The sequence below is a fragment of the Micrococcus sp. KRD077 genome, assembly GCF_017168505.1.
In the GTDB taxonomy this organism is placed as follows: domain Bacteria; phylum Actinomycetota; class Actinomycetes; order Actinomycetales; family Micrococcaceae; genus Micrococcus; species Micrococcus luteus.
Genome location: NZ_JABFAZ010000021.1, coordinates 1 through 55588 on the forward strand (window position 1 = coordinate 1; position 55588 = coordinate 55588).

General features: G+C 67.0%; 58 protein-coding genes, 1 tRNA gene and 5 pseudogenes (1 of these 64 cut by a window edge). 42 read left to right on the plus strand and 22 right to left on the minus strand.

Going from position 1 to position 55588, the window contains the following annotated elements; genetic code table 11:
• The coding region (locus J1M39_RS06015) for a DUF4188 domain-containing protein (RefSeq protein ID WP_241253891.1) at positions 1–423 on the minus strand (423 nt) is incomplete at its 3' end.
• 187 nt (positions 424–610) lie between these two features.
• The gene (locus J1M39_RS06020; protein ID WP_101966207.1) at positions 611–805 is read right to left on the minus strand and encodes an integrase core domain-containing protein; all 195 of its coding nucleotides are present in this window, start codon (positions 803–805) and stop codon (positions 611–613) included.
• A gap of 127 nt (positions 806–932) precedes the next feature.
• Here J1M39_RS06020 and J1M39_RS06025 point away from each other — a divergent pair, with 127 nt between their 5' ends.
• On the plus strand, positions 933–1661 hold the full coding sequence (locus J1M39_RS06025) for a formylglycine-generating enzyme family protein (protein ID WP_223246359.1): 729 nt from the start codon (positions 933–935) through the stop codon (positions 1659–1661).
• An 18-nt stretch (positions 1662–1679) separates the two neighbouring features.
• Here the strand turns inward: J1M39_RS06025 and J1M39_RS06030 are convergent, their stop codons facing one another.
• The gene (locus J1M39_RS06030) at positions 1680–2036 is read right to left on the minus strand and encodes a hypothetical protein (RefSeq protein WP_061873204.1); all 357 of its coding nucleotides are present in this window, start codon (positions 2034–2036) and stop codon (positions 1680–1682) included.
• A 625-nt stretch (positions 2037–2661) separates the two neighbouring features.
• On the opposite strand from J1M39_RS06030, the gene J1M39_RS06035 reads away from it, so the two are divergent.
• The 21 genes and pseudogenes from J1M39_RS06035 (at position 2662) to J1M39_RS06135 (ending at position 19346) form a co-directional block, all read left to right on the plus strand.
• Positions 2662–2871 (plus strand): heavy-metal-associated domain-containing protein, encoded by a 210-nt coding sequence (locus J1M39_RS06035; RefSeq protein ID WP_006213359.1) that lies wholly within the window; start codon positions 2662–2664, stop codon positions 2869–2871.
• Entirely contained in the window at positions 2871–3812 is a 942-nt protein-coding gene (locus J1M39_RS06040) for a hypothetical protein (RefSeq protein WP_180951262.1), read from the plus strand. Before J1M39_RS06035 ends, J1M39_RS06040 begins: the two co-directional genes overlap by 1 nt.
• Before the next feature lie 46 nt (positions 3813–3858).
• Positions 3859–6129, plus strand: coding sequence for a heavy metal translocating P-type ATPase (locus tag J1M39_RS06045; RefSeq protein ID WP_040560307.1), 2271 nt, complete (start codon positions 3859–3861; stop codon positions 6127–6129).
• Positions 6130–6182: 53 nt separating this feature from the next.
• Positions 6183–6434 carry a YHS domain-containing protein gene (locus J1M39_RS06050; RefSeq protein WP_006213356.1) on the plus strand — a complete coding sequence of 84 codons (252 nt, stop codon included), beginning with the start codon at positions 6183–6185 and terminating at the stop codon, positions 6432–6434.
• Between the two features lie 66 nt (positions 6435–6500).
• Positions 6501–6854: a metal-sensitive transcriptional regulator gene (locus tag J1M39_RS06055; protein WP_006214162.1), complete on the plus strand. Its 354-nt coding sequence runs from the start codon at positions 6501–6503 to the stop codon at positions 6852–6854.
• 46 nt (positions 6855–6900) lie between these two features.
• Positions 6901–8046, plus strand: coding sequence for an FAD-dependent oxidoreductase (locus J1M39_RS06060; protein ID WP_101966194.1), 1146 nt, complete (start codon positions 6901–6903; stop codon positions 8044–8046).
• Between the two features lie 45 nt (positions 8047–8091).
• Positions 8092–9327, plus strand: a complete 1236-nt coding sequence (locus J1M39_RS06065) for an MFS transporter (protein ID WP_101966206.1) — start codon at positions 8092–8094, stop codon at positions 9325–9327.
• A complete protein-coding gene (fdxA, locus tag J1M39_RS06070; protein ID WP_088477532.1) occupies positions 9324–9653 on the plus strand; it encodes a ferredoxin in 330 nt (109 codons plus the stop codon). Before J1M39_RS06065 ends, fdxA begins: the two co-directional genes overlap by 4 nt.
• A 97-nt stretch (positions 9654–9750) precedes the next feature.
• Positions 9751–10350 carry a YdhK family protein gene (locus tag J1M39_RS06075; RefSeq protein WP_101966193.1) on the plus strand — a complete coding sequence of 200 codons (600 nt, stop codon included), beginning with the start codon at positions 9751–9753 and terminating at the stop codon, positions 10348–10350.
• A gap of 406 nt (positions 10351–10756) precedes the next feature.
• Positions 10757–12658, plus strand: a complete 1902-nt coding sequence (locus tag J1M39_RS06080; RefSeq protein WP_241252635.1) for a heavy metal translocating P-type ATPase — start codon at positions 10757–10759, stop codon at positions 12656–12658.
• A 10-nt stretch (positions 12659–12668) separates the two neighbouring features.
• Positions 12669–12974: a metal-sensitive transcriptional regulator gene (locus J1M39_RS06085; protein WP_006214168.1), complete on the plus strand. Its 306-nt coding sequence runs from the start codon at positions 12669–12671 to the stop codon at positions 12972–12974.
• 64 nt (positions 12975–13038) lie between these two features.
• Positions 13039–13716 (plus strand): hypothetical protein, encoded by a 678-nt coding sequence (locus J1M39_RS06090; RefSeq protein WP_225984161.1) that lies wholly within the window; start codon positions 13039–13041, stop codon positions 13714–13716.
• Between the two features lie 41 nt (positions 13717–13757).
• Positions 13758–14123, plus strand: a complete 366-nt coding sequence (locus tag J1M39_RS06095) for an ArsR/SmtB family transcription factor (protein ID WP_061873197.1) — start codon at positions 13758–13760, stop codon at positions 14121–14123.
• Between the two features lie 13 nt (positions 14124–14136).
• The gene (locus J1M39_RS06100) at positions 14137–14655 is read left to right on the plus strand and encodes a carboxymuconolactone decarboxylase family protein (RefSeq protein ID WP_040560569.1); all 519 of its coding nucleotides are present in this window, start codon (positions 14137–14139) and stop codon (positions 14653–14655) included.
• A gap of 15 nt (positions 14656–14670) precedes the next feature.
• A tRNA-Cys gene (locus J1M39_RS06105) sits at positions 14671–14744 on the plus strand.
• A gap of 44 nt (positions 14745–14788) precedes the next feature.
• Positions 14789–14935, plus strand: coding sequence for a hypothetical protein (locus J1M39_RS06110; RefSeq protein WP_156491183.1), 147 nt, complete (start codon positions 14789–14791; stop codon positions 14933–14935).
• A gap of 322 nt (positions 14936–15257) precedes the next feature.
• Entirely contained in the window at positions 15258–15662 is a 405-nt protein-coding gene (locus tag J1M39_RS06115; protein WP_206496053.1) for a LysR substrate-binding domain-containing protein, read from the plus strand.
• A 48-nt stretch (positions 15663–15710) separates the two neighbouring features.
• Positions 15711–16970, plus strand: a pseudogene (gene istA / locus J1M39_RS06120) (IS21 family transposase).
• The gene (istB, locus tag J1M39_RS06125; RefSeq protein ID WP_146314595.1) at positions 16970–17749 is read left to right on the plus strand and encodes an IS21-like element helper ATPase IstB; all 780 of its coding nucleotides are present in this window, start codon (positions 16970–16972) and stop codon (positions 17747–17749) included. The pseudogene istA (J1M39_RS06120) and the gene istB (J1M39_RS06125) overlap by 1 nt, the downstream one beginning before the upstream one ends.
• A gap of 177 nt (positions 17750–17926) precedes the next feature.
• Positions 17927–18763 (plus strand): alpha/beta fold hydrolase, encoded by an 837-nt coding sequence (locus J1M39_RS06130; protein ID WP_095347764.1) that lies wholly within the window; start codon positions 17927–17929, stop codon positions 18761–18763.
• Positions 18764–18860: 97 nt separating this feature from the next.
• Entirely contained in the window at positions 18861–19346 is a 486-nt protein-coding gene (locus J1M39_RS06135; RefSeq protein WP_135040288.1) for a hypothetical protein, read from the plus strand.
• Positions 19347–19700: 354 nt separating this feature from the next.
• Here J1M39_RS06135 and J1M39_RS06140 read toward each other — a convergent pair whose 3' ends face one another.
• Together J1M39_RS06140 and J1M39_RS06145 are read right to left on the minus strand one after the other, a co-directional pair.
• A complete protein-coding gene (locus J1M39_RS06140) occupies positions 19701–19868 on the minus strand; it encodes a hypothetical protein (protein ID WP_158185006.1) in 168 nt (55 codons plus the stop codon).
• A gap of 113 nt (positions 19869–19981) precedes the next feature.
• Positions 19982–20719, minus strand: a complete 738-nt coding sequence (locus J1M39_RS06145; protein ID WP_095347762.1) for an aquaporin — start codon at positions 20717–20719, stop codon at positions 19982–19984.
• Positions 20720–20824: 105 nt separating this feature from the next.
• Between J1M39_RS06145 and istA (J1M39_RS06150) the strand changes: the two genes are divergently transcribed.
• The 7 genes and pseudogenes from istA (J1M39_RS06150) to J1M39_RS06180 all read left to right on the plus strand — a co-directional run bounded on the left by istA (J1M39_RS06150) (position 20825) and on the right by J1M39_RS06180 (position 27741).
• Positions 20825–22084, plus strand: coding sequence for an IS21 family transposase (gene istA, locus J1M39_RS06150; RefSeq protein WP_135040290.1), 1260 nt, complete (start codon positions 20825–20827; stop codon positions 22082–22084).
• Positions 22084–22863: pseudogene (istB, locus tag J1M39_RS06155) on the plus strand (IS21-like element helper ATPase IstB). Before istA (J1M39_RS06150) ends, istB (J1M39_RS06155) begins: the two are co-directional and overlap by 1 nt.
• Positions 22864–23281: 418 nt before the next feature.
• Positions 23282–23671 carry an ArsR/SmtB family transcription factor gene (locus tag J1M39_RS06160; RefSeq protein WP_040560570.1) on the plus strand — a complete coding sequence of 130 codons (390 nt, stop codon included), beginning with the start codon at positions 23282–23284 and terminating at the stop codon, positions 23669–23671.
• A gap of 2 nt (positions 23672–23673) precedes the next feature.
• A complete protein-coding gene (locus tag J1M39_RS06165; RefSeq protein ID WP_101966191.1) occupies positions 23674–24615 on the plus strand; it encodes a cation diffusion facilitator family transporter in 942 nt (313 codons plus the stop codon).
• Positions 24616–25848: 1233 nt separating this feature from the next.
• Complete coding sequence (locus J1M39_RS06170) at positions 25849–26382, plus strand: GNAT family N-acetyltransferase (RefSeq protein WP_101966197.1); 534 nt, start codon at positions 25849–25851, stop codon at positions 26380–26382.
• On the plus strand, positions 26379–26996 hold the full coding sequence (locus tag J1M39_RS06175; protein WP_257963042.1) for a class I SAM-dependent methyltransferase: 618 nt from the start codon (positions 26379–26381) through the stop codon (positions 26994–26996). The genes J1M39_RS06170 and J1M39_RS06175 overlap by 4 nt, the downstream gene beginning before the upstream one ends.
• Positions 26997–27531: 535 nt before the next feature.
• Entirely contained in the window at positions 27532–27741 is a 210-nt protein-coding gene (locus tag J1M39_RS06180; protein WP_206496578.1) for a type I restriction-modification system subunit M N-terminal domain-containing protein, read from the plus strand.
• 167 nt (positions 27742–27908) lie between these two features.
• On the opposite strand, the pseudogene J1M39_RS06185 reads toward J1M39_RS06180, so the two are convergent.
• The 4 genes and pseudogenes from J1M39_RS06185 to J1M39_RS06200 all read right to left on the minus strand — a co-directional run.
• Positions 27909–29783 (minus strand): annotated as a pseudogene (locus tag J1M39_RS06185) (restriction endonuclease); the annotation flags it as partial.
• 170 nt (positions 29784–29953) lie between these two features.
• Positions 29954–30637 (minus strand): type 1 glutamine amidotransferase domain-containing protein, encoded by a 684-nt coding sequence (locus tag J1M39_RS06190; protein ID WP_036316400.1) that lies wholly within the window; start codon positions 30635–30637, stop codon positions 29954–29956.
• An 85-nt stretch (positions 30638–30722) separates the two neighbouring features.
• On the minus strand, positions 30723–32375 hold the full coding sequence (abc-f, locus tag J1M39_RS06195) for a ribosomal protection-like ABC-F family protein (protein WP_036316399.1): 1653 nt from the start codon (positions 32373–32375) through the stop codon (positions 30723–30725).
• A gap of 28 nt (positions 32376–32403) precedes the next feature.
• A complete protein-coding gene (locus tag J1M39_RS06200) occupies positions 32404–33234 on the minus strand; it encodes a patatin-like phospholipase family protein (protein ID WP_010080497.1) in 831 nt (276 codons plus the stop codon).
• A gap of 7 nt (positions 33235–33241) precedes the next feature.
• On the opposite strand from J1M39_RS06200, the gene J1M39_RS06205 reads away from it, so the two are divergent.
• Complete coding sequence (locus J1M39_RS06205) at positions 33242–34042, plus strand: formate/nitrite transporter family protein (protein ID WP_073117467.1); 801 nt, start codon at positions 33242–33244, stop codon at positions 34040–34042.
• 23 nt (positions 34043–34065) lie between these two features.
• Here the strand turns inward: J1M39_RS06205 and J1M39_RS06210 are convergent, their stop codons facing one another.
• From J1M39_RS06210 to J1M39_RS12610, 4 genes and pseudogenes are all read right to left on the minus strand, one after another.
• Positions 34066–34668: an aquaporin gene (locus tag J1M39_RS06210; protein ID WP_342356373.1), complete on the minus strand. Its 603-nt coding sequence runs from the start codon at positions 34666–34668 to the stop codon at positions 34066–34068.
• A gap of 11 nt (positions 34669–34679) precedes the next feature.
• Positions 34680–34826, minus strand: a complete 147-nt coding sequence (locus J1M39_RS12525) for a hypothetical protein (protein ID WP_306274576.1) — start codon at positions 34824–34826, stop codon at positions 34680–34682.
• Between the two features lie 103 nt (positions 34827–34929).
• Positions 34930–35451, minus strand: a complete 522-nt coding sequence (locus J1M39_RS06215; protein WP_342356374.1) for a hypothetical protein — start codon at positions 35449–35451, stop codon at positions 34930–34932.
• Positions 35452–35484: 33 nt separating this feature from the next.
• Positions 35485–35586 (minus strand): annotated as a pseudogene (locus J1M39_RS12610) (ATP-binding cassette domain-containing protein); the annotation flags it as partial.
• 123 nt (positions 35587–35709) lie between these two features.
• On the opposite strand from J1M39_RS12610, the gene J1M39_RS06220 reads away from it, so the two are divergent.
• From J1M39_RS06220 to J1M39_RS06230, 3 genes are read left to right on the plus strand one after another with little or no spacing between them, the layout of a single operon-like run.
• A complete protein-coding gene (locus J1M39_RS06220; protein WP_152744175.1) occupies positions 35710–36435 on the plus strand; it encodes a histidine phosphatase family protein in 726 nt (241 codons plus the stop codon).
• Entirely contained in the window at positions 36432–36974 is a 543-nt protein-coding gene (locus J1M39_RS06225) for a DUF3090 domain-containing protein (protein WP_036340843.1), read from the plus strand. The genes J1M39_RS06220 and J1M39_RS06225 overlap by 4 nt, the downstream gene beginning before the upstream one ends.
• On the plus strand, positions 36974–37756 hold the full coding sequence (locus tag J1M39_RS06230) for an SCO1664 family protein (RefSeq protein WP_069941698.1): 783 nt from the start codon (positions 36974–36976) through the stop codon (positions 37754–37756). The genes J1M39_RS06225 and J1M39_RS06230 overlap by 1 nt, the downstream gene beginning before the upstream one ends.
• Before the next feature lie 43 nt (positions 37757–37799).
• Here the strand turns inward: J1M39_RS06230 and J1M39_RS06235 are convergent, their stop codons facing one another.
• From J1M39_RS06235 to J1M39_RS06245, 3 genes are read right to left on the minus strand one after another with little or no spacing between them, the layout of a single operon-like run.
• The gene (locus J1M39_RS06235; protein WP_041103934.1) at positions 37800–38366 is read right to left on the minus strand and encodes a mismatch-specific DNA-glycosylase; all 567 of its coding nucleotides are present in this window, start codon (positions 38364–38366) and stop codon (positions 37800–37802) included.
• Between the two features lies 1 nt (position 38367).
• Positions 38368–38622, minus strand: a complete 255-nt coding sequence (locus J1M39_RS06240) for a Txe/YoeB family addiction module toxin (RefSeq protein ID WP_041103932.1) — start codon at positions 38620–38622, stop codon at positions 38368–38370.
• Positions 38623–38883, minus strand: a complete 261-nt coding sequence (locus tag J1M39_RS06245; RefSeq protein WP_036340860.1) for a type II toxin-antitoxin system Phd/YefM family antitoxin — start codon at positions 38881–38883, stop codon at positions 38623–38625.
• A gap of 185 nt (positions 38884–39068) precedes the next feature.
• Between J1M39_RS06245 and J1M39_RS06250 the strand changes: the two genes are divergently transcribed.
• Positions 39069–40472: a GntP family permease gene (locus tag J1M39_RS06250; RefSeq protein ID WP_206496579.1), complete on the plus strand. Its 1404-nt coding sequence runs from the start codon at positions 39069–39071 to the stop codon at positions 40470–40472.
• A 29-nt stretch (positions 40473–40501) separates the two neighbouring features.
• Positions 40502–41656 carry a glycerate kinase family protein gene (locus J1M39_RS06255; RefSeq protein WP_052001283.1) on the plus strand — a complete coding sequence of 385 codons (1155 nt, stop codon included), beginning with the start codon at positions 40502–40504 and terminating at the stop codon, positions 41654–41656.
• A gap of 138 nt (positions 41657–41794) precedes the next feature.
• Here J1M39_RS06255 and J1M39_RS12615 read toward each other — a convergent pair whose 3' ends face one another.
• Positions 41795–42403 carry an antirestriction protein ArdA gene (locus tag J1M39_RS12615; RefSeq protein WP_446740322.1) on the minus strand — a complete coding sequence of 203 codons (609 nt, stop codon included), beginning with the start codon at positions 42401–42403 and terminating at the stop codon, positions 41795–41797.
• Positions 42388–42600 (minus strand): antirestriction protein ArdA, encoded by a 213-nt coding sequence (locus J1M39_RS12445; protein ID WP_052001236.1) that lies wholly within the window; start codon positions 42598–42600, stop codon positions 42388–42390. The genes J1M39_RS12615 and J1M39_RS12445 overlap by 16 nt, the downstream gene beginning before the upstream one ends.
• A 226-nt stretch (positions 42601–42826) precedes the next feature.
• Here J1M39_RS12445 and J1M39_RS06265 point away from each other — a divergent pair, with 226 nt between their 5' ends.
• The 4 genes from J1M39_RS06265 to J1M39_RS06280 are packed head-to-tail and all read left to right on the plus strand — an operon-like array spanning position 42827 to position 49486.
• Positions 42827–44392 carry a class I SAM-dependent DNA methyltransferase gene (locus J1M39_RS06265; protein WP_036340367.1) on the plus strand — a complete coding sequence of 522 codons (1566 nt, stop codon included), beginning with the start codon at positions 42827–42829 and terminating at the stop codon, positions 44390–44392.
• On the plus strand, positions 44389–45552 hold the full coding sequence (locus J1M39_RS06270; RefSeq protein WP_078025883.1) for a restriction endonuclease subunit S: 1164 nt from the start codon (positions 44389–44391) through the stop codon (positions 45550–45552). The genes J1M39_RS06265 and J1M39_RS06270 overlap by 4 nt, the downstream gene beginning before the upstream one ends.
• Positions 45549–46355 (plus strand): abortive infection family protein, encoded by an 807-nt coding sequence (locus tag J1M39_RS06275; RefSeq protein WP_078025884.1) that lies wholly within the window; start codon positions 45549–45551, stop codon positions 46353–46355. The genes J1M39_RS06270 and J1M39_RS06275 overlap by 4 nt, the downstream gene beginning before the upstream one ends.
• The gene (locus J1M39_RS06280; RefSeq protein ID WP_078025885.1) at positions 46352–49486 is read left to right on the plus strand and encodes a type I restriction endonuclease subunit R; all 3135 of its coding nucleotides are present in this window, start codon (positions 46352–46354) and stop codon (positions 49484–49486) included. Before J1M39_RS06275 ends, J1M39_RS06280 begins: the two co-directional genes overlap by 4 nt.
• Positions 49487–50036: 550 nt before the next feature.
• Here the strand turns inward: J1M39_RS06280 and ychF are convergent.
• On the minus strand, positions 50037–51122 hold the full coding sequence (ychF, locus tag J1M39_RS06285) for a redox-regulated ATPase YchF (protein ID WP_036340374.1): 1086 nt from the start codon (positions 51120–51122) through the stop codon (positions 50037–50039).
• 399 nt (positions 51123–51521) lie between these two features.
• Here ychF and J1M39_RS06290 point away from each other — a divergent pair.
• Positions 51522–51974, plus strand: a pseudogene (locus tag J1M39_RS06290) (GMC oxidoreductase); the annotation flags it as partial.
• A gap of 109 nt (positions 51975–52083) precedes the next feature.
• On the opposite strand, the gene J1M39_RS06295 reads toward J1M39_RS06290, so the two are convergent.
• From J1M39_RS06295 to J1M39_RS06305, 3 genes are all read right to left on the minus strand, one after another.
• Positions 52084–52545, minus strand: a complete 462-nt coding sequence (locus J1M39_RS06295; RefSeq protein ID WP_036317045.1) for an Hsp20/alpha crystallin family protein — start codon at positions 52543–52545, stop codon at positions 52084–52086.
• Between the two features lie 150 nt (positions 52546–52695).
• A complete protein-coding gene (locus J1M39_RS06300; RefSeq protein ID WP_020626858.1) occupies positions 52696–53247 on the minus strand; it encodes a YdhK family protein in 552 nt (183 codons plus the stop codon).
• The gene (locus tag J1M39_RS06305; protein ID WP_036340380.1) at positions 53244–53810 is read right to left on the minus strand and encodes an O-acetyl-ADP-ribose deacetylase; all 567 of its coding nucleotides are present in this window, start codon (positions 53808–53810) and stop codon (positions 53244–53246) included. The genes J1M39_RS06300 and J1M39_RS06305 overlap by 4 nt, the downstream gene beginning before the upstream one ends.
• A gap of 56 nt (positions 53811–53866) precedes the next feature.
• Between J1M39_RS06305 and J1M39_RS06310 the strand changes: the two genes are divergently transcribed.
• Positions 53867–54304 carry a hypothetical protein gene (locus J1M39_RS06310; protein ID WP_052001240.1) on the plus strand — a complete coding sequence of 146 codons (438 nt, stop codon included), beginning with the start codon at positions 53867–53869 and terminating at the stop codon, positions 54302–54304.
• Positions 54305–54369: 65 nt separating this feature from the next.
• Positions 54370–55588, plus strand: partial view of a DNA recombination protein RmuC gene (locus tag J1M39_RS06315; RefSeq protein ID WP_206496580.1) — the 5' portion only. It continues 41 nt past the right edge of the window; the window shows 1219 of its 1260 coding nt (coding positions 1–1219); the start codon lies at positions 54370–54372; its stop codon lies off the right edge, out of view.

Consider the following 55588-nt stretch of genomic DNA (forward strand, 5'->3'; position numbering starts at 1 on the left):
CACGCAGGCACCCCCCACGTAGACCGTCTCCACCCCACCCGGACGCACGGCGTAGGTCTCATGCCAGATGCCGACCGCGTCCGGGTGCCGCCGGGACGCCCGGTTGAAGGCCCGCCAAGCCGGCAGATGCTCCTGATCCGCGTCGTGGGCGTAGGCGTAGAGGCCCTCCACACTGCGCCAGTACTGGACCACCCAGGGGCCCCTGGCGCCCAGCAGCGTGCTGGCCCCCAGGAAGCCGAGATCCGTCCCCCGCCCTGCGGTGGCGGCGTCCTTGGCGCGATGCAGCTCGGCAAGCATGCGCGGCATGGCGGCCGCCACGGGTGCCCACAGGTCGGGGCGGTGCGGCTTGCGGATCGTCATGCCGATGTGGAAGACGACGAGGCCCTGCGAGGTGTCCAAGGCGTGGGTGGTGGGCATGGTCATGGTGCCTCCTGGGTTCACGACGCCTGGCTGGCGGTACGCGGTGGCGGGGGCCGGGGAGCGCCCTGCCATTGATGGATAGTGCCACTATCCAATATGAGGCTGCGCAGTATCCAGGGCTAGGTGTTCCACTTCATGAGGTTGTTTACAGGAGGTCGAACAGGGTGGGCTCGTGCCCGAGGCCCTCGATCTAAGGAACGTCGAGCACCTTCGGCTGAGGCTGGACCCGGTACGACGTGATCGGAACCCGGCTGGCCGGTGGCTTGTTGCCCAGGCTGCTGTGCGGACGGTCATGGTTGTAGGTGTTCAGGAATGCCGCCAGCGCGGCGGTGCGCTCACCGTCGCTGGCGTAGGCGCGTACGTAGAGCCACTCTTCTGTCGAGATGCAGCGAAGATTTCACAAACGCGCAAATATGTTTCATACGACCACGAGCCACTTAGGTATTGACAGTTGAACCCTGTCCGGGTGCAGCTCGTGGTTCTCCAGTCAGCCCGTGTGCGACGCTGACGCCATGAACCAGCCCTCCATGGCCACCCTGTCTTCGGGAAAAATCACCCTGCGTGACGCCCGTCGCGGGACCACACGGGATGTGGAACTGGAGCCCTTCGAGATGGCCGTGCACCCCCTCCGTGACCGGAGCACCGGACGCCCGCTCACGCCTCTGACATGGTTCGAGACCATCAACCTCTGCAACGAGCTATCCAATGCTGAAGAGCTGCAGCCGGCCTACACGCATGCTGGGGACGGACGCTCCGTCACCTGGAACACGAGCGCTGACGGGTACCGATTGCCCACCGAGGCCGAGTGGGAGTACGCCTGCCGCGCCGGAACGACCTCGCCCACCTACGGGCCGCTTGAAGACATCGCCTGGACCAGCCTCGACCACCTTGAGGGCCCCCAGCCCGTCGGCATGAAGAAAGCCAACCCGCACGGTCTGCACGACATGCTCGGCAACATCTGGGAATGGTGCTGGGACTACGCCGATCCCGCCCGCTACGGCGACTACCGCAGTCTGCGCGGGGGTGGCTGGGCGGATGAACCCTGGAGCGTGCGCGCCTCAGTGCGCCGGGGCAGCGCCCCGGACGCCGTCCTGGAGGACGTGGGACTCCGCCTGGCCCGGGGTCTGGTCGGCAGCCCGGGACAAGCTCAGGGCTGGTCCCATGAGGCAGACAGGCAACGAGCCGCCATCTGCGGGCCGCTTCCCGTGGGGTGGACACCCTTGCGGGAGATCTTCGCCTGAGAAGGGAACCGCCCAGCCTCATTCGGCGGAACGGAGCCGATCCGTCGGCAACGACAACATCACCGTCGCGGTGAGATCCGGCGCCTTGGCCACCGCCCTGTCATCGAGCCGCGGCGCCACTGTGACGGCCTCTCGTGAGAACTCCTGGATGCCCACGGGCACCCATGCGTCACCCTCGGTGCGAAGCAGCCACTGTTCGCCCAACGCCTGCAAACCGACGGTGTCAAGCAGTTCTTCGGCCTCGGTCGACTCCATGGGTTCACCGCATCGCCGACGCAGGAGGTCGTAGGGGATGAAGAGGCCTTCGTCGGTCATCTCGATGTACCCGACGTGCTCGCGGTCATCAGCGCGGAGGTGATCTAAAACAGTGGTCACGGTGACAGCCTAGAGTTGTCGACTCGATACCCCAGCCTGCTCCCCGCCCCAGCACGGCAGGGGCGTCCGGCCAGGCTCCCTCACACACCGGATCCCGCCCCCTCTCCGAACGGTTCACGGCGAGTCGCGTGCAGTCTTTGCTGCATCTCGACAACCCCGAGGGTGACGACGTCCTCCACGGGATCGGCCCGGCCACTGACTGTCCCCGTGCTGCTGCGCCCGCGCGCCTTCACCAGGGTCACCGTCAGAGACCCCTGCCTGGGGTCTCCGGCACCGCGCTTCCCGAGCGTTGACCCCACTCACTGACGGGTCTGGGCGCGAGTCGGTTTCGTACCAGTCTTCGCTGCCTTCGTCGATGCGGCAAGGCAGTCCACGGTTCTGATGAGCCGAGGGGTCACTACTCTCCGACGCGCAGCGCCAGAACCCAGCGGATCGCCCCGCAGCATCGGTGCACCACAAGGCACACCTCGGACGCTCCAACCATTGTTTGCAGCACTTGCGCAATGCAGCTCACACGATCGCCTCCCTCCTTGCGGAATACCTGACATGGGTATACGTTTGACTAGTACACGTACCCGGTAGGGGTACTCCCGACGTACAACCCGACATACAAGGAGGACACCTGATGGCTTCGAACGATTACCAGGTGACGGGCATGACCTGCGGCCACTGCGAGATGTCGATCCGCGAGGAGGTCAGCGAGATCCCCGGCGTCCAGGACATCCAAGTCAGCGCGCAGACCGGCAAGCTCAACGTCACCGCCGAGGGCGAGATCGACGACGCCAAGGTCCTCGCGGCGGTCGAGGAGGCCGGCTACTCGGCGGTGCGCGTCTGATGAAGGCCGGAGGACGGCTCGCGCTCTACGGGGCCGGGTTGGTGGTGGCGTTCGGCGGGGCCTTCGGCCTCGCCGGCGCCGTCATTCCCGATAGCTTCGCAGCAGCATGGGCAGAAGGAAGCGGCGTGAACGCACACGGTGAAGGGCACGGCGACGCTGCGCAGGAAACCGCGGAGCCCGCTCTGAACGGGGTCTCCGCAAGCGCGGACGGCTTCGTGCTCTCTCCGGTCCAGGCCCCCACGGCCGCAGGCGAGGATGGAGACCTGAGCTTCCAGATCCTCGACGAGTCCGGCGAACCGGTGACCGAATACACCACCGCGCACGAGAAGGACCTGCACCTGATCGCCGTGCGCACCGACGGCGCCGGCTTCCAGCACGTGCACCCCGAACTCGACACGAGCACAGGCACCTGGTCGGTGCCGTGGACCTGGGACGAGGCGGGCACCTACCGCGTGTACGCCGACTTCACACCCGCGGGCGAGGAAGCCGAAGGCATCACTCTCACCCGCGCAATCGAGGTCGCGGGCGACTTCACCCCTGTCGAGACCGAGGCGCAGCCCACCGACGAGGTCGACGGATACACCGTCTCCCTCAACGGCGACCTCACTGCGGGCACCTCAAGCGAGCTCACCATCTCGGTCGAGCGTGACGGTCAGCCGGTGACCACGCTGGAGCCTTACCTGGGCGCGTTCGGCCACCTGGTGGCGCTGCGCGAGGGTGACCTCGCCTACCTGCACGTCCACGCCGAGGGCGACCAGCCCCAGGCCGGGGACACGGCCGGACCCGAGATCCGATTCGCAGCGGAGGCCCCGACCGCCGACCGTTACCTGCTCTACCTGGACTTCCAGGTCGACGGGCAGGTGCACACCGCCGAGTTCGTGATCGACGCCGAGCACGGTGACGGCACGAAGACAGACGATTCGCATTCCGACGGCCACTGACCCGCAGGGCCCGGCGTCGCACGAGAGCTGAGAAAGAAGGAAGAGGATGAGCACATCAGCGCCCCCAACGGGTGGGCCGGACATCGAGTTGGAGATCGGCGGGATGACCTGCGCCTCCTGCGCGAACCGGATCGAGAAGAAGCTGAACAAGCTCGATGGCGTCGCGGCCACCGTCAACTACGCCACTGAGAAGGCTAAGGTCACCGTGCCTGCCGGCTACGATCCGTCACTGCTGGTCGCCGAGGTCGAGAAGACCGGGTACACGGCCGCACTGCCCAAGCCCAAGGACACTACGGCGAACATGTCGGAGACCGAGGCCGGGGAGGAGGAAGACAGTGAGCTCACCTCGCTGCGGCATCGGCTGATCGGCGCGATCGTGCTCACTGTTCCCGTGATCGCGATGGCGATGATCCCCGCGCTGCAGTTCACGTATTGGCAGTGGGCCTCACTCGCCCTGGCCGCACCGGTGATCATCTGGGGAGCTTGGCCGTTCCACAAGGCGGCGTGGACGAACCTCAAGCACGGTGCGGCGACGATGGACACGCTCATCTCGATGGGTACCTCCGTCGCGCTGCTGTGGTCGCTCTATGCGCTCTTCCTCGGCACTGCCGGCACTCCCGGCATGACGCACCCCTTCGAGTTCACGATCGCTCCGTCGGATGGCGCGGCGAACATTTATCTCGAAGTCGGCGCGGGCGTGACGATGTTCATCCTCGCCGGCCGCTACTTCGAGAAGCGATCCAAGCGCCAGGCCGGGGCCGCGCTGCGCGCCCTCCTGGAGTTGGGCGCGAAGGAAGTCGCCGTACTCCGCGACGGCGTAGAGGTGAAGATCCCCACCTCTGAGCTGGCGGTCGGCGACGAGTTCATCGTCCGTCCAGGCGAGAAGATCGCCACCGACGGTCTCGTGACCTCCGGCTCCTCCGCGGTGGACGCCTCGATGCTCACCGGCGAGTCCGTGCCGGTCGAGGTCCGCGAGGGCGACTCGGTCACCGGTGCCACCGTCAACGCCGGCGGCCGCCTGGTCGTGCGGGCGACTCGTGTGGGTTCGGACACACAGCTCGCACAGATGGCGAAGCTCGTCGAGGACGCGCAGACCGGCAAGGCCGAGGTGCAGCGTCTGGCCGATCGTATCTCCGGCATCTTCGTGCCGATCGTCATCGTCGTCGCGTTCATCACCCTCGGCGCCTGGCTGGGAGGCGGGTTCCCCGTCGCCGCCGCGTTCACCGCAGCGGTCGCTGTGCTCGTCATCGCCTGCCCCTGCGCGCTGGGTCTGGCGACCCCGACCGCGTTGCTCGTCGGCACCGGGCGCGGTGCGCAGATGGGCGTCCTCATCAAGGGCCCGGAGGTGCTGGAGTCCACTCGCAAGGTCGACACCGTCGTGCTCGATAAGACCGGCACCGTCACCAGCGGCAAGATGACTCTGACCGACGTGATCACTGAGCCCGGTGTGGATCGTACGGAGCTGCTGCGTTTCGCCGGTGCACTGGAAGACTCTTCGGAGCATCCGATTGCGCAGGCGATCGCCAAGGGCGCGACCCAGGAAGTCGGCCAGCTGCCTACTCCAGAGGACTTCGCCAATGTCGAGGGCAAGGGCGTGCAGGGCATCGTCGAGGGGACCCCGGTCGTCGTCGGCCGCGAGTCTCTGCTGGCGGACTGGTCGCAGAAGCTCTCTCCGGAGGTCGCACAGGCGAAGGCCCAGGCCGAGGGCGAGGGCAAGACGGTCGTCGCGATCGGCTGGGACGGTGCTGCGCGCGGCATCCTCGTCGTCGCCGACACCGTCAAGCCCACGAGCGCCGAGGCGATCCGCGGGCTCAAGGAGATCGGCCTGACCCCGGTGCTGCTCACCGGTGACAACGAGGCCGTGGCCCGCCAGATCGCGTCCGAGGTCGGCATCGACGAGGTCATCGCCGAAGTGCTACCCAAGGACAAGGTCGACGTCGTCACTCGCCTCCAGGAAGAGGGCAAGATCGTCGCGATGGTCGGCGACGGCGTCAACGACGCCCCCGCGCTCGCGCAGGCTGATCTGGGCCTGGCGATGGGCACCGGCACGGACGTCGCGATCGAGGCCTCCGACATCACGCTCGTGCGCGGTGACCTGCGGGCCGCCGTCGACGCGATCCGCCTGTCCAGGAAGACCCTGTCGACGATCAAGACCAACCTGTTCTGGGCATTCGCCTACAACACCGCCGCGATCCCGGTCGCTGCGCTCGGCATGCTCAACCCCATGCTCGCAGGTGCGGCGATGGCGTTCTCCAGCGTCTTCGTCGTCGGCAACAGCCTCCGCCTGCGCGGGTTCACGAGCGTCGCCTCGAAGTGACGTACGAGAACCCACCCATCCACACGAATCCAATAACGAAGGAACACCAGAGAATGAGCAGCTGCTGCAGCACGAACGAGACCAACCCGGCCGTGGAGAACGGTGGACGCGAGAACCTTCTTGGCGGGGGCGCCGATGACATGACCACCTGCCCGGTCATGGTCGGCACCCCGGTCAGCAAGAAGACCGCCGAGGCCGCCGGCCTCTACCGCGACTTCGAGGATGAGCGCTACTACTTCTGCTGCGCTGGCTGTGGGCCCGCGTTCGATTCGGACCCAGCCAAGTACGCCGCCAACATGGCGTAATCCACCAGCGTGCGGGGTGCCGCGGCACCGCTGCGGCACCCCGCCACCTGATCGGAGCGAACCGACATGACCACTACGACTCCCACCACCGAAACCCACCTCGACACCTGCCCCGCAGGAGGCGACGGCGACGCGTCCGTCCACGGATACATCAGCGATAAGACGAAGTACCGCAATCGCCTGCGCCGCCTCGAAGGCCAAATCCGCGGCATCGATCGGATGGTCGACGAGGACCGCTACTGCATCGACATCCTCACCCAGATCTCCGCAGTCACCAGGGCACTCGAAAACGTCGCCCTCGGCCTGCTCGACGATCACCTCAAGCATTGCGTCCTCGACGCCGCACTCGCCGGCGGACCAGTCAGCGAGCAGAGGCTCGGCGAGGCGTCCGAGGCCATCGCCCGCCTCGTGCGCTCCTGACGCCGGCGCATCAGTTCGATCACGACCAGCATCCAGGAGTTCTTCTATGACCCCACAGCACGTCCTCATCCTCGGATCGGGAGCAGCCGGGGCCGCAGCCGCCCGCACTCTCGCCTCACGCGACGATGTCCGGGTGACGCTGGTGACCCGCACCGGGGAGACGCCCTATACGCGGATGCTCATCAAGGGAATCGCGTTCGGTCAGACACCGCCGGAGATGATCAAGCTCCCGCTGCCTCAGATCGAGGTCATCGCCGACACCGTGCTCAAAGTCGATACCTCGGCGAAGCAGGCCCAGCTGACCTCCGGCGCACAAGTCTCCTACGACGCGCTCATCGTCGCGACCGGGAGCATGCCCCGCTCCCTGCCCGCTGACGTGTTCGGCGGCGACGACGCCGGACAAGGGCGGGTCACCGCTCTTCACTCCGTGGAGGATGCCCTGGGCATCCGAAAGCTGCTGACCGGACTGGGGCGACCCGCGCGGGTAGCGATCTACGGCGGTGGAATCATCGCAGCCGAGACAGCCTCGTCTCTGCAAGCCGACGGACACATGGTCACGCTGGTCTCCCGCAGTTCAGTTCCCGGCGTCGGAGCGTTTGGGGCGCCCGTGGCTGAGCGCCTCGCCGCCGACCATGCCGCCAAGGTGCAGGCCCGATTCGGTCGCACTCTCCAGCATGTCGACGAAACAGAATCCGGTGTCACCATCACCCTCAACGACGGAAATCCCGTCGTGGCTGACTTCCTTCTCCTCGCGCTCGGCACGACGCCCGCAGCCCCGTCACCGTGGACGAACGGTATCGACGTCGACGATCACCTCCGCGCCGCGGCAGACCACGTCTACGCAGCCGGAGGCGTGGCCACGCACCACGACGAGGCACTGGACGCCTGGCGCATCGACCATTGGGAAGACGCCGCCGCACAGGGTGCGCATGCCGCGCAGGCCGCATTGCACGACCTCGGCATTAGCGACGATCCGGGCGCCTACCTGCCACGCAGCCCTTACATGGCAATGGTCTACGGTCAGATGATCTCCGGAGTCGGGTACACAGCCGGCGCAGACGCCCACCTGGAAGCCGGTGAGGAGTTCATCGTCCGCCACGAGACCGACGGCATCGTCGTCGGCGTCACTGGCATCGACGCAGTCGGCACCGTCTACCAGTGGGGGCAGCAGCTCCACGGCGTGCGGGCATAGGCAATGGCGGGAGACTGTATTAGGCAGATCCCACGGCGGGGCTTCGTGCTCTCGCTGGCAGCGACCATTCTCATGATGGCCGCTGCCAGCGCGCCGTCCTTGTTCTACCCCCAGATCGCCGAACGGCTCGGACTCATCCCCGTCGCCACCACACTCGTGTTCGCGGTCTACACCTTCACCCTCCTGGCCGCGCTGCTCTACCTCGGACCACTCTCCGACCACGTCGGCCGACGTCCGGTCGTGGCCGCCGGTTCTTTGGCGCTGGCGCTGAGCGTGGCCATGTTCTGGTTCGCCGGTAGCCTCGCGGCGCTCCTGGTCGCCCGAGCCTTGCAAGGGCTCGCAGCGGGGCTGCTGATCCCGGCGCTGTCGGCGATGATGATCGACTTCGAGTCCCCGTCACATCGGAACATCGCAGCCCTGTGGAACACGATCGGCCCGATGATTGGCCTTGGGGCCGGGGCTCTCGGTGCTGCACTTCTCCTCGATCTCACCTCCGAACCGACAACTGCCGTCTTCGGGTCGCTCGTGCTTGCCTTCCTCATCGTGGCAACGGTCGTGTGGAGCACACCGGAACTGGCCCCGAAGACCCAGATACGACGTGGCGACCTCCGTCCGCGGTTCACCGTGCCACCGCACCTACGCCGCATGTTCACCGCCGGAGTGCCCGTGATCATCGCCGGGTGGGCGACCAACGGGCTTTTCCTCGCGCTCGGAGCCGACCTCGTCGGCAGTGAGCTTGGGGGCTCCACGCACACCCAAGCTGGGATCGTCCTCTTCGCACTGGCGATCTCCGGAGTCACCGCCTCCTCCGTCCTACAGCGGCGTTCCGCCCGCACCATCAGCCTGTATGCGACCAGTGCCCTGGCGTTCGGCACCGCAGTGAGCATCGGCGCCCTCGCACTCGGTTCCTACCCAGCCTATGTCGCCTCGGTCGCGATCGTCGGTTCCGGGTTCGGCACAGCGTTCCTCGGGGTACTGCGCACACTCATGCCCCACACGGCATCGTCGGAACGCGCCGCCGTGATGGCTGTGATCTACACAGTTGCCTACCTGGCATTCGGCGTGCCCACCATCGTCGCCGGATTGCTCGTGCCGGTGCTCACCCTGTCGGGGACGATGACGATCCTCGGTGCGATCATCATCGCCCTCAGCCTCGTCGCCACCGTCCTGCGCCTGCGCATCCCGCACCCGGCCGCAGGCCCGGCAGAGACTGACGACTTCCCCGAGCCTCCCACCGGCTCTCACCGCCGATCCGCACCCGACCGAGAGGAGCAGCCATGACCTACGTGATCGCGCTTCCCTGCGTGGACGTCAAGGACCGCGCCTGCATCGACGAATGTCCTGTCGACTGCATCTACGAGGGCGAACGCTCGCTCTACATCCACCCCGACGAATGCGTCGACTGCGGAGCCTGCGAACCGGTCTGCCCCGTCGAGGCCATCTACTACGAAGACGACCTGCCCGACGAATGGTCTGACTACTCCAAGGCCAACGTCGAGTTCTTCGACGAGTTGGGTTCTCCCGGAGGAGCCGCGAAGACCGGACCGACGGGCTTCGACCATCCCCTCATCGCCGCATTGCCCATCCAACACGAGCAGACCCTCTGAGAAGGGGCTTCCGATTGATCCATACCGACACAACACACAAGCCTTGACTAGTACCCCCTAGGGGTATAGGGTAGGCATATTGATGAAAGGAAATGACATGCAGAGGAGACTGCGAACAGGACTGGCAGCGGGAGCCCTCGGAGTGGCGCTCGTGCTCGCCGGTTGCGCCAGCGGAGCAGACGACAACCAGCAGACCGACCCCTCGGCTACTGAGGAGCATCAGGGCCACGGCGGCAACAACGCAGAAAGCGGTGATGAAGAGATGGAGCACCCGATGGACGGCGGACCGGCACCCGAGGGTATCGCCGAAGCCAGTGAGCCCACCTACCCTGTCGGTACCGAGGTGCAGCTCACGGCCGACCACATGGAAGGCATGGAAGGGGCTACAGCAACGATTTCCGGCGCATTCGACACGTACACGTACTCCGTGAACTACACGCCCGCAGGTGGCGGCGACCCCGTCACTGATCACAAGTGGGTCGTGCAGGAAGAAATTGAGGATGCCGGCGACGCGCGCCTGGCCGACGGCACAGAGGTGACTCTGCTCGCCGAGCACATGGAAGGCATGGAAGGCGTAAAGGCCACCATCGCTTCGTCCACCGATGAGACGGTCTACATGGTCGACTACGAGACGGACGGCATGAAGATGACGAACCACAAGTGGGTCGTCGAGAGCGAGATCCAACCAGCGTCCTGAGCCGACGTTCGCTTGCCCGGCCACCGGGTGAGCGGCAATCGGCCTGGCTCGATGACGGAGGAGAGGAATCATGACGGACCCGAACTCACAACAGCACCACGGCCACGAAACCGATACACCCGCCCACGGCGAGCATCACCACGGGTCTGTGTCCGCGCACGCCTCGGCGGATGCGCACGGCACGCGCGAGGGTCAGCACACCGGGCATCAGGGCCACGCCATGGACCACGGGCAGCACTCAGGCCACACGGGCCTCGACGAGCACGGCGGCCACGATGAGCATGCCCAGCACGGTGGGCACGGAGATCACAGCGGCCATGGCGGGCACGGGGACCACGTTGGCCAGTTCCGCCGACTGTTTTGGATCAACCTCGTCATCGCCATCCCCGCGGTCGCCCTCTCACCGATGTTCGCCATGCTGCTGGGCTACGAGGTCCCCGGCTGGGCGGGCTGGGTCGCCGCGGCACTGGGCACCGTCATGTACGTCTGGGGCGGCAGGCCCTTCCTCACCGGTGCCGTCAGCGAGTTGAAGTCCCGCAAGCCCGGGATGATGCTGCTCATCGCTCTGGCGATCACGGTGGCCTTCTTCGCCTCCTGGGCCGCCACGCTCGGGCTCGTCCATCACGAGCTCGAATTCTGGTGGGAACTGGCGCTGCTGATCGTAATCATGCTGCTGGGCCATTGGATCGAGATGCGCTCCCTGGCCCAGACCACCTCGGCGCTCGACTCGTTGGCGGCACTGCTGCCAGACGAGGCCGAGCGCGTCGAGGGCGAGAACGTCGTCAAGGTGGCCCCAGCCGACCTCGACGTGGGCGACGTGGTCCTCGTGCGCCCCGGCGGCAGCGTCCCGGCCGACGGAACCATCGTCGACGGCCGCGCCGACATGGACGAGTCCATGATCACCGGCGAGTCCCGCCCGGTCTCTCGCGGCGAGGGCCAGACCGTCACCGCCGGCACCGTCGCCACCGACTCCGGCCTGCGGGTGGAGATCACCGCCACCGGTGACGACACCGCCCTGGCCGGCATCAACCGGCTCGTCGCCGAGGCGCAGAACTCATCCTCCCGCGCCCAGCGGATCGCCGACAAGGCCGCGGCCTGGCTGTTCTGGTTCGCTCTTGGCGCGGCGCTGGTCACTGCGGTCGTCTGGACGCTCATCGGCATGCCCGACGAGGCCGTCGTGCGCACCATCACCGTGCTCGTCATCGCCTGCCCCCACGCCCTCGGCCTGGCGATCCCGCTGGTCGTCTCCATCGCCACCGAGCGAGCCGCCCGCGGCGGCGTCCTAGTGAAGGACCGCCTGGCGCTGGAGTCCATGCGGCAGGTCGACGCGGTCCTGTTCGACAAGACCGGCACGCTGACCAAGGGCGAGCCCACCGTCACCGGCGTCGAGCCGACCGGCGAACTCGACGCCGACCAGGTCCTCGCCCTCGCTGCCTCGGCCGAGGCCGACAGCGAGCACCCGCTCGCCAAGGCCATCGTCACCGCCGCCAAGGACAAGGGCCTTGCCCTCCAGCAGGCCAGCGGCTTCTCATCCTCGCCCGCCGTCGGCGTCACCGCGACCGTCTCCGGCCAGAAGGTCCGCGTCGGCGGGCCCCGGCTGCTCGAGGAGACCGGTCAGCACGAGGTCGGCACGGCCGAGGCATGGCGCTCCGAGGGCGCGATCATTCTGCACGTTCTCCGCGGCGGCCAGGTGGTCGGCGGGCTGAGGCTCGCCGACGAGGTCCGGCCAGAATCCCGCGACGCCGTCGACGCCCTCCACGCCCTCGGTGTCGAGGTCGTCATGATCACCGGCGATGCCGAGGCGGTCGCGAACGAGGTCGGACGGGAGCTCGGCATCGACCGCGTCTTCGCCGGCGTGCGCCCGGAGGACAAGTCCGCGAAGGTCTCCCAGCTGCAGGAAGAGGGCAAGAGGGTCGCGATGGTCGGCGACGGCGTCAACGACGCCCCGGCTCTGGCGCAGGCCGATGTCGGCATCGCGATCGGCGCGGGCACCGATGTCGCCATCGCCTCGGCCGGGGTGATCCTGGCCAGTTCCGACCCACGCAGCGTGCTCTCGATCATCCAGCTGTCGCGACGCGCATACGGCAAGATGAAGCAGAACCTGTGGTGGGCCGCCGGCTACAACCTTCTTTCGGTGCCGTTGGCGGCCGGTATCCTGGCACCGGTGGGATTCGTCCTGCCAATGTCGATCGGCGCGATCCTGATGTCAGCCTCCACCGTGGTTGTCGCGCTCAACGCCCAGCTGCTGCGGCGCATCGACCTCACACCCGAAGCCAGCACGCGTTCCGTCCTGGAGCGCCAGAAGTAAGGACATGCCCATGTCTGTCGATACCGATTCCCACCAGCACGGCTACATCAGCGACAAGGAGCGCTATCTCGGCCGCATGAAGCGCATCGAAGGACAGGCGCGTGGGATCGCGAAGATGATCGATGAGGAGAAGTACTGCATCGACATCCTCACCCAGGTCTCCGCTCTGACCCGTGCCCTCCAGGGGGTTGCGACTGGTCTGCTCGACGACCATCTCAAGCACTGCGTGCTTGATGCCGCCAAGCTCAGCGACGAGGCGGCCGTCGAGAAGATCCAGGAAGCCACCGACGCCATCAACCGGCTCGTTCGCTCCTGAACCCGGACCCCGATCACCGCGTTCCAGGACACGGCGGGCACAAACCCTCAGGATGCCAGCGCGCTTGATCCTTGCCGACGCGCCGTCCGCCCGCGACGCGCTCACCTTCGCTAAGCGGGCCGCGCAGGCCGGTGCCCATGGCGTGCGCTTGCAGGCCGCGGCCGGGCTGCTGCGCATGAGCGCAGCCGCGCTAACGCCCCGTGGTCCGCTCGACCGCACTCCTACGATCCTCGTCCTTCGCACGCTCCGCTCCGACCCTCAGCTGCAGTGCGACGTCACCGTGGAAACGTTGACCGCGACCGCCGTCCCTCTTACCCTGGCGTTGCCGGAAACCGCGCTGGCACCCGCCTGGACCAGCGTCGAACCCCCGCAACACGGGTGGAGACTTATTGCGGATGTGTCCAGCCTGACGCTGATGCGCAGCGCCCGTGCCGGCATCGAGGCCGTCGCCCAAGCACTTCCCGACAAACCCGGCGACGATGTCGTCCGCAAGATCCGGGGCACGGTTTGGGGCACCCCGGACACGGCACTCGCATCGCTGCCACAAGGCGTTGCGTTCGCCGCCTACGTCTTCGGGTTCCTCAGCCGAGGAAACGGGGCCACGATCTCAACCGCCGGCCGTTGGACGCGGTTGACCCTCCCGACTGGACACGTGCTCCTGCGCGGACCCGTCGCCTCTGGCCTCACCCCGATCCGCCGCACCCGGCCACGCGTTTCCGAGTCCGTCACATCGATTGAATAACCCTTGATACCCTATAGGGGTATGGGGTAGTATTGATGACTATGAAAAAGGTTGAGCACGTGCACGCCACGTATGACACACCGCATCTGAATGCGGCGGTCGGAGTCTTCGCGTTGCTGGCGAATCCGGTGAGTGTGAAGATGATCCTCGCCATTCGCGACATCGAGGTCTCTGCCAATCACCTGGCGGACATCGTCGACCTTCCCGTCGACCAGACCTCCCACGAGCTTCACCGCCTGGAGTCGGCCGGGATCGTGAGTCGGCAGCGACGCGAGTCCGGCGACTTCTACCTATTGAACGGTGTGCATGCCGGGGCGCTGGCTGAGGCTGCGATCTTCCATGCCGAACATCAGCAGCAGGAACGCACTCGTGCGGGTTCTCCCACCTCGAACTCGCGACCGAACTGACAGAGGAGGCATCATGCCCCGTTTTTCCCGATTGACCCCTGAGACCGCAGTGGGGGCCTCACGAGACTTGCTCGGCGATCTCGTCGAGCGGCACGGCCAGGTCGGAGACATGGTCTCGACGATGGCGCACTCCCCGGCGGTGCTCGGCGGCTATCTGCAGCTGAGCAAAGCCATGCGTCGCGCCAAGCTCGACCGTAAGGTCAGCGAGCTCGTTTCGATCGCCGTGCAGTCGAAGCAGGGATGCGGAATGTGCCTGGCCTCGCACATCAGCGCGGCACGATCGCTCGGGGTCAGCGATGACGAGATCGCACTCGCCCAGCAGGGTACGGCGATGACCGGCCCGGTCGCGGCGATGATCGCGCTCGGCCTCCAGGTCTACCGTGAGCCTACGTCGATCACCGACGAGCAGATTGACGAGCTTCGGGGATACGGGTACAGCGACCGTGAGATCTCTGATGTCGTCGGGGTCGTGTCGCTGAACATTCTCACCGGCGCCTTCAACCTGGTTGCTGGCCTCACGCCGGGCGACTGACTTCGCCGGCGACTTGGTGCCTTGGCCGAGAGGATAGGCAGCGGTCTGCAAAACCGTTTACACGGGTTCGAATCCCGTAGGCACCTCCACTTCCCGCTGAGCCCAATAGGACACACGTCGTTGGAGGCGAGTGATGGAGAGCCAGCACATCTTCAACGGTGACATGACACGCGCCGCGCGCATCCTCGTGAAGGTGAGCGCCCAATATATCGCCCGTGAAGCCAACGTGACCAAGGAAGAGTTGCGCGACTTCGAGAAGGGGCGACACGACTTGTCGTAGAAGAAGCAGGAGCGTGTGCGGGCCGCCCTCGAAGAATTGGGGCAGAGTTTCTGCCTGACGGACCCAACGGCGGCTACGGCATCCGTCTGAAGTTCGGCCGTTCCAGGATCTACTCACTTGAACGTTGCGAGGGCGAGGGCGGGCCGCGGCTCACAACAGAGTCTGATCGTCGGACCCAGGCCCATGTGCCCTTCTCGGAACCGGATTCAAACCTACCTTTTCACCTGGAAGATCGCACCACGGCCTCACTGCGCATCCTGGTGCCGTTGCGCCTGGGCCGGCTTTGGCCGTCACACCTTGCCTCTGTTCCAGGAATGGAAGCGTGGGCACGCTGAGCTCATCGAATACAGTCGCCCGACGGACCCGATCTGGGCCCTGCGCGACGGGGGCGATCGATGCCGCACTCATCCGCTCTTCTTCACCCAAACGTGCCATTGGTCCGGGTTTGGAGCGGTTACCGCTGTTCACCGAACGCCTGGTTGCATCGGTGACGAGTACCGACTCGCGTGCCCGGCAGGAGTCGGTGACCCTAGCCGATCTCGCTGACGGGCCGGTGGCGGTCTGCGCGACCGCTCCGACGGCCACCGGGGAGCTGTGGAGTACGACTGCTCGCATGCCGCGCACGATCTCGGTGGCGAACACGGACGAGTGGTTAACCCGCATCGCTGTCGGCGACGCCATCGGCATCACTGCAGAGGCGACAATGTCGACGACGCGTGAATACTGACCCCTGAGCGTCGGGGAATTTTGACCCCTTCCGGGCATCCTTTGGAGGGTGATCAATTTGGAACAGTGGGCAGAGATCAGGCGGTTGCATCGGGCGGAGGGCGTGTCGATCAAGGAGATCGTGCGTCGGCTCGGTGTGGCGCGAAATACGGTGCGGTCGGCGTTGGCGTCAGAGACGCCGCCGTCGTATCAGCGGGCAGGGAAAGGGTCACTCGTTGACGCTGCGGAGCCCGAGATCCGCAAGCTCTTGGTGGTGGATGCGAGGATGCCGGCGACGGTGATCGCGGAGCGGATCGGGTGGGAACACTCGATCACGATTCTGAAGGATCGGATCCGGACGATTCGTCCGGAGTATGCCGGGGTCGATCCCGCGGATCGTCTGATTCATCTTCCTGGCGAGAGCGCGCAGATGGATCTGTGGTTCCCGGAGCCGCGGATCCCTGTCGGGCATGGGCAAGCGTTGATGCTGCCGGTGCTCGTGATGACGTTGACGTTCTCCCGGTTCCTGTCCGCGGTGATGCTCCCGTCCCGGCAGGCGGGCGATCTGGTCGCGGGGATGTGGCAGCTGATCTCTCGTGTCGGGCGGGTCTCGAAGACGCTCGTCTGGGATCGTGAGGCCGCGATCGGGGGGAAGGGGACTGTCACGCAGGCCGCGGCCGCGTTCGCGGGAACGTTGGCGACGAGGATCGTGCTCGCCCCTCCGCGGGATCCGGAGTTCAAGGGCATGACCGAACGCAACAACCAGTACATGGGGTCATCGTTCCTGCCCGTGCGGTCGTTCGCGTCACCGGACAGTTTCAACAGCCAACTCGCGGAGTGGCTCCCGCGGGCGAACTCCCGCACGATCCGCTCGCTGGGCGGGCGACCTATCGACGTGGTGGAGCGGGATCTGCAGGCGATGACCGTGTTGCCGCCGCTGCCGCCGGTGACGGGGCTGTGAAACCGGGTCCGATTGGCGCGGGACTACTACGTCCGCATCGATGCCAACGACTACTCCGTTGACCCTCGCGTGATTGGGCGGCTGGTGGATGTGACGGCCACGCTGACACGAGTGATCGTGATCTGCGATGGCCGCACCGTCGCTGACCACGAACGCTGTTGGGCGAAACACGCGACCGTCATCGACCCTGTCCACGTCGAGATCGCGAGGGGGCTGCGCTCCACGTTCAGCGCCGCGAAACGCGACCGAGAACGACTGCACCATCGCGGGCAGCCAGCGGCCAGCGTGGTGTTTCGGGAACTGCCCGACTACGACGAGTTGTTCGGCGTCGATTTCCCTGTCGATCCTCGAACCGGTGAGGTCCTCTGATGCCCGAAACGGAGATCGCGGCGACGATGGGATACCTGACCCGGGCGTTGAAGACCCCCACGATCGGCCGGGTCTGGGAGACCCTCGGCGATCAAGCCCGCACCGAGGGCTGGTCCCACGAGGAATACCTCACCGCGGTCCTGCAACGCCAGGTCGCGGACCGGGAAGCGAACGGAACGACACTGCGAATCGCGGGCGCTCACTTCCCCGCGGTGAAGACCCTGGACGACTTCAACGCCGACCATCAGCCCTCGCTGCGTCGCGATGTCCTCGCTCACCTCGCGACGACAACGTTCATCCCGAAAGCGGAGAACGTGATCCTGCTCGGCCCACCCGGTGTCGGCAAAACACACCTCGCGATCGGCCTCGGCATCAAAGCCGCGCACGCTGGATACCCGGTGTTGTTCGATACCGCGACCGGCTGGGCTGGCCGACTCCAGGCCGCGCACGCAGCCGGCCGGCTCGAGCATGAGCTGAAACGACTCCGCCGCTACCGGATGCTGATCATCGACGAGGTCGGCTACCTGCCATTCGACGCGGACGCCGCGAACCTGTTCTTCCAACTCATCGCGTCCCGCTACGAGCAAGGCTCGATCGTGCTCACCAGCAACATGCCCTTCGGCAGATGGGGTGAGATCTTCTCCGACGACATCGTCGCGGCCGCGATGATCGACCGACTCGTTCACCACGCGGAAGTCCTCACCCTCGGCGGGGACTCCTACCGCACCAGGGCACGCCGCGAGCTCCTCAAGACCCCCGCACAACCCGCGGGCAAGTAACAACACATCAATTCGAGGGGGTCAAAATTCAACGACGATAAGGGGTCAATATTCGGCCGACGTTGACATCGCGGGCGCCCGAAAGTTACCGTGAATGCAGTCGCCACATCGTCGAGGCGCAAACTACCCACCAGTCGCGCGGGCTTGCTCGTTCGACGACATGACAAAGGACTCATCATGGGATACATCACCACCGAAGACGGCGCAGAGATCTACTTCAAGGACTGGGGCGACAAGAACGCCCAGCCCATCGTGTTCCACCACGGCTGGCCGCTGTCGTCCGACGACTGGGACGCACAGATGCTCTACTTCCTCTCGAAGGGCTACCGCGTCGTCGCCAGCGACCGCCGCGGCCACGGACGTTCGTCGCAGATCAGCACCGGCCACGACATGGACCACTACGCCAGCGACGTGAACGCCGTCGTCGAGCACCTCGACCTGCAGAACGCCATCCACATCGGCCACTCCACCGGCGGCGGCCAGGTCGCTCGCTACGTCGCCAAGTACGGTCAGCCCCAGGGTCGTGTCGCCAAGGCCGTGCTCGTCTCCTCGGTTCCTCCCATCATGCTGAAGTCCGACAGCAACCCCGAGGGCACGCCCATCGAGGTCCTCGACGGTTTCCGTTCCGCTCTCGCCGCCAACCGTGCCGAGTTCTTCCAGGCCGTGGCGTCGGGTCCGTTCTACGGCTTCAACCGCGACGGTGTCGAGGTGTCCGAGCCGGTCGTCGCGAACTGGTGGCGTCAGGGCATGACGGGCAGCGCGCTCGCTCACTACGAGGGCATCAAGGCCTTCTCCGAGACCGACCAGACCGAAGACCTCAAGGCCATCACGGTCCCCGTTCTCGTCATGCAGGGCGACGACGACCAGGTCGTTCCCTACAAGGCCGCCGCGCTCCTGCAGCACGAGCTCCTCCAGAACTCTGAGCTGAAGCTGTACGCCGGCTACCCGCACGGCATGCTGACCACGCACGCCGAGGTCATCAACCCTGACCTCCTCGCCTTCATCCAGAAGTAAGAAGCGGCGCAGTAGAAGAGGTGCACCCGGGATCCGGGTGCACCTCTTCTGCATTCTTGGAAGGAAGAATGCGGCGTCCTGACGATACTGTTCGTCTGTGGACAACGCCTTCGCGACCTGGATCCAGGTCATCGCGTCTCTGCTGTCGGTGATCCTTGCTCTGGTCGGATTGGTCATCGCACGCGACGCCAGCCGCGAGGCTCGCTCCAATCGTGACTTCCAGCTCGACCGGTCTGTCGGAGACGAGTTCGCCATCGCCGTGTCGGCGTTGTCGCTCGCCGGCCGCGAAGACGGGCTGGCGCGGTCGGACTTCGCCCGTCAGTACGGTGACGCGGTGCGATTGTGGAGTGACCGCGTGACGTCTCCTCGCGCGCAACGTCAGCGGGGCGAGGTCGAGGCGTTCCTCCGGAAGCTGGGTCACACCGCGGAGCAGTTGCTACCCGCACTGCCGACCGGGCATGGAACCGATTGCGCGCACGGAGTACGAATTCACCCTCGCTCGCGCGCAACGCGTCACGAGGGAATGGGCATACCCGGAGCAACGCCGCAACGTCATCGTCGGGGTTTTGGAAGACCATGTTGACGAGCTCGCGGAGCCGCGCTCCAGCCCGGACGTGCAGGTGCAACGATGGTTGCTCGTCTCGGACCCGTCCGACAACAAGGTCACGCAGCGGGCACGGTCGGTTCGGGTGGGATGGCTGATGTTTGTCGACGACGTCCGCCGCCGCCGTCTGGGACGAACCATTCGGGAATGGTTCGTCCATCAGCGATTCGCGCGACGGGAGATGCGCGCGTACAGGGCTGGCGTACGTGCCGCTCGTGGGCCGGTGCCTCCGTCGGTGAACGAGGATGCGCCGACAGCCTGACGATTCCGCCTGAAGTCCCAGCCACCTCACGGTCTGGCGCTCCCGGATCTCACTACGCTCGACAGCACCACTCAATCTGGGGAGCACTCATGGGAAGTCCTGTTTACGGTCTCGGCTTCAACCGCGGCGTTGCCGTTGGGATCGAACGTGGCATAGAGATCGGCCTGAAGATGGCTGCCGACGCGGCCGTGCAGCGCCGGCTCCAGATCGCGACCGGCGCTTTGAGGGTCGTCCAGCATGCAACACCTGCCGTCCTCCGCGCCGTGAGTACATACCGCGCGACGAAGGTCGTCGACGCGGCCGCATAAGCGTCACGCCGTCCCGGATCTCCGGGATGGAACACGCACCGCACTCAGATGTAGGAGCTTCTCCTCGCTCGCGGCGCGAGGTGGCGGACCGCTGTCACGACGAGGCCGACCAGCGCCGCGCCGAGGGTTGGCGCGACGAGCGAGAGCCACAACTGCTCGAGCGCGACAGGGCCCCCGTAGACGGCGGTCGCTATCGAGCGGGCCGGGTTGAAAGAGCCGTTCGAGATCGGGATCGCGACGAGCGCCGCCACCGTCAGCGTGAACCCGATGGCCAGCGGCGCGAGCGTCGCGTCCGTGCGACGAGTGGAGACGGCGAGGACGACCGCCATGAGCACGGCCGTGGTGACCGCCTCGATGAGGAACGCCGCCTCCCAGGAGGCCCCGCTTGGTGAGAGCGGTCCCCAGCCGGTGGACGCGAATCCGCTCTTTCGAGCGTCTGACAGGAATTCCGTGCTGGTGCCCGCCGCAACGAGAACAAGTGCGGTGGACGCGAGTAGCCCACCCACGAACTGCGACGCGATGTAGGCCGGGACGCGGCGCCACGAGAAGAATCCGGCGGTCGCCAATCCGAGCGTGACGGCAGGGTTGAAGTGGCCGCCCGACACGGGGCCCCAGGCGATGGCGCCGACGAGCACGCTGAGCCCGAGCGCGAAGGCGACGCCGAGGAATCCGATGTTCACCGCGACATCCGACTTCGAAAAGGATGCGGAGAAGGTCGCCGCTCCGATGACTCCGAACACGAGGACGAACGTGCCCGCAGCCTCCGCGGCGACGGCCGACAGAAGCGGAGCGACGGGTGGCTTTCCGAGCGGGTGCTGTCGACGACGCGTGAATACTGACCCCTGAGCGTCGGGGAATTTTGACCCCTTCCGGGCATCCTTTGGAGGGTGATCAATTTGGAACAGTGGGCAGAGATCAGGCGGTTGCATCGGGCGGAGGGCGTGTCGATCAAGGAGATCGTGCGTCGGCTCGGTGTGGCGCGAAATACGGTGCGGTCGGCGTTGGCGTCAGAGACGCCGCCGTCGTATCAGCGGGCAGGGAAAGGGTCACTCGTTGACGCTGCGGAGCCCGAGATCCGCAAGCTCTTGGTGGTGGATGCGAGGATGCCGGCGACGGTGATCGCGGAGCGGATCGGGTGGGAACACTCGATCACGATTCTGAAGGATCGGATCCGGACGATTCGTCCGGAGTATGCCGGGGTCGATCCCGCGGATCGTCTGATTCATCTTCCTGGCGAGAGCGCGCAGATGGATCTGTGGTTCCCGGAGCCGCGGATCCCTGTCGGGCATGGGCAAGCGTTGATGCTGCCGGTGCTCGTGATGACGTTGACGTTCTCCCGGTTCCTGTCCGCGGTGATGCTCCCGTCCCGGCAGGCGGGCGATCTGGTCGCGGGGATGTGGCAGCTGATCTCTCGTGTCGGGCGGGTCTCGAAGACGCTCGTCTGGGATCGTGAGGCCGCGATCGGGGGGAAGGGGACTGTCACGCAGGCCGCGGCCGCGTTCGCGGGAACGTTGGCGACGAGGATCGTGCTCGCCCCTCCGCGGGATCCGGAGTTCAAGGGCATGACCGAACGCAACAACCAGTACATGGAGACATCGTTCCTGCCCGGGCGGTCGTTCGCGTCACCGGACAGTTTCAACAGCCAACTCGCGGAGTGGCTCCCGCGGGCGAACTCCCGCACGATCCGCTCGCTGGGCGGGCGACCTATCGACGTGGTGGAGCGGGATCTGCAGGCGATGACCGTGTTGCCGCCGCTGCCGCCGGTGACGGGGCTGCGAAACCGGGTCCGATTGGCGCGGGACTACTACGTCCGCATCGATGCCAACGACTACTCCGTTGACCCTCGCGTGATTGGGCGGCTGGTGGATGTGACGGCCACGCTGACACGAGTGATCGTGATCTGCGATGGCCGCACCGTCGCTGACCACGAACGCTGTTGGGCGAAACACGCGACCGTCATCGACCCTGTCCACGTCGAGATCGCGAGGGGGCTGCGCTCCACGTTCAGCGCCGCGAAACGCGACCGAGAACGACTGCACCATCGCGGGCAGCCAGCGGCCAGCGTGGTGTTTCGGGAACTGCCCGACTACGACGAGTTGTTCGGCGTCGATTTCCCTGTCGATCCTCGAACCGGTGAGGTCCTCTGATGCCCGAAACGGAGATCGCGGCGACGATGGGATACCTGACCCGGGCGTTGAAGACCCCCACGATCGGCCGGGTCTGGGAGACCCTCGGCGATCAAGCCCGCACCGAGGGCTGGTCCCACGAGGAATACCTCACCGCGGTCCTGTAACGCCAGGTCGCGGACCGGGAAGCGAACGGAACGACACTGCGAATCGCGGGCGCTCACTTCCCCGCGGTGAAGACCCTGGACGACTTCAACGCCGACCATCAGCCCTCGCTGCGTCGCGATGTCCTCGCTCACCTCGCGACGACAACGTTCATCCCGAAAGCGGAGAACGTGATCCTGCTCGGCCCACCCGGTGTCGGCAAAACACACCTCGCGATCGGCCTCGGCATCAAAGCCGCGCACGCTGGATACCCGGTGTTGTTCGATACCGCGACCGGCTGGGCTGGCCGACTCCAGGCCGCGCACGCAGCCGGCCGGCTCGAGCATGAGCTGAAACGACTCCGCCGCTACCGGATGCTGATCATCGACGAGGTCGGCTACCTGCCATTCGACGCGGACGCCGCGAACCTGTTCTTCCAACTCATCGCGTCCCGCTACGAGCAAGGCTCGATCGTGCTCACCAGCAACATGCCCTTCGGCAGATGGGGTGAGATCTTCTCCGACGACATCGTCGCGGCCGCGATGATCGACCGACTCGTTCACCACGCGGAAGTCCTCACCCTCGGCGGGGACTCCTACCGCACCAGGGCACGCCGCGAGCTCCTCAAGACCCCCGCACAACCCGCGGGCAAGTAACAACACATCAATTCGAGGGGGTCAAAATTCAACGACGATAAGGGGTCAATATTCGGCCGACGTTGACAGACAACGCACAATCACCGCGCGCCGGAGGTGGTCTATCTGCCCATCGAGGATGCCCCACGGGTGACCGTGGCGCTGACCTGGCCAGGGCAGAGGAGGAGCCACCCGCAGGTAGGGGTCTTCGCCACCTGCGCACAGGACTACTTCACCCGACTCATCGACATCGGCTCCCCACCCCGCCTGCTCTCCACCGGGGCCGATGGTCAGCTGACGTAGCTCCCCACTGCAGCTATGCGACCGACCATCCCCCAGGTAGCCCATCCTCGGGTGCGACGGGACCCCTGAGTTTCATTCCGTGTCGGAGCAACAGATCACACTCGACAATATCGCTCTAGCGCGATATGATCGCCCTATGACGATGATTCAAGAGGAGGGGGCAACCCTCGACGAAGTGGCGACAGTAGCGTACGCCCACCTGTTCCAGGCATTTGCGGAGCCGACGAGGTTAGCGATCGTGCAGCACCTCGCCTCCGGGGAGCACCGGGTCCGGGACCTGGTCGAGCACATGGGCCTGGCCCAGTCCACGGTGAGCAAGCATGTCGGCTTCCTCGTCGAGTGCGGCCTGGCGACGATGCGCCCGGAAGGGCGCTCCACTTGGTACTCGCTGGCACAGTCCGAGCTCCTGCGTACCCTCATCGCCGCTGCCGAACGCCTCCTCGATGCCACCGGCACGCAGGCCCTGCTCTGCACGCACCTGCGACTCCCACATACCCACCACGCGACAGATACGGACAAGAAGTAGACATGGGCGCAGGACACAATCACGGCCCCGCCGCCAGCGAGACCGGTCACCCCGGAGATTTCCGCAAGAAACTCTGGATCGCATTCTCGATCACCGCGACGATCGTCGTCGCCCAGGCCATCGGCTCGATCATCACCGGCAGCCTCGCACTGCTGACCGACACCGCCCATGCCATTACCGATGCCTCCGGGCTGCTGGTCGCACTGATCGCCGCGACGCTGATGCTCAAGCCCGCCAACTCCAAGCGCACCTGGGGGTTCCGGCGTATCGAAGTGATCGCAGCCCTCGGACAGTCGGCACTGCTGCTGGCGGTGGGCACCTACGCCGCCATCGAAGGCATCCGGCGACTGTTCGAGCCGCCGGAGGTGCCCGCAAGCGAACTGCTGATATTCGGCATCATCGGCCTGGTCGCGAACATCATCGCCATCACCATCCTCGCCTCCAGCCGCGGCTCGAACTTCAACATGCGTGCCGCGTTCCTCGAAGTTCTCAATGATGCCCTCGGGTCGCTCGGAGTGATCATCGCGGCGATCGTCATCGCCACGACCGGGTTCATGCAGGCCGATGCCATCGCCGGACTGCTTATCGCCGCATTGATCGTGCCTCGCGCGTTCAAGCTCATGCGCGAGACCACTGGCGTCCTTATGGAGTTCACTCCCAAGGGCCTCGACCTCGACAAGGTGCGTTCGCACATCCTCGAACTTGACCATGTCAAAGATGTCCATGACCTGCACGCCTCCACTGTGGCGACCGGCCTGCCGATCCTGACCGCCCACGTCGTCGTCGAGGACGAGTGTTTCACCGACGGTCGTGCCGCGCAGACGCTCCACGAGATCAAAGATTGCGTCGCAGGACACTTCGAGGTCTCCATCCATCACTCGACCTTCCAGATCGAGACCGAGCACATTGCCGAACATGAACCGGAAATCAGCAAGCACGACTGAACGCAGTGCCCCTCCCGGGCTCGTTCCGGGCGGGGGCGCTTCCGCGTCACGCAGGTAGGCACTACCCCTATGGGGTAGTAAGGCCAATTGGCACCACGGGCAGACACGGGAAGGAATCCCATGAAAAACTTCAGGCCATTCCCGAAGTACGGCGGAACGAAAACCGCTGCAATCACCGTCGTGGTCGGTGCTTTCCTGCTCACCGGATGCACGGCCGCCAACGACTCATCCTCAGCCTCCCGGCACTAACGATCAGCTGTCACCAGTTCCTGCTTCACGCCCGCCAGCTGTTTCTCAACTGCTGACCTTTGCCTCGCAGCACGCTTCAGCACAGATTCGCAAGGCTGCACGCGAGAGCATCCCCGACTGATAGCCCGCCGTCGACCACGAGAGGTGACTCCTCTGCACCCGGTGCCTGAGGCGGAAGTCGAGCGGCAGGTGGCACGGCCTCAGAATCGCCTTCCCGGCATGAGCGCACTGTCAGGCGCGCGCCTGGGACATGTCCGCGACGCAGCGGTCAGGGTGGTCGGCTAGATGTACTGACCCTGGGCGTTGATGACTCTCTCGGCGGCCGAGGGGTACATTTCACAGACCCCGCTGAAGGTTTTGCTCCGAGAAGGGTTCACCGCGTGTCGTGTGAAATCTTCGCTGCATCTCTACAGCACCTGAACGGCACTGCTGTCGAGATGCAGCGAAGTTTGCACAAAGTTGAGTCCCTGATAGTGGTGTAACCCTCCCCGGTCACCGACACCGTCCCCTGCACGGACGCGGTCACCGTGGGAGCCTTCGAGCGAACCTTCCAGAGCACTCTCGAAAGGGACATCACCACGATGCCTCTGCGCCTCCCGGTACCCCCTGCCGTAAAAACTCAATCATGTGGAAGGCAGATCACCCCGGTACCCCCTTCCATGGACTTGACACGTCGGGTAGCCTCCTCAGCGAGACGGAGTCGAGAGGAGGAGGCTAACCCGAGCGAATCAGCCCATTCCAGAGGGCAATATCTCGCTTTTCTTTCTTCCCCGTCCTTCAGGATTTCCCGATGGGTGGAGGCGCTCGACTCCCGCTCTTCCCGCGGGCTTCCCGCTCGCGTTATGGCACCTGTCGAGATGCAGCGAAGATTTCAGAAACGCGCCAATTTGATTCATACGCCGATCAGGCCCTGAAGGGTTGACACCGGCTCCTCCTGCCCATCGCCTGACCAGCGCACGGGATCACGGTCGCTACGCTCGATCCATGCCCGTCCGTCTGCGCCCTGCCGTCCTCGACGACGCCGAGGCCCTCGCCGCCCTGGCACGGAGCCAACGCGAGCACCTTGCCCCGTGGGAGCCAGAACGCCCCGCCCGATGGTTCACCGAGGCCGGCCAGCGCGAGGCCCTTGAACAGGCGGAGCACGACCGTGCAGCGGACCGCTCCTACGCGTTCCTCATCACCGACGCGGCGGGCTCGATCTTCGGCCGTCTCACCCTGGCCAGCGTGGTCCGCGGGGCCGGGCAGTTCTGCTCGATCGGCTACTGGGTCGCGCTTGAGGCGACGGGCCGCGGCGTGGCGGCCGCCGCGGTCGGGCAGGCCCTGCAGATCGCCTTCGGCGAGCTCGGACTGCACCGCGTGCAGGCCGAGATCCTCCCCCATAACCACGCCTCCCGCCGCGTGCTGGAACACCACGGGTTCCAGCGGTACGGCCTGGCCCCGCAGTACCTGCGGATCGCCGGCCGCTGGCAGGACCACGAGCTCTGGCAGCTCCTCGCGCCGGCGGAGGGGCAGCAGTGACCCCTGACGACGCCGCCCGGGAAGGACTTCTCACCAACCGGGCCGCCTATGGCGCCCGCGCGGCCGAGTACACCAAGCAGCTCGGCACCATGGACGCCGTGGCCGAGGACGACAGGCTCCTGGTCGAAGCCTGGGCCGACCGGGTGGATGGGGTTCTGGCCGACGTCGGCTGTGGGCCGGCCCACTGGACCGCGCACCTGGCCTCGCTGGACCATGAGGTGACGGGCATCGAGCCGGTCGAAGAGTTCGTCACCCACGCACACCGAACCCACCCGGAGGTACGCGTGAAGCCGGGCTCGTTCCAGACCCTGCCCGTAGCCGCCTTCGACGGGATCCTGGGCTGGTACTCAATCATCCACACGCCGCCGGTGGAGATGCCTCTCCTCCTGGAGCGCGCACACCAGGCACTGCGCCCTGGCGGGTCACTGCCGCTGGGCTTCTTCGCGTCAGACCAGGTAGAGGCCTTCGATCACGCCGTCACCACGGCGTGGTACTGGCCGGTCGACGAGCTCGCGGGCGTGATGACCGCGGCGGGGTTCACCGTGGTCGACCGCGGCACACGGCAGGACCCGGGGGCCCGCCGGCACGGGTGGATCGAGGCTGTCGGGGACTGAGTCGTCTGGCGCTCTCCGCCCCAAATTTTCCAAGGAACCGTCCTTCACGAGTCGCGTGCGATCTTCACCGCGTCTGGACTGTCAGCCACCACTCCCCCTCGAGCGCCGCAAACGGCCGTTTGTGGCAGTCCGATGCTCCGCCACCACCCACGGGCACCTGCCCCCGGCTGAAACCGGGCAGAAACGTTCACGGGGCCGCTCTCGACAGCCCCCGGGACGCTCGGCGACAGACGGGGTCGAGGATCACGAGGCCGGAGTGAGACGGTCGCCCCCGTCCAGCCGCTCCCTGGCGGTGCGGCCCCGCCGCTCGACGGGGACGGTCCCCGTAGCGGCCCGGACGACCTGCTCGGGGGTGTGACGCTTCCTGCTGTTCGTCATGATCTGACCAGTCTCCCTGCCCGCGACCGCGGGCAACAGGACGACTCTCATAACGACTGGACCTACGAAACGGGGTCAGCCCAGAGACCCAGGTTCCACCATGTGGTGCTCCCGTGGAACGCTGCAGCTAGCGCCACCCTGCTCGCCGAAATTCCCCATGTCAGCTCCCGATTTCACCACCCCCGCCTCGCTCGCCGACTTCGTCTGGGGGATCGCGGACCAGCTGCGTGGGGTCTACAAGCCGAACCAGTACGGCATGGTGGTGCTCTCGCCGACAATCCTTCGGCGCGTGGAAAAGCTCATGCCCCATTGGGAGACCATGCGGGAGCTGGCTAAGACGGCCCGCCGGCCGCCCTGCCTAGCGTGATCGCGGACCGCACGGGCCTGCTCTTCCGTCGCACCTCGCCTTACCGTACGACCCGCGGGGCATCTTCAAGGTCCCGATCCGCCGCTCCGCCCGCGGCCTCCAACGAGACCGCGGGCGAGCACATGGCGTTGCCGAAGTTCACCGTGGCAAGGCTCCTGGGTGAGACGTCACAGTCTCCAGCTGCCAGGCACTGACACCGCGTAGTTCGGCACGCCGATGGCCTCGAAATGCTTCTCAGCAGACTTGATCTTCGCGTTCTCCGTCGGCCGGCGCTTGATCTCGTCCTCCGTGCTCTTCGTCTCTCGGATCATGTACACCCGTTCTTGGCCGTCCTCGTGCTTCACGATCGCCCAGTCCGGGTTGTACGGCCCAACGGGGGTGTCGATCTTGAACTTGTCAGGCAGCTTCATGAAGAACTTGATGTCCTCGCGGCCGTCGAGCAGTTCCGCGAACTGGCGCTCGGGGTCAGAGTCATAAACGACGTAGTCGAAGTTCGACTTGTCTGCGTTCTCCAGCTTGTACATCTGGTCGAGGAAACGCTCCTTCTCCTCTTCGCCGTCCTTGCGCAGTTCACGCAGCTCGTAGACAGAACCCGCGATCTTCTCGTACTGCACGCCGTCGACGACGAGCTTCGCGAGCTCGGTCTGCATGAGGCGCCTGGCCATCGCGATGAAGTCGTTCGGGTTCGCGATGAACTCGTCCAGTCGGCCACTGCCGACGAGGATGTCGACAATGGTCTTGCGAGTGAGAGACGTGGCCTCCTGCAGCTCGCCGATGATGTCGGGCAGGTCGTAGCTGCCTCGGAGCTCCTGTTGACGTGACCCGAGTTCCTGACCCTTCGCGCCCCCGCGGAGCACCTTCACACCCGCGCGGGTGACCTGGATGCGCAGCGGTTCGATGTCTGGTGCCTCTTTGATCGCCTTGACCGAGTTCTCGATGATCTTGTCGCGCTCCACCTCGACGCGGTACGTGGTCCGGCGACTGATCGTCTCCCAGAACCTCTCGAACTCCGGGTTCGCGAACAGCTCCTTGTTGAGCTTGCGCGAGTGTCGCTTGCTCTTCGGCTTGACATACGTGCCGATGTTGGCGCGGCCGACCAGCTCGACGACGAACGGCTCGGCCCACGAGAAGTCGACGGGCAAGTTGAGGCTGAAGTCGAGCGTGTTCGGCTGGAATTTCGGCTGCACGACGCCGTCCTTGTCGATGAACTTCTGCGCAAGCAGGTGCTCCCAGATCGACACGGATCCCTCGTAGCCGAGGTTTTCATCGGTGAGCGACCCGTCGGGGCTCTGCAGCGGGACCTTCGAGAACTCCGCCTTGCGGACACGCCCGATCTCCACGCCCGCGTCCTTGTACTCCTTCTGGAGCGCATCAGCGAACTGCTTGTACGACTCGTTCGCGACCACCGTCAGCGTCGCGATGCCTCGATCGGCCACACGCTCGTAGCCGCCCTCGCTCTTCGCGACCGGCAGGCGCAAGCCACGTCCGAGCGTCTGGCGTCGCTCCGTCTCAGCGCCCATTTCGCGCAGGGTGCAGATCTGAAAGACGTTCGGGTTGTCCCAGCCCTCGCGCAGGGCAGAGTGGCTGAAGACGAACCGTGTCGGCTCGTTCTCGTCGAGCAGGCGTTCCTTCTGCTGCATGATCAGCTCGTACGCGTCATCGTCGGCCTTGGTGGTGCCGGACGTGTCCTGGAACCTGTCCGCCGCGCCCTTCTTGCCCTTGAGGACAGAGAAGTAGCCGCGACGCAGCTCGGCCGGATCCTGCGGAAGCAGTTCCTGCCACTGCGGTGACTTGGCGCGCTCCTCACGGAACAGCTCGTCGAACCACTGCACGAACTGGCCGTTCGCATCGTTGTTGTTCGAGCCGTTACCGAGGAAACTCTCCACCTTGTCAATGAAGAACAGGCTGAGCACCTTGATGCCCTTGGCGCGCAACTGCGTTTCCTTACGCAAGTGCTCCTTGATCGTCTCGCGGATCATCTCCTTATAGATCGCGCCCGACGACCCGCCAATGCTCTCGCCCTGATACAGGTAGCCGGTCAAGCCCCTCGTGATGGTGTAGCGGTCTGATCCTTCATGGGGGTCAGGCGCTGAGGCCGAGGGTGAGTTCGGTGTCGGGGTCCACCTCGTCTCCGGTGTTGGTCACGGTGGTGAGCCTGCAGCGGTGCTCATGGTGGTCTCCTCGGGGTCGAAGCGGCGGGCTCGGCGGGGGGTCAGCGCGCGAGCAGGTCCAGGAGGCGGCGGGCGGCGTCGCCGGAGGAGGCCGGGTTCTGGCCGGTCACCAGGGTGCCGTCCGTGACCACGAAGCTCTCCCCGTCCGGGCCCTTGCGGTAGTCCGCTCCGGCGGCGATCAGCGCGTCCTCGACGAGGAACGGGACGACGTCCGTCAGCTGGGCGGCCTCCTCCTCGCCGTTGGTGAACCCGGTGACCTGACGGCCGCGCACGAACGGGGTGCCGTCGGCGGCGGTGATCGGGTGCAGGATCCCGGGCGCGTGGCAGACGAGGCCGAGCGGGCGCCCGGCCGCGTCGCTGTCGAGGATGATCCGCGTGGAGTCGGCGTCGGACACCAGGTCCCACAGCGGGCCGTGACCGCCCGGGTAGAAGACGGCGTCGAACCCGTCCACGTCCACCTGCGCCAGGGGCGTGGTGTGGGCCAGGGCGGCCTTGGCCTCCTCGTCCTGGTCGAACCGGCGGGTGGCCTCGGTCTGCATCTCCGGCTTCGAGCTCGTCGGGTCGATGGGCGGCTGGCCGCCGCGGGGCGAGGCGAGGGTGACCTCGTGGCCGGCGTCCGTGAAGACATAGTAGGGCGAGGCGAACTCCTCGAGCCAGAACCCGGTCTTGCGGCCGGTGTCGCCCAGCTGGTCGTGCGAGGTGAGGATCATCAGGATGCGGGACATGTCTGGGGCCCTTTCGTCGGTGGGGACTGAACTCTCATGGTCGTACACAACCGAATCTCGGGCAAGGGTGACGGTGCCCGGGTCGTCAGCGCTCCGTCACCCGCCCGTCCTGGACCTGCCAGCGACGGTCGGTGCGGACGGTGTCCAGCATGCGGCGGTCGTGGGTGACGAGCAGCAGGGCGCCCTCATAGGTCTCCAGGGCCTGTTCGAGCTGCTCGATGGCCTCCAGGTCCAGGTGGTTGGTGGGCTCGTCGAGCACCAGGACGTTCACCCCGCGGGCCTGGAGCAGGGCCAGGGATGCCCGGGTGCGCTCGCCGGGCGAGAGCTCGTCCACGGGGCGGTTCACGTGGTCGGCCTTGAGGCCGAACTTGGCCAGCAGGGTGCGCACCTCCCCGGAGGCCATCTCGGGCACGAGCGCCTCGACGGCCGCGGCGAGCGGGACGGTCCCGGCCAGCAGCGAGCGCGCCTGGTCGATCTCCCCGATCTGCACGCTGGACCCCAGGGCGGCCGTGCCCTCGTCCGGGGCCTGGCGGCCCAGCAGCCCGCGCAGCAGGGTGGACTTGCCGGCCCCGTTGGGCCCGGTGATGCCGATCCGCTCCCCCGCGTTCACCTGGAGGGACACCGGGCCGAGCGTGAAGCCTCCCTGCCGGAAGACGGCGTCGTTGAGGGTGGCGACCACCGAGCTGGAGCGCGGCGCCGCACCGATGGTGAACTCCAGCCTCCACTCCTTGCGCGGCTCCTCCACCTCCTCCAGGCGCGCGATGCGGCTCTCCATCTGCCGGACCTTCTGGGCCTGCTTCTCGCTCGACTCACTGTTGGCCCTGCGGCGCAGCTTGTCGTTGTCCGGGGACTTCTTCATCGCGTTGCGCACGCCCTGGCTGGACCACTCCCGCTGGATGCGGGCGCGGGAGACGAGGTCCTGCTTCTGCTCGGCGAACTCCTCGTACTTCTCCCGGGCCTGGCGGCGCAGGGTGGCCCGCTCCTCGAGGTAGGCCTCGTAGCCGCCGCCGTAGACGCGGTTGGTGCGCTGGGCGAGGTCGAGCTCCAGGACGCGGGTGACGCAGCGGGCCAGGAACTCGCGGTCGTGGCTCACCAGCACGACGCCGCCGCGCAGCTCCTGCACGAAGGCCTCCAGGCGGGTCAGACCGTCGAGGTCCAGGTCGTTGGTGGGCTCGTCCAGGAGCACGACGTCGAAGCGGGAGAGCAACAGCGCGGCGAGGCCGACGCGGGCGGCCTGCCCACCGGAGAGGGAGGTCATGAGGACCTGTTCCGGGGAGGCGGAGAGGTCGAGGCCGAGGTCGGCCAGGACGGCGGGGATGCGCTCCTCCAGGTCCGCGGCGCCGGAGGCCAGCCAGCGGGTGAGGGCGGTGTTGTAGCGGTCTGCGGCGGCGTCCGTGACGTCCGGGTCCGCCAGGCCCGAAGCGGAGGCGTCCATCTCTCGAGTGGCCTCGGCGCAGCCGGTGCGGCGGGCGATGTACCCGGCGACCGTCTCCCCCGGCACCCGCTCGCGCTCCTGCGGCAGCCAGCCCACGAACGCGTCGGCCGGGGCCAGGCTGACCGTGCCGGCCTGCGGCGCGAGGTCCCCGCCGAGGATGCGCAGCAGGGTGGACTTGCCCGCGCCGTTGGCCCCCACGACGCCGACGACGTCCCCGGGCGCGACCGTGAGGTCCAGATCCTCGAAGAGCGTGCGGTGGCCGTGGCCGCCGGCGAGGCCGGAGGCGACAAGGGTGGCGGTCATGGTGCTCCTGACGGAAGTGCGGCGGGCGTCAGGCCATTCTGCCGCGACTGAGCTCCACGAGCTTCTCGGCCCGGGCGCGCGTCGCCTCCTCTCCCGCCGCGATGGCGACGCCGGAGCTGCGGAAGTCCGCGACCGTCATCCCCTCGATCGGCGGGCTGATGAGCACGTCCGGCCGGTAGAGCGAGAGCCGGACGGTGGTGAGCTGGGCCTGCATGACGTCAATCGCCCGCATGGCCTGGCGCAGCGACGTGGCGGGCGAACGGCGGGTGCGGGTGCGCGCCCCGGGCTCCGGCCGCTCCAGGGGCTCGAGCGTGGTGGCATCGACGGCGATCACCCGCTGCGCGCCCAGGAAGCGCACCCCGTCCACCGGGATCTGGTTGAGGATGCCGCCGTCCACCAGCACGGAGTCCCCCACGGTCACCGGCTCCAGCGCGCCGGGGTAGGCGGTGGTCGCCTGGATCGCGGTGATGAGGTCCCCGGTGTGCAGGTAGCGGGTCTGGCCCTCGACGACGTCGGCCGCGGTGAGCACCAGGGGAATCTGCAGCTCCTCGAAGGTGTCCGGGAGCAGCTCGCGGAGCCAGGCCCGCAGCCTCTCGCTGGAGAGGATGCCGCCGGTCAGGCCCCAGTTGATGAGCCGCGGCCAGTCCACGCTCCGCTCGATCTTCTCGAGCGAGGCGGCGTCATGACCGGCGGCTATGAGCGCGCCGAGGAGGCCGCCCATGCTCGTTCCCGCGAGCACGTCCGGGCGGATGTCGAGCTCCTCGAGCACCCGCCAGACCCCGATGTGGCACAGCCCGCGCGCTCCTCCGCCGCCCAGGGCGAGGCCCAGCCGACCCGTGGGCCGTTCGTCATGCATCATGGGCCCAGTGTGCCACGGACATGACCGTGAAGGGAGCGATGCCGGTCAGTCCGTCTCCGGCAGGCCGGCGGCCCACAGGGAGGCGGCAGACGAGGGCGCGGAACGCCTGCATCGGTCCCTCACCGCCCTGACGACCACCGGGTTCCTGGGCGGCGTCGAGATCACGATCGGCCTGCTCGCGTACCTGCTCACGCTCCACGAGACGGGCAGCCACCTGCTGGCCGGACTCGCGTTCTCCATCGGCCTGGTCAGCCTGTTCCTCGCCCACTCCGAGCTCTTCACGGAGGGGTTCTACTACCCGATCACCGCGATCGCCGCCGGCCGGGGCACGTGGATGGAGCTGCTGCGTCTGTGGGCGGTGACCCTCGTGATGAACCTCCTCGGCGGCACCGTGATGATCGCCCTCGTGGTGGCGGGGTTCCCCGACCTGCACGGCACCCTGGCCGAGAGCGCCCACCACTTCCTGGACATCGGCTTCAGCTGGCAGGGCGCCGCCCTGGCGGTCCTGGCCGGGGTGGCGATCACCCTCGTGACGCGGATGCAGGCCGGGACGGACAGCCCGACGGCGATGATCGTCGCGTCCGTCGCCGGAGCCGTCGTCCTCGCCGGCGGTTCGCTCTTCCATTCGGTGATGGACTCGATCCTCATCATCGGAGCCATCCCGTCCGGAGCGCACGGCGTGGGCTGGCTCGAGTGGCTCAGCTGGGTGTGGTGGGTGATCCCCCTGAACATCCTCGGCGGGTTGGCGCTGACGACGGCGCCGCGCCTGCTGCGTTCCAAGGAGATGCGGGAAGAGAAGGGGCGGTGAGGGCAAGGTCCGAATGGCAGGGGTCAGACGGCGTCACGCGTCCCGTCGGCGGCGGGCTCGGGCAGCTCCTCGGTCATCCGGGAGGAGTTGGGGAAGACGAAGCGGTAGCTGAGACCGGCGACCGCGGCGCCCAACAACGGGGCCACGAAGAACAGCCAGACCTGGCCGAGGGCGTCCCCGCCTGCGAACAGGGCCACGCCGAAGGAGCGAGCGGGGTTCACGGAGGTGTTCGACACGGGGATGGAGATCAGGGGGATCAGCGTGAGGGTCAGGCCGATGGCCAGCGGCGCGAAGCCGGACGGAGCACGGCGGTCCGTGGCGCCGAGGATGATGTAGAGGAACACGGCGGTCAGCAGCGCCTCGGTCAGGAACACCGCGCCCATCGAGTAGCCGGCGGGCGAGAGTTCGCCGTAGCCGTTGGTGGCCAGGCCGTTCTCCGCAAGCGAGTAGCCCGGACGACCGGAGGCGATCGCCAGCAGCACGCCGCCGGCCGCCACGCCGCCCACGAGCTGGGCGATCCAGTACGGCACAGTGAGCTTCCACGGCAGACGACCCGCGAGCGCCGCACCCAGGGTGACTGCCGGGTTGAAGTGACCGCCGGAGACGTGACGCACGGCATAGGCCATGGCCACCACGGTCAGGCGAAGGCGAGGGCGACGCCGAGGAAGCCGATGCCCATGTTGACGCCTGTGGCGTCGTCGATCACGGATGCGGAGAACACGGCAGCGCCGTCCGTGGGACCGTCCCGCCGTTGCCTGGGCGCACCGTCTCGTCCCGCGTCCACCCTCCTGACCGCGCCGCCACGATCACGCCCGCAGATCAGGCAGCGGCCCTCATCCGGGACGGGGACGCCGCCGGGCACCGCTCGTCCGGCCGGGGGCCGGGCCTCAGCCCGCCGGCTGATCCACCCCCGCGGCGGGACGCCCGTCCTCCAGGTAGACGCAGTGCGCGGCGTCCCAGGCGGCGTCGACGCGGCGGGCGATCGCCGGGCGCAGGAGCTTCCGGGCCTCCTGGCACGTCACGAAGCGATGCTTGGAGGCCTCGTCCTCCTGCAGGCGGATGGCGGCGACGTCCGCGGCAGTGAGCGGGTGGACGGCGCGGAAGAGGAAGCGCAGGCCGATCCGGCCGTCGGCCTTGCTGGGCCGCGTGTCGACGGCGACGAGCCGCCCGGCGGTCACCTCCAGCTTATGTCCCGCGCGGCGGGCGCGCACCGTGCGGACGGCCAGGATCAGCCAGGCGAGCACGGCCAGCGCGGCGAACACCGCGGGCAGCACGTGCCCCAGGAGCACGGAGGAGGCGACGGCGGCGAGGAACGCGGCCAGGTTGAGGACGACGTCGTACATCGGCGCGATGAACCGCCGGTTCACCACGTGGAGCCCGGCGATCGCCACGCCGCACGCGAACGTCACCGAGAGCAGGAGGTTGACTACCGGGGGAGGGTATCAGCGGCGGTCGAGTCGGACGGCCTCGAGCATGCGGCGGTCGTGGGTGACCAGCAGCAGGGCGCCGTCCTAGGCCTCGAGGGCCTGCTCCGGGCGTTCGAGGCCTGCAGACGGGCGTCAGCCTTGCCGGGCATAGGCGTGCTCGCGTTGCGTCACTGACCCTTTGCGTCATGGCCGCGAGGCTTTGTCCGCGAGAGGCGGGCATCCCCTCGCTACGCTGAGGCCATGGCGACGGTACTTCTCGTGCGGCACGGCCGCACCACGGCCAACGCGACCGGACTGTTGGCGGGCCGCACCCCCGGGGTCAGCCTGGACGATCATGGACGGGAGCAGGTGGCCCGCACCGGGGATCGGATCGCGGCCGTGCCCGTGGCCGCGGTGGTGGCCAGCCCCCTGGAGCGGTGCGCGCAGACGGCCCACGCCCTCCTCGATCGCCAGCCGGAGACGGTGCCCTCGCTGGTCGACGACGACCTCACCGAGTGCGACTACGGCCAGTGGCAGGGACGCGCGCTCAGCGACCTGGCCACCGAGCCCCTGTGGGCGACGGTGCAGACCCAGCCGTCCGCCGTCGTCTTCCCCGGCGGGGAGTCCATGGCGGGCATGCAGGCCCGCGCGGTGGCGGCGATCCGCCGGCACGACGCCGCCGTCGAGGCCGAGCACGGGCCCGGGGCGGTGTGGGTGGCGGTGAGCCACGGGGACGTCATCAAGTCGATCCTGGCCGACGCGCTCGGCACGCACCTGGATCTGTTCCAGCGGATCGAGGTGGGACCCGCCTCCGTGTCCATCGTGAGCTACGGGCCGAGCCGCCCGCGGGTCTGGGCGACCAACACCGACGCCGGGGACCTGTCCTGGCTCTCGGCCCTCGGCCCGTCCGACGACGCCCCGGTGGGCGGCGGCGCGGGCACCGGCCCCGGCGCGGTGGACGAGCGGACGCCTAGGATCGTGGCATGAGTGATGCACCTGCCCCCGCCCATGAGTTCGACTGGCCGGATCGGGTCGTGATCGGGACGCTCGGGCGTCCCGGAGCCCGCACGTTCTACCTGCAGGTGCGCACCGGGCCCCGGCTGGTGAGCCTGGCCCTGGAGAAGCAGCAGTCGGCCCTGATGGCGGAGATGCTCGACGAGATCCTCGACGATCTGATGGCGTTGGAGGGCAATCCGCACAGCGTCCCGGCCAGCACGCCCGTGGAACTCGTGGACAACGATCCGCTGGACCCGGTGCAGGAGTGGTTCCGGGTGGGGGCCATCGGCCTGGGCTGGGACCCCACCACCGCGCAGGTGCTCATCGACGCGCACCCGCTGACCGACGACGACGCCGCCCCGGCGCTCGAGGCGGACGCCGAGGCCGTGCGCGTGCGGATGCCCGTCGGTGCCGCCCGGGCGTTCGCCCGCCGCACCCGGGAGGTCGTGGACGCCGGGCGCCCGATCTGCTCGGACTGCGGCCAGCCCATCGACCCCGACGGCCACGACTGCACTCTCCCCGACTCCTGATGAGCGCCGCGGACGTGCCCGCCGGCGAGCTGATGTCCGGGGAGCTGACGCTCACCGGCCGCATCACGACGGCGTCCAACGCCACGTTCCTCGGCGCGATCGGTGACACCCCGGTGGTCTACAAGCCGGTGGCCGGCGAGGCCCCGCTCTGGGACTTCCCCGCCGCAACCCTGGCCCGCCGCGAGGTGGCCGCGCACCTGGTGTCCGAGGCACTGGGGTGGGATATCGTGCCGCGCACGTGGCTGCGCGACGGCCCCTTCGGCGAGGGCATGGTGCAGCTCTGGCAGGAGCAGGATCCTGGGCAGGACGCCGTGGACCTGTTCCCAGCGGACAAGGTGCCGACCGCGGGGTGGCTCACGATCCTGGAGGGCGAGGACGAGGACGGGAACCGGCTGGTCCTGGCCCATGAGGACTCGGCGGCGCTGCGCCGCATGGCGGTGTTCGACGTGATCGTCAACAACGCCGACCGCAAGGGCGCCCACATCCTCGCCATGCCCGGCGGGCACCGCCACGGCGTGGACCACGGGCTCACCTTCCATGTGGCGGACAAGCTGCGGACCGTGCTGTGGGGCTGGTTGGGCGAGGTGCTGAGCGAGGAGGAGCGCGACGGCGTCGGCCGGGTTCTCGAGGGACTTGCTGGCGAGCTGGGGCGGGGGCTGGCGGGGTTGCTCAGTGCCGAGGAAGTCGAAGCCTCGGCCGAACGCTGTGCCCGGTTGCTCGAGGACGGGACCTTCCCGGCACCGAGCGGCCTGACGCCGGCCGTGCCCTGGCCGCTCTTCTGACGGGCCTGAGGCGTCAGCGCGGCCGCAGGGACAGCGGGCGCACTCAGTCCACGAGCCCCGCCGCGGCACCGGCCGCACGGTAGTCCGCGGCGAGCGAGTCCAGGGTGGCGTGAGCGTTGAGCCCGCTGGGGTTCGGCGCCACGAACAGCCGCGTGCCCGGCCACGGCGTCTGCTGCTCCCCCAGCACCGCCTTCGGGCGTCCGAACGCCTGCCGGTAGGCCGTCACCCCCAACACAGCGACGACGGCCGGCGCATGCGCTGCCACGAGCGCGTCCAGGCGGGCGGGGGCGGCGGCGAGCTCCTCCGCGGTGAGCTCGTCGGCGCGGGCGGAGGCCCGCGGGACGAGGTTGGAGATCCCGATGCCGCGGGCGTGCAGCTCGGCGAGGTCCTCGGCCTTGTAGCCGTCGGAGGCGTCGATCAGGTGTCGGGTGAGCCCGGCGCGGTGCAGGGCCGGGTAGAAGCGGTTGCCGCGGCGGGCGAAGTGCGCACCGGTGGCGGCGCTCCACAGGCCGGGGTTGATGCCGATGAACAGCAGCCGCAGCGGGTCCGGCAGCAGGTCGGGGACGGTGCGGTCGCGGAACTGCTGGAGCTCGGCCTGGGTGAAGCGCATGTCAGTAGTGATACCTCGCCTGGAGGATGATCAGGTCCTCGCCGTCGACGAGGTAGACGAGCCTGTGCTCCTCCGTGATGCGTCGGGACCATGCCCCGGGCGCGCCGTACTTCAGCTGCTCGGGCTTGCCGATCCCGTCGAAGGGATCACGCAGGGCGGCGTCGATGAGGGTGTTGATCCGCTTGAGGACCTTGCGGTCCGTGGTCTGCCAGTGCGTGTAGTCCTCCCAGGCCGAGCGGTCCCACACGAGGCGCACTCAGGCGTCCCCGTCCATGCGGTCCAGAGCGTGCTCCTCGACGCTCCCTGCGCGGGCGCGCTCGTAGGCGTCCAGCAGCCGGCGGGCGTTGGCCGGGGAGCGGAACAGGTAGGCGGTCTCCTGCCAGGCGGCGTACTCGTCCGCGGGCATGAGGACGGCATTCCCCTTGCGGGAGACGATCTCTACGGCGTCGCGGTCCGCATTCACTCGCTCGATGAGCGGGAACAGGGTCTTGCGGGCTTCACTGGCGCTGATGGACATGCTGGCCTCCTCGGGTGCGATGTGGTACTTGCTTATGGTACCAGTCGGTGAGGTGGAACTCAGGAGGCACCCTGCGGGATGCAGAGGGCCATTGAGACGGCCGAACCCTGTTCGTCAGAACATCGCCGCTGAAGTCCCATCGGTCCTACTCCGGCTGGAATCCCCTGCCGCACAAAGGACTTCCGATGACTGGAATACCGTTTCTGCTCGTCTTCATCCTCGCCGTCGCCCTGATGATCGTCATGATCTCCAAATGGAAGATCCACCCCTTCCTCTCGATCATGGTCGTCGCCTTCGCCCTGGGGATCATCGGTGGGATCCCGCTGGTGAAGTCGACCGGCGCCGAAGGGGAAGCGCCCGTCAAGGGCATCGCCGACGTGATCGGGGAGGGATTCTCCGGGATCTTCACATCGATCGGCATCGTCATCATCCTGGGCACGCTCATCGGACTCATCTTGGAGCGCACCGGCGGTGCCTTCAGGATCGCCGACGCGCTCGTACGGGTCGTCGGTAAGCGCTACCCCGTCCTGGCGATGCAGCTCATGGGCTGGGTGGTCTCCATCCCCGTGTTCTGCGACTCCGGATTCGTCATTCTCAACCCCATCCGTAAGGCCCTGGCCCGTCGCACCGGGGTGTCACCCGTGGCGATGACCGTGGCCCTGGCGGCAGGCCTGTACACCTCGCACGTCTTCATCCCACCGACCCCGGGGCCCATCGCAGCCGCCCAGAACCTCGGCATCGGCGACCACCTTCTGTTGGTGATCGGCCTCGGCGTCCTCGTCTCGATCCCCGCACTCCTCGTCGCGTACCTGTACGCCCTCTACATCGGCAAGCGGGTGACCTCCCCTGAGGAGACCGGCACGGAGGACGCGGACGAGCTCGAGGCGGCCTACGACGCGCTACGCCGGTCCTACGGGCGGATGCCTGGGACTGCTGCCTCCTTCGCGCCCATCATCGCCCCCATCCTGCTCATGGCTCTCGGCTCGCTCGCATCCGTCCTGAAGTGGACCGGCCCCGCGGGTGACTTCGCCCGATTCCTCGGCACGCCGATGATCGCCCTCGCCGTCGGCACCCTCTGCGCAGTCGGCCTGCTGTTCAGCGTGCGCCGTGGCGAGACGTTCTACGACCTGACAGAGGAGACCCTCCGGGTTGTCGGCCCCATCCTGTTCATCACGGCGGCCGGCGGTGTGCTGGGGCGCGTCATCGCCGCCACCGACCTCGTCACCTTCATCGAGAGCAACGCTGCACAGTTGTCGGTCATCGGACTGTTCTTCCCCTTCCTCGTCTCCGCCGTCCTGAAGACCGCGCAGGGCTCCTCCACAGTGGCACTCACGACCACGTCGGCCATGGTCTTCCCGATGATGCCTGCACTGGGCTTCGAGACCCCGGTGGCCAGCGCGCTCGTGGTCATGGCCATTGCGGCCGGCGCCATGACCGTCTCCCACGCCAACGACTCGTACTTCTGGGTGGTCACCAACTTCAGCGGCATGACGCCCTCGCAGGGCTACCGCACCCAGACGATGGTCACGCTTCTGATGGGACTCACCTCCATCGTGTTCATCTGGCTCCTCGGCCTCGTCCTCGTCTGACCCCGTCACCTGACTCAGGAGATCCACGCGTGCAGCGCATCATCGTCATCCCAGACTCGTTCAAGGGGGCCCTGTCGTCGCGGGAGGCGGGCTCCGCGATCGCCGCGGGTCTCGCGTCGGTCACCGACGCCGAAGTTCTCGTGGTGCCCATCGCCTACGGCGGGGAAGGCACCGTCGAGGCCTTCGTGGCCGCCGCAGGGGGCGCCTTGCGATCCGCGACCGTCTGCGGGGTGTTCTACGGCGAACGCGTGCCCGTCCACTACGGACTGATCGACCCGGACGTGGCGGTGGTCGAGACAGCCTCATGTGCCGGGCTCCCTCTCGCCTCCGGACGCGAGGACACGGGACGGGCCACGACGTTCGGTGTCGGTGAGCAGATCCTCGACGCGGTGTCCGCTGGCGCGGGCAGAGTCATCGTCGGGGCAGGCGGGAGCGCCACGACGGACGGCGGCACGGGCGCTGCCGCAGCCCTCGGCGTCCGGTTCCTGGACGCCGCAGGTGAGGAGTTCGTCCCCACCGGCCACACCCTCACCCGGATTGCGCGGATCGACTCCAGCCCGGCACGAGACCGGCTCCGCGACGTCGACGTGGAGGTGATGTGCGACATCAGCAACCCCCTCACGGGATCGCAGGGTGCAGCCCACGTGTTCGGCCCCCAGAAGGGGGCGGATCCTGCATCAGTGGCGAGCCTGGACACCGGACTGGTCCATCTCGCGGGCATCGTCGAACGAGACCTCGGGGTCGCGATCGATGCGCTCCCCGGTTCGGGGGCGGCGGGAGGTCTGGCCGGTGGCCTGCACGCCTTCATCGGGGCCACCTTGAAGCCGGGCATCGACGTCGTCCTCGAGACGGCGGGTTTCCACGACCTCGTGAAGACCGCTGACCTCGTCATCACCGGGGAGGGGCGCATTGACGGTCAGTCCTTGGCCGGGAAAGTGCCGATCGGCGTGGCCCAGGCCGTGCGCGCAGCCGGTCGTGCGATCCCGGTGATCGTCCTCGCCGGCTCCGTGGGACAGGACACGGACACCCTCTACGACGAGGGCATCACCGCGATCGTGCCCATCGGCCGCGGGCCCCAGGACTTGGCGACAGCGATCCGTCGTACGGCAGAGGACCTGACCGCGACCGCCCGCGACGTCGGGCGGCTGGTGATGGCCTGCTCCCCCGCCGGGCTCAGACGTTGAGGAGGGTGAGGGCGGGCATCGGCTGACCCTGGCCCACGAGGACTCGGCGGCGCTACGCCGCATGGCGGTGTTCGACGTGATCCTCAGCAACGCCGACCGCAAGGGCGCCCATATCCTTACCGTGCCCGGCGGGCACCATCACGAGGTGGACCACGGGCTGACCTTCCATATGGAGGACAAGCTGCGCACCGTCCTGTGGGGATGGCTGGGCGAGAAGCTGACCGAGGAGAAGCGCGACGGCGTGGGGCAGGATATCGATGCACTTGAGGGTGGGATGGTTGGCGGCTTGCGGAGCTGCTCAGTGCCGAGGAGATCGGTGCCCTCGCCGAGCGTTCCGCCGGCTTGCTCGACGACGGCCCGTGCTCCGGGTCGCATTAGACCTGGCGCATGCTCATATCCCCTGCCATGACAAGCACGCGCTTGGCGATGCTCGGCACCCCCGACCGTGTAGTCGAACGCCAGGTCACGGGTCCGCATCGACCAGTCGAAGTACCAGGCGACATCGTCCGAGACTGCCGACAATAAGCCCGTGCCGTCGGCCAGCTCCTCCGCGTACTCGCGGAATGACGCACACTCGCCGCAGTAGCGGTCCTCGAAGTCCGGGATGCCCGGCAGGTCGCCCGTGCCCTCAGCCACGTAGTCACCGCTCCTCACCCACGCGCACAACGCCTCGCGCTGGTGCTCCGGGACTGATGCCAGCAAGCTGCCCCACTCGGCGGCTTCGTGCGGGCTCATCTCGCCGCGCACGGGCAGATTCTCGTGGTCGAAGCACCACAACTCCTTGCAACCGGCGCGGTACCGCCCGCGCCCCGGTGCACATGGGTCAGGGTGACCTCTTCGGCATCGACGGCGTCGAACCACTCCCCGACGAGGCCTCCGGAGTTGTAGCAGTGCAGGCAGCCGATCCACACGCGCGGCGTGTTGTCCAGGGTGTCCGTGTCCATGGGTCTCCTCCTCGGATCGAGGAGAGCGGCGAACGCGACAGGCAGTCAGGCTCTGATGGAATGACGCGCTTACGCCGCGTCAACCGCTCTCACGTCGACCCCCGGGCGCCGCTCCGCGGCGCGCCAGCTGCCTGGAGACCCTACGATGCCCGTGGTGCTCGGTATCCTGAGATGGAGCTGAAAATTGCAGACGAAGGCGCGTTTCTCGCGCGAAGGAGTACGAACTATGGCGAGACGGGCCGCGAAAGCGAAGCCGGCGAAAACGCTCGAACAGACACTGTGGGATGCCGCTGACAAGCTCAGGGGCAACCAGGAGCCCAGCGAGTACAAGCACGTCGTGCTGGGCCTGGTGTTCCTCAAATACGTCTCCGACCGGTTCGAGGAGCGCCGCGAGCAGCTCAAGGACGAGCTGGCCGCCGAGGGCATCAAGCCCGAGCGGATCGAGTCGTTCCTGGAGGATCGGGACGAGTACGCGAGTCAGAACGTCTTCTGGGTGCCGTCTCTCGCCCGGTGGGGATACGTGCAGTCGGTGGCCAAGCAGCCGGAGATCGGTCAGCAGATCGACCAAGCGATGGATCTCATCGAGAAGGAGAACCCGTCGCTTCGCGGCGTGCTGCCCCGTAACTATGGCCGTGATGGCCTCGACAAGCGACGCCTCGGTGAGCTGGTCGACCTCATCGGGTCGATCGGCTTTACTGAGACCGACGATCACGGCGCAGACGACGTGCTCGGTCGCGTGTACGAATACTTCCTTGGCCAGTTCGCAGGCAAGGAGACCGGCAAGGATGCGGGAGCCTTCTACACGCCTCGCTCCGTGGTCAAGACACTTGTCGAGATGCTGGAACCGTTCAAGGGTCGCGTGTACGACCCAGCTGCGGGCTCGGGCGGCATGTTCGTACAGTCGGCTGAGTTCGTGAAGGCTCACGGCGGCAAACGCACCGACATCTCGGTATATGGGCAGGAGTTCACCGATACGACATGGAAGCTCGCGAAGATGAACCTGGCTTTGCGTGGCGTCGAGGCGGACATGGGCTCGCATTCTGCGGACTCGTTCACAGAGGACCTTCACCTCGACCTGCGTGCTGACTACGTGATCGCGAACCCGCCTTTCAACGTCTCTGACTGGTGGGATGCGAAGCTCGCCGACGACCCCCGATGGAAGTACGGGACACCACCGAAGGGCAACGCGAACTTCGCATGGGTGCAACACTTCCTTCACCATCTTGCGCCTCACGGCACAGCAGGTTTCGTGCTCGCCAACGGGTCACTGTCCTCCAAGAGCAGTGGCGAGGGCGAGATCCGTCAGCGGCTCGTCGAGGCTGGCCTGGTCGACTGCATCGTCGCAATGCCAGACAAGCTCTTCTTTAACACAGGCATCCCCGTGTCGTTGTGGTTCATCTCCAAGGGGCGTGACGGCAATGGGCACCGCGCGCGCAAAGGTGAGGTGCTGTTTATAGACGCCCGCAAGCTCGGAGCTATGCAGTCGCGACGCCTGCGCGTGCTATCGGACGACGACATTGCGCAGATCGCGGACACCTACCACGAATGGCGCAACCACGACGGCTGCTATGAAGACGTCCCCGGTTTCGCGAAGTCGGCCACGATCGGGGAGATTGAGAAACACGAATTCGTCCTCACACCCGGCCGGTACGTCGGTGCAGCTGAGGCGGAAGTCGACGACGAACCGATCGATGAGAAGATTGAACGCCTCACGAACGAGCTGTTAGCGGAGTTCGAGCGTGGGCGCGAGCTGGAAAATGAGGTTCGACTGCGCATGGGATCGCTCTCGTGACCGCGCAGTGGATGGAAAGCGTGCTCGGGGAACTCTGTACATTCCAGGCAGGAGGAGCTTTTCCGAGACACGAGCAAGGACATTTGACCGGCGACCATCCGTTCATCAAGGTCAGCGATATGACTCTTCCTGCTAACAGCATACGGATCATTGAGGCAAATAACTGGGTGTCGGCTGAAACCGCGGCGCGAATGAAGTTGAAACTAACACCTCCCGGCGCCGTAGCATTCGCAAAAATTGGCGAGGGACTGAAGGCTGAGCGCCTGAGGCGGATCACGGTACCGACCGCGATGGACAACAACATGATGGCTGCCATACCCAAGCCCGCTGTTGTCGATAGCGGCTTCTTGATCTATCTGATCGAAAGTGTCCATATCGCGGAATGGGCTCAAGGGAGCGCGCTTCCATACCTGAGCCAAAAACTTCTCGCAGACATTCCGGTGCACGTCCCGTCCCTCCCGGAGCAACGCGCGATCGCTGCGACACTCGGCGCGTTCGACGACAAGATCGAGTCGAACCGACAAGCAATGGCCACTGGGGAATCTCTTATCCGCGCGGTTGTCGAATCTACGCTCGATGCCTCCGAGGGCGAGGACGGAACACTGGGCGATTATTGCGCACTGGTGAAGGCCCCAGTAGAAATAGACAAGATTGATCCCGATGACAACTATATTGGGCTTGAACACATGCCCAGAGGATCAATTTTCCTGACTGAATGGAAGAAAGCTAAGGGTCTTGGCAGTAATAAGACTGCCTTTAAGCGAGGGGACCTCCTCTTCGGTAAGCTTCGCCCGTACTTCAAGAAGGTGGGTATTGCGCCTATCGATGGCGTGTGCTCGACTGACATCTTGGTAGTCCGGCCGAAGAGTCCTCGCGACATTGCCTTGGTGACAGCCGTCGCAGCATCTGATGCATTGATCGATTCTTTGTCAGCCAGTTCTACTGGGACAAGAATGCCCCGTGCCTCTTGGAAAGACCTCGCGGCATGGCGAGTTCCGGTCCTGACCGCCACCGAACGAATCGAGCTATCAGCCCGTGTAGACCCGCTCGTTGAGCGTCTCACGCAGTTGACGTTCGAGTCTCATCGTCTTGTCGCTCTTCGCGACGCTCTCCTCCCCGAACTACTCTCAGGTGGTCTACGAGTTCCGGTGACGTCATGAAAACACCTGTCTTGAGCGCGACAGATATGCGCATCGTTGAACAAGTCCTCGACATGGGTGACGGTTACGTACTCGACTTCAGTAACCGCACCTTCGCGGATTTCTTTGCTGATCTGGATGTCGAGATCGAGCCAGAAGACTCCGGCCTCTCGAAGGCTAAGCGTTTACGTGCGTTCTTTCGCTCTGCTTCGACGTCAGAGTGCGCTCGTGTTCTACATGCACTTCTCGAATACAGAGGCGAGCAAGACGGAGACGATGAAAGTGCCTCGATCGATAAGTATCGCGCGATCGTCTCGCGACTGGAAGGCGTCGCCGTCCCGTTGAGTGCTGCGCCGGTCGCACCGGAAGTTCTCACGCTGGCGTATGTCCGAGAACTGTCCGACAAGGCGGAGCGTCGTCTCGCAGCCTCAGACCTCGAAGGGGCGATCACAGTGTCGCGCACCTTGGTTGAGGCGGTGTTGGAACAGCTGGAGATTCGTTTAACAGGCCAGAGCGGAAACTACGCCGGTGACCTCCAGCGACAGTACAAGGCAGTTGCGAAGATTCTTCGGATCGACGACAAGGATGACCAGGTCGACGAAGGGTTCAAGCAGATCGCACGCGGCCTGGTCCAGATCGTCAACGGTCTGGCAGCGATCCGGAACATGGCGAGTGACGGACACGCGCGTCACGTGCAGCCACAAGCGCGACATGCCCGGGTGGCTGTGAACTCAGCGAAGACCGTCGCGAGCTTCCTCGTCGAGGTCTATCTGGCGAAGCGCACTGGACCAACGTCGCCTGCCGCAGTGAGGAGTGGCGGATGAGCACCTTCAACGAGAACGTCGTCGAACTGGCCGCTCTAGAGCACTTCGCCGAGCTGGGCTACCGACGTGTGCACGCCCCTGAGATCGCGCCGGGAGAGCCTGACGCAGAGCGGGACTCGTACGAGGACGTCGTGCTGTGGGGGCGTCTGCGTGATGCGCTTCGGCGGATCAACACTAGCGCTGACGCCGCGCTGATCGCCGAGGCTGTGAAGACCGTGCAGCGTGCCGGGTCGCAGAGCGCTGTAGACGAGAACGCTCGCCTGCACAAGCTCATCACGGAGGGTGTACCTGTCGAGCATCGCGGCGACGATGGCCTGCTGCGCACAACACGCTTGTGGCTGGTGGACTTCGACGAGCCGGCGAATAACGACTGGGTGGCTGTCAACCAGTTCACGATCGTCGAGAACGGCAAGAACCGCCGCCCTGACGTGCTCGTGATGGTTAACGGGCTCCCGCTCGCGCTGTTGGAGCTGAAGAATCCGGCCGCTGGGCACGCGACGCTAAAGTCGGCGTGGAACCAGGTGCAGACGTACCGACACGACATCCCGTCGGTATTTGTGCCGAACGCGGTGACAGTGATCTCTGACGGAACGTCGGCGGCGATGAGCAGCTACTCGGGTGCGTTCGAGCACTACGCGCCGTGGAAGACCATCGAGGGTCGTGAGGTCGTCAGCAACCGGCCAGCACTTGAGGTTCTCATCAAGGGCGTGTTCGAGCCGAAGCGGTTCCTGGACCTACTGAAGAACTTCGTGGTGTTCAGTGACGAGACAGTCACCGACAAGTCGACAGGACAGCCCACGCGGGCGCTCTTGAAGCGTGTGGCGAAGTACCATCAGTACTGGGCGGTCAACGCTGCCGTCGAGTCCACGGTGCAAGCGTCAAGCCCTGATGGGGACCGACGCGGCGGCGTGGTGTGGCACACCCAGGGCTCCGGCAAGAGCTTCGAGATGGTGTTCTACGCTGCAAAGATCATGCGCGACCCGCGCATGGCGAACCCGACGCTGGTGTTCATAACCGATCGCAACGATCTCGACGATCAGCTGTTCGGCGAGACTTTCGCCCCCGCGCGCATCCTGCCGGAGACGCCGGTGCAGGCAGCAACGCGCTCGGATCTGCGGGCCAAGCTGAAGCGCGCGTCGGGTGGGATCGTGTTCACCACCTTGCAGAAGTTCGCGCCGGGCGAGGACGGAGACGCCAACCCCGTGCTCACTGACCGTCGGAATGTCATCGTGATCGCCGACGAGGCGCACAGGAGTCAGTACGGATTCAGCGAGACGCTCGACCGCCACGGTCGACTCAAGTCCGGGCTGGCCAAGCACATGCGCGACGCGCTCCCCGGCGCGACGTACCTCGGTTTCACCGGCACTCCGATCGAGTCGAACGACAAATCCACAAGGGCTGTGTTCGGCGATTACGTGGACGTGTACGACCTCACAAGGGCAGTGGAGGATGGTGCGACTGTCCGGATCTTCTACGAGTCCAGGTTGGCAAAAATCGAGCTGTCGGAAGCGGACCTCGCTGCCTTGGACGACCTCGCCGATGAGATCACCGAGTCCGTCGAGAAAGACACCGCAACAGCTGCGAAGTCACGTTGGTCGCGGTTGGAAGCGGTCGTCGGAGCGGAGGCACGACTTGATCTCGTGGCCCGCGACATCGTGGAGCACTGGGAGAAGCGCCGCGAATCCCTGTTCGGCAAGGGCATGATCGTCACCATGAGTCGCCGGATCGCCGTGCGGCTGTACGAGAAGATCATCGCACTGCGACCCGACTGGCATTCGGATGATCCGGCGCAGGGCAAGATCAAGGTCGTCATGACCGGGTCCGCGTCTGATCCTGCTGAGTTCCAGCCGCACATCCACTCGAAGGACGTGCGCAAGGACCTCAAGCTGCGGGCGAAGAACGCGGACGACCCGCTGGAACTGGTCATCGTCCGGGACATGTGGCTGACCGGTTTCGATGCCCCGTCGATGCACACGATGTACGTCGACAAGACCATGCAGGGCGCGGGGCTCATGCAGGCCATCGCTCGGGTGAACAGAACGTTCCGTGACAAGCCCGGCGGGCTGATCGTCGACTACATCGGAGTGTTCGCGAACCTCCAGAACGCGCTGAGCGAATACTCGCCGTCCGACCGCGACCAGGCTGGCGTGCCCATCGACGAGATGGTCCAGGTGATGCTGGAGAAGCACGACATCGTGCGCGGACTCCTCCACGGAGTCCAGTTCGACTCTTCCCCGGAGCTGACAGCTGCCCAGCGGTTGAACGAGTACGCAAAGGTCCTCGACTTCGTCATGGCGGACCCAGACCGGACCTCGCGGTTCAATGACCAGGTGCTGGCTCTGGCGAAGGCGTTCGCGCTGGCGGGCGCGCGCGATGAGGCAGCCGCGATCCGGAACGATGTCCGACTATTCACGGACGTCCGAGCAGCGATCCTGAAGATCCAAAACCCCGACTCTGGCCGAGGCGGTTCGGGCGCAGTAGAGGTCGATACAGCACTCAGTCAGCTTCTCAACGAGGCGGTCACAGCTAATCAGGTAGTGGACGTGTACATGCTCGCTGGGATCGAGACGCCCGAGATCTCAATCCTCAGTGAGGAGTTCCTCGATTCGTTCGCGGAGAAGGACAGGCCGAACCTTCAGATGGGGCTGCTGCGGCGTCTCCTGAACGACCAGATCCGTACGGTGCAGCGAACGAACGTCGTCCAAGGGCGCAAGTACTCGGAGATGCTCGAAGAGACCGTGAACCGCTATACGAACCGGTCGTTGACGACCGCTGAGATCATCGCGGAATTGGTGAAACTTGCGAAGCAGATGCGCGACGCTCAGAAACGGCACGAGGAGCTCGGACTGCGCGAAGATGAGGTCGCTTTCTATGACGCGGTAGTGCAGAACGACTCTGCGGTGATGGAGCTGGGCGACGAGACACTCAAGGCGATCGCTCAAGAGCTCGTGACGTCTGTCAGGCAATCAGCAACGATCGACTGGAACCTGAAGGAGTCTGTGCTGGCTGCGATGCGCTCAAAGGTACGCCGCATCCTCGCCAAGTACGACTACCCGCCTGATGCGGAAGCTAAGGCAATCGAGCTGGTGATCGAGCAGGCGGAATTGTTTGCTCGCGGAGTGTCTGCGTAGGGGTGTGTAGATGTCGACAAAAGTGATGCTCGGCCGTTCACCCCGCAAGGGTACTGGAGGCGCGCCTGGAACTGATGCACGTAAAGGTGACATTCTTGGTCACACCGCGTAAGCGGGCATGGGGTCTAAAATCAGTTCGTCGATTGGCCACTGGTGCGGCTCATGCAGACTGATTTGCAGGGATACCGTGGGACAATCCCCGCATGAAAAGGTGGTGTGCCCCGCGCATGTGAAGGCCGTTGCCGAGGTGCCTCCAGCGCCCCGGGTTTCGTTCCGGGGTCAGGACGCAACGGGCGCTACGTTTAGGTCATGAGTGTAGGCCGATTAGCCCCGGTGGAGTGCGAGCTGATCATGAACCACATGACCGCTCACGCGGCATGACCGAGGGTGCCACATATACGTTACGTGCATACGTCCCACAGACGACGAAGCCCCCACCAGAACCAGCCAGTGAGGGCATCCACCGCTACGACACGACTGCCATAGGCTCGCCATAATTCTGCGTCATGCCACAGACTAACGGCGCCAAAAACCGCATGATTTCAACGAATCACACGTTGAACCGGAACTCCACCACGTCGCCGTCCTTCATGACGTAGTCCTTGCCCTCCATGCGCACCTTGCCGGCGGCTTTGGCATCGGCCATCGACCCGGCGGCGATCAGGTCATCAAAACTCACGATCTCCGCCTTGATGAAGCCACGCTGGAAGTCGGTGTGGATCACGCCGGCGGCCTCCGGAGCGGTCGCGCCGACGGGGATGGTCCACGCGCGCGTCTCCTTCGGCCCGGCCGTCAGGTAGGTCTGCAGGCCGAGGGTGGAGAAGCCCACGCGGGCCAGCTGGTCCAGCCCGGACTCGTCCTGCCCGGCCATCTCCAGCATCTCGGCGGCCTCCTCCTCGGAGAGCTCCACGAGGTCGGACTCGAGCTTGGCGTCCAGGAACACGGCGTCGGCGGGGGCCACCAGATCGCGCAGCTCCTGCTGCTTGGCCTCGTCCCCCAGCACACCCTCGTCCGAGTTGAACACGTAGATGAACGGCTTGGCGGTGAGCAGGCTCAGCTCGCGCAGCCGGTCCATGTCCAGCTTGTCCTTGTCCTTCGCCGCGAAGATCGTCTCGCCCCGCTCCAGCACCGCGAGCGCGGCCTTGAGCGCCTCGAGGTCGGCGGGCTCCTTCTTCTTGCCCTTGACCTCCTTCTCGACGCGCGGGATCGCCTTCTCCACGGTCTGCATGTCCGCGATGATCAGCTCGGTGTTGATGGTCTCCATGTCCGAGGCCGGGTCCACCTTGCCGTCCACGTGGACGACGTCGCCGTCGTCGAACGCGCGCACCACCTGGGCGATCGCGTGGGCCTCACGGATGTTGGCCAGGAACTGATTGCCCAGGCCCTCCCCCTCCGAGGCGCCCTTCACGATGCCGGCGATGTCCACGAAGGACACCGTGGCCGGCAGGATGCGCTCGGAGCCGAAGATCTCGGCCAGCTGGGGCAGCCGCTCGTCCGGCAGGTTCACCACGCCCACGTTCGGCTCGATCGTCGCGAACGGGTAGTTCGCCGCGAGCACGGTCTGGCGCGTCAGCGCGTTGAACAGGGTCGACTTGCCCACGTTGGGCAGTCCCACGAATCCGATAGTCAAAGCCACAGTCCGGCAGTCTACCGGCGGGCCCGCCGCGGCGGAGGCGTCCCGCACCGGCCCCGTTCCGTGGGCAGAACCGGCAGCCCCGCCCGCTCCGTGGGCAGAAAGCGCGCTCTCCCCTGTTCCGGGGGCAGAACCGGCAGGGTTTTCGCTTCCGGGGGCAGAAACCCTTGCTTTTCTGCCCACGGAACCCAGAGGCCCGGCGGCCACGGGGCCCGGCAGCCCCAGCCCCAGCCCGGCGTGCCCACGGAACCCAGAGACCCGCACCGCCCAGCACGCATCCCCGTCCAGATGACCGATCCGTAGGGTGGACGGGCCGCCCAGACCCCGTCGACAGTAAGCACACCCGTGTCTGCCGACCAGAGGACGACAGCCGAGACCGCAGGGCCGCCGGGCCCTCCCGACGCCAAGTCCCGCGGCACCGTGCGCCTGCGCTTCAACGACTACCGGGACAAGCCGGCCGTGGACCCGCGCTACTTCACCGACCCGGAGGGCCATGACATGGCCGTCGCGGTGGCCGGCATCCGACTGGCCCGGGAGATCGTCTCCCAGCCGGCCATGGCGGCGTGGGCGGGGCGCGAGCTGGCCCCGGGCGAGCAGGCGCAGACGGACGAGGAGATCGCCGACTACGTGCGCCGCACCCACAACACCGTGTACCACCCGGTGGGCTCGGTGCGCATGGGCGCCGACGACGACGCCATGAGCCCCCTGGACGCCCGCCTGCGCGTCAAGGGCGTGACGGGTCTGCGCGTGGCCGACGCCTCCGTGATGCCCGAGCACGTGACCGTGAACCCCAACATCACGTGCGTCATGATCGGTGAGAAGGCGGCGCAGCTGATCCTGGCCGATCGCGCCTGACCGCCACGCAGATGCGGCGGGCCCCCGGTGGGGGGCCCGCCGCATCTGCGTTCGGGGGACGGACCGCGCGCCGGTCACGCCGGCCGCGCGCGGCTCCGTCAGAGGCCGGTCACTCGCCGGTGGTCTCGGCGGTCTCGCCCTCCACGGTCTGCCCGGCCACGGGGGCAGCACCGCCGTGGGTGACGGAGATCTTGCGGGGCTTGGCCTGCTCCGCCACCGGGATGGTGAGGGTCAGGACGCCGTCGCTGTAGTCGGCCTGGATGCGGTCGAGGGCGAGGCCCTCGCCCAGGGTGAGCTGGCGGGCGAAGGTGCCGGCGGAACGCTCACGGGTGAGCCAGCGTCGGTCCTCGCGGGCCGGGTCCTCCTTGCGCTCGGCGCGGACGGTGAGGGTGCGCTCCTCCACGTCCACGTCGATGGAGGCCGGGTCGACGCCGGGCAGCTCGACCTCGGCGACGAAGACGTCGCCCTCGCGGTACAGGTTCATGGGCATGGACACGGTGCCGGTCGCGCGGGGCGTCAGACCGTTCACCAGGCGCTCCATCTCACGGAACGGATCGATAGGACGGGCCATGTCGGTTCACTCTCCTCGGGATTCGGGTGGGCGCCGCTGACACCGCGGCGTCTGACCACTACAACAGCACGCCCGGCGAGCCTATTCCAGAAATCTACGTGAAGTTCGATCAACTTCCAGGCGGGCGGTCAGGACCCTCCCGGCCCGGGGTCAGCCCGCCGAGGCGATCTCGCTCTCCACCACCCACTTGTGGTTCCTCATCCGCATGCCGTCGGACTCGTAGTCCACCATGTAGACGGTCTCATCCGTCGAGGAGTGCACCGTGCCCTCCGCACCCTGCATGCCCGGCATGTGGTCAGCCGCGAGGGTGACCGCCGCGCCGTCGGGCAGGCGTTCGGCGCCCGCGTCCTCCAGCTCCTCCTGGACGACCCACTTGTGGTCCGTCACCTCGGGCCCGCCCGTCGTCGGCCGGTAGTCCACGGAGTAGGCGGTGGTCTCGTACGCGCCCACGACGGTGGCGGCGGCCCCCTCCATCCCGGGCATGTGGTCCGCCATGAGGGTGACCTCGGTGCCCACGGGGTGGGCCGGGTCCGCGGCGGGCTCGATGCCCTCGGGGGCGGGGCCGCCGTCCATCGCGTGGCCCGCGTGCCCGCCGTGGGAGGACGACGTCGCCGCCTCTTCCCCTCCCGTCGCGCAGCCGGTGAGCGCGAGCAGACTCGCCGCAGTCACGGCGACGGTCCTGGTCCAGAAACGCATGGTCATCGTCCGGTGTCTCCTTCGTCATCGGTGGTCTGGGGGGCCTCGAGGTGCCCGAGCGCCGCACGGAACGCGGCCTCCGCCGTCTCGCCGTACGGCACGAACAGCACCTCGTCCACGGTGTCGCCCACCTCGTCCGCCATCGCGTGGCAGGTCTCGACGGCAATCCGCGCCGCGTCCTCCATGGGCCAGCCGTAGATCCCCGCGGAGATCGCCGGGAACGCGACCGTCCGGGCGCCGAGCCCGGCCGCCACCTTCAGGGACTCGCGGTAGCACGAGGCGAGGGTGTCGGACTTGTCGATCGTCTTGGCCCACACCGGGCCCACCGTGTGGATGACCCAGCGCGCGGGCAGGCGCCCCGCCGTCGTCGCCACGGCCTGGCCGGCGGGCAGCCCCTCCGGCAGGTCGGTCTCGCGCAGGCGGCGGCACTCGGCCAGGATCTCGGGACCGCCACGCCGGTGGATGGCGCCGTCCACGCCTCCGCCGCCGAGCAGGGTGGAGTTGGCGGCGTTGACGACGGCGTCCGCGTGCGTGGCCGTGATGTCCCCGGGGGCGATGGTGAGCTGCATGGGTTCACGCTAGGCGCGGGTGGGCGCCGTCGGACAGGGCCGGTAGCCTCGGCCCCATGAGCACCCCGACGCCCACCGGACCGACCCCCACGCCTCCCGGCGGCGAGCTGCTGCCGCTGATCAGCCTCGCGGTGGAGCACGTGTTCAACACGCTCGGCCGGCAGCCCGTGTTCGCCCCCACAATCCTCGCCGTCACGGCCGACGGCCAGCGCGGCATGTGGGAGCACCCGGACCTCCAGCCCGAGCAGGCGGCCGCCACGGTCGCGAAGATCAGCCCTCGCCCCACGCGGGCGGTGGCCGTGTTCGACGGCGAGATCGAGACGGCGGACGGACCCCGCCCGGCCGTCGCGGTGGAGGCCTTCGACGCCGCCGCCCTGGCCTCGACCCGCATGGTCTTCCCGTATCTGCCCGGCGTGGCCGCGGCGGGCATCGCCGCCCGCGTCGACGGCGACCCGCAGGTCGTGGCCAACGGCCCCAACCCGCTCTTCGGCTGAGCCGCCCGCCACGACGACGGCGCGCCGCGGCCTACCGTGTCCGTGCAGCCTGCGAGGGTGGGGTCATGGAGATCCTCAGCCTGCTGCTCGCCCTCACCCTCGGACTCGTGCTGGGCGCCCTGCTGGGCGCGTGGCTCATGTGGCGCCGGGCGGCCGACGGCGGTGAGGAGGCCCGCCGGGCCCAGGCCGAGCTGGCCGCGCTGCGCACCGAGCACCAGGGGGCACGAGAGGAGCTCGCGGCCGCCCGGGCGGAGCAGCGCGCGCTCACGGCCGCGCGCGCCGAGGACGCCGAACGCCAGCGCGCGGAGTCCCAGGTGATGTCCACGCTCGCGCCGCTGGGCCAGCGGCTGGCGGCGCTCCAGGAGCAGGTGGGCGTGCTGGAACGGGATCGGGCCTCCCAGTTCGGCCGACTCGGGGAGCAGCTCCGCGCCGCCGCGGCCACCGACCGTGACCTGCTGAACCAGACCACCTCGCTCATGGCCACCCTCAAGTCCACCTCCGCGCGGGGCCACTGGGGCGAGGCGCAGCTGCGGCGGGTCGTCGAGGCGGCGGGCATGCTCCACCACGTGGACTTCACCGAGCAGGCCACGCTGTCCGGCAAGGACGGCGAGCGCCTCCGCCCGGACCTCGTGGTGTCCCTGCCCGGCGGCAAGGCCATGGCGGTGGACGCCAAGGCCCCCATCGGGGACGCGCTGGCCGCCGAGGCCCTCGCGGATGAGCCCGGCGAGGAGGCGTACGAGCGGCGTCAGGCGCTGGCCGGCCAGCACGCCGCGGCCGTGCGCCGCCACGTGGACCAGCTCTCCGCGAAGTCCTACTGGGCCGGCCTCGAGCACTCCCCCGAGCTGGTCCTGTGCTTCCTGCCCGCCGAGTCGCTCCTGGCCGCGGCCCTGGACGCGGACCCCGGGCTGCTGGACCACGCGTTCTCGCGGAACGTCGCGCTCGTCGCCCCCGTCTCCCTCCTGACCGCCCTGAAGTCCGTGGCCTACGCGTGGCGGCAGGACACCCTGGCCGAGAACGCCCACACCGTGGTGGCCAGCGCGAAGGACCTCTACGAGCGCCTCGGCACGCTCGGCACCCACCTGGACCGCATGGGCGGCTCCCTCAAGACCGCCGTGGACCGCTACAACCAGCTCGTCGGCAACGTCGAGTCGCGCGTGCTCCCCGCCGCCCGGCGCCTCCGCGACGCCGACCCGGGCCTGGCCCCCACGCCGGACATCCGCACGCTCGAGTCCGCGCCCCGACCCCTGGCCGCCCCGGAACTGGTCGCGGGCGTGGAGGAGGACG

What these genes read in the sequence shown, in the direction of transcription:
- J1M39_RS06280 (WP_078025885.1), top strand. Translation starts at nt 46,352, where the DNA reads ATGAGCACCTTCAACGAGAACGTCGTCGAACTGGCCGCTCTAGAGCAC.
- J1M39_RS06160 (WP_040560570.1), top strand. Translation starts at nt 23,282, where the DNA reads ATGACGATGATTCAAGAGGAGGGGGCAACCCTCGACGAAGTGGCGACA.
- J1M39_RS06310 (WP_052001240.1), top strand. Translation starts at nt 53,867, where the DNA reads ATGAGCACCCCGACGCCCACCGGACCGACCCCCACGCCTCCCGGCGGC.
- J1M39_RS06055 (WP_006214162.1), top strand. Translation starts at nt 6,501, where the DNA reads ATGACCACTACGACTCCCACCACCGAAACCCACCTCGACACCTGCCCC.
- J1M39_RS06180 (WP_206496578.1), top strand. Translation starts at nt 27,532, where the DNA reads ATGTCAGCTCCCGATTTCACCACCCCCGCCTCGCTCGCCGACTTCGTC.
- J1M39_RS06100 (WP_040560569.1), top strand. Translation starts at nt 14,137, where the DNA reads ATGCCCCGTTTTTCCCGATTGACCCCTGAGACCGCAGTGGGGGCCTCA.
- J1M39_RS06295 (WP_036317045.1), bottom strand. Translation starts at nt 52,545, where the DNA reads ATGGCCCGTCCTATCGATCCGTTCCGTGAGATGGAGCGCCTGGTGAAC.
- J1M39_RS06060 (WP_101966194.1), top strand. Translation starts at nt 6,901, where the DNA reads ATGACCCCACAGCACGTCCTCATCCTCGGATCGGGAGCAGCCGGGGCC.
- J1M39_RS06275 (WP_078025884.1), top strand. Translation starts at nt 45,549, where the DNA reads ATGAAAACACCTGTCTTGAGCGCGACAGATATGCGCATCGTTGAACAA.
- J1M39_RS06300 (WP_020626858.1), bottom strand. Translation starts at nt 53,247, where the DNA reads ATGACCATGCGTTTCTGGACCAGGACCGTCGCCGTGACTGCGGCGAGT.
- J1M39_RS06080 (WP_241252635.1), top strand. Translation starts at nt 10,757, where the DNA reads ATGTTCGCCATGCTGCTGGGCTACGAGGTCCCCGGCTGGGCGGGCTGG.
- fdxA (WP_088477532.1), top strand. Translation starts at nt 9,324, where the DNA reads ATGACCTACGTGATCGCGCTTCCCTGCGTGGACGTCAAGGACCGCGCC.
- J1M39_RS06085 (WP_006214168.1), top strand. Translation starts at nt 12,669, where the DNA reads ATGTCTGTCGATACCGATTCCCACCAGCACGGCTACATCAGCGACAAG.
- J1M39_RS06230 (WP_069941698.1), top strand. Translation starts at nt 36,974, where the DNA reads ATGAGCGCCGCGGACGTGCCCGCCGGCGAGCTGATGTCCGGGGAGCTG.
- J1M39_RS12445 (WP_052001236.1), bottom strand. Translation starts at nt 42,600, where the DNA reads ATGGACACGGACACCCTGGACAACACGCCGCGCGTGTGGATCGGCTGC.
- abc-f (WP_036316399.1), bottom strand. Translation starts at nt 32,375, where the DNA reads ATGACCGCCACCCTTGTCGCCTCCGGCCTCGCCGGCGGCCACGGCCAC.
- J1M39_RS06235 (WP_041103934.1), bottom strand. Translation starts at nt 38,366, where the DNA reads ATGCGCTTCACCCAGGCCGAGCTCCAGCAGTTCCGCGACCGCACCGTC.
- J1M39_RS06220 (WP_152744175.1), top strand. Translation starts at nt 35,710, where the DNA reads ATGGCGACGGTACTTCTCGTGCGGCACGGCCGCACCACGGCCAACGCG.
- istB (WP_146314595.1), top strand. Translation starts at nt 16,970, where the DNA reads ATGCCCGAAACGGAGATCGCGGCGACGATGGGATACCTGACCCGGGCG.
- J1M39_RS06200 (WP_010080497.1), bottom strand. Translation starts at nt 33,234, where the DNA reads ATGATGCATGACGAACGGCCCACGGGTCGGCTGGGCCTCGCCCTGGGC.
- J1M39_RS06110 (WP_156491183.1), top strand. Translation starts at nt 14,789, where the DNA reads ATGGAGAGCCAGCACATCTTCAACGGTGACATGACACGCGCCGCGCGC.
- J1M39_RS06095 (WP_061873197.1), top strand. Translation starts at nt 13,758, where the DNA reads ATGAAAAAGGTTGAGCACGTGCACGCCACGTATGACACACCGCATCTG.
- J1M39_RS06025 (WP_223246359.1), top strand. Translation starts at nt 933, where the DNA reads ATGAACCAGCCCTCCATGGCCACCCTGTCTTCGGGAAAAATCACCCTG.
- J1M39_RS06040 (WP_180951262.1), top strand. Translation starts at nt 2,871, where the DNA reads ATGAAGGCCGGAGGACGGCTCGCGCTCTACGGGGCCGGGTTGGTGGTG.
- J1M39_RS06075 (WP_101966193.1), top strand. Translation starts at nt 9,751, where the DNA reads ATGCAGAGGAGACTGCGAACAGGACTGGCAGCGGGAGCCCTCGGAGTG.
- J1M39_RS06035 (WP_006213359.1), top strand. Translation starts at nt 2,662, where the DNA reads ATGGCTTCGAACGATTACCAGGTGACGGGCATGACCTGCGGCCACTGC.
- J1M39_RS06305 (WP_036340380.1), bottom strand. Translation starts at nt 53,810, where the DNA reads ATGCAGCTCACCATCGCCCCCGGGGACATCACGGCCACGCACGCGGAC.
- J1M39_RS06250 (WP_206496579.1), top strand. Translation starts at nt 39,069, where the DNA reads ATGACTGGAATACCGTTTCTGCTCGTCTTCATCCTCGCCGTCGCCCTG.
- J1M39_RS06140 (WP_158185006.1), bottom strand. Translation starts at nt 19,868, where the DNA reads ATGCTGGACGACCCTCAAAGCGCCGGTCGCGATCTGGAGCCGGCGCTG.
- J1M39_RS06050 (WP_006213356.1), top strand. Translation starts at nt 6,183, where the DNA reads ATGAGCAGCTGCTGCAGCACGAACGAGACCAACCCGGCCGTGGAGAAC.
- J1M39_RS06245 (WP_036340860.1), bottom strand. Translation starts at nt 38,883, where the DNA reads ATGTCCATCAGCGCCAGTGAAGCCCGCAAGACCCTGTTCCCGCTCATC.
- J1M39_RS06225 (WP_036340843.1), top strand. Translation starts at nt 36,432, where the DNA reads ATGAGTGATGCACCTGCCCCCGCCCATGAGTTCGACTGGCCGGATCGG.
- J1M39_RS06190 (WP_036316400.1), bottom strand. Translation starts at nt 30,637, where the DNA reads ATGTCCCGCATCCTGATGATCCTCACCTCGCACGACCAGCTGGGCGAC.
- J1M39_RS06170 (WP_101966197.1), top strand. Translation starts at nt 25,849, where the DNA reads ATGCCCGTCCGTCTGCGCCCTGCCGTCCTCGACGACGCCGAGGCCCTC.
- J1M39_RS06045 (WP_040560307.1), top strand. Translation starts at nt 3,859, where the DNA reads ATGAGCACATCAGCGCCCCCAACGGGTGGGCCGGACATCGAGTTGGAG.
- J1M39_RS06210 (WP_342356373.1), bottom strand. Translation starts at nt 34,668, where the DNA reads ATGGCCTATGCCGTGCGTCACGTCTCCGGCGGTCACTTCAACCCGGCA.
- J1M39_RS06265 (WP_036340367.1), top strand. Translation starts at nt 42,827, where the DNA reads ATGGCGAGACGGGCCGCGAAAGCGAAGCCGGCGAAAACGCTCGAACAG.
- J1M39_RS06165 (WP_101966191.1), top strand. Translation starts at nt 23,674, where the DNA reads ATGGGCGCAGGACACAATCACGGCCCCGCCGCCAGCGAGACCGGTCAC.
- J1M39_RS06130 (WP_095347764.1), top strand. Translation starts at nt 17,927, where the DNA reads ATGGGATACATCACCACCGAAGACGGCGCAGAGATCTACTTCAAGGAC.